Origin of the sequence: Streptomyces sp. PA03-1a (assembly GCF_033792805.1) — a bacterium.
In the GTDB taxonomy this organism is placed as follows: Bacteria; Actinomycetota; Actinomycetes; order Streptomycetales; family Streptomycetaceae; genus Actinacidiphila.
Map to the genome: position 1 here is coordinate 1 of NZ_JARAVO010000055.1, position 42177 is coordinate 42177.

38 protein-coding genes and 1 pseudogene are annotated in these 42177 nt (G+C 73.6%); 17 read left to right on the forward strand and 22 right to left on the reverse strand.

Annotated features, from left to right (window positions below):
* Window positions 1-663 (reverse strand): ATP-dependent DNA ligase (locus PV341_RS14790; RefSeq protein WP_500358014.1); only part of this gene is annotated, 663 nt, incomplete at its 3' end.
* 13 nt (window positions 664-676) lie between these two features.
* Window positions 677-1576: a non-homologous end-joining DNA ligase gene (gene ligD, locus PV341_RS14795; RefSeq protein ID WP_500322259.1), complete on the reverse strand. Its 900-nt coding sequence runs from the start codon at window positions 1574-1576 to the stop codon at window positions 677-679.
* 41 nt (window positions 1577-1617) lie between these two features.
* Between ligD and ku the strand changes: the two genes are divergently transcribed.
* Window positions 1618-2517, forward strand: a complete 900-nt coding sequence (ku, locus tag PV341_RS14800) for a non-homologous end joining protein Ku (protein ID WP_500322258.1) — start codon at window positions 1618-1620, stop codon at window positions 2515-2517.
* A gap of 7 nt (window positions 2518-2524) precedes the next feature.
* Here ku and PV341_RS14805 read toward each other — a convergent pair whose 3' ends face one another.
* Window positions 2525-5872, reverse strand: a complete 3348-nt coding sequence (locus tag PV341_RS14805; protein WP_500358015.1) for an ATP-binding protein — start codon at window positions 5870-5872, stop codon at window positions 2525-2527.
* Between the two features lie 191 nt (window positions 5873-6063).
* Window positions 6064-6582, reverse strand: coding sequence for a hypothetical protein (locus PV341_RS14810; protein WP_500322256.1), 519 nt, complete (start codon window positions 6580-6582; stop codon window positions 6064-6066).
* 268 nt (window positions 6583-6850) lie between these two features.
* Here PV341_RS14810 and PV341_RS14815 point away from each other — a divergent pair, with 268 nt between their 5' ends.
* Complete coding sequence (locus PV341_RS14815) at window positions 6851-7642, forward strand: site-2 protease family protein (protein WP_500322255.1); 792 nt, start codon at window positions 6851-6853, stop codon at window positions 7640-7642.
* On the opposite strand, the gene PV341_RS14820 is transcribed toward PV341_RS14815, so the two are convergent.
* Both PV341_RS14820 and npdG read right to left on the reverse strand, forming a co-directional pair.
* A complete protein-coding gene (locus PV341_RS14820) occupies window positions 7632-7826 on the reverse strand; it encodes a hypothetical protein (RefSeq protein WP_499511543.1) in 195 nt (64 codons plus the stop codon). The genes PV341_RS14815 and PV341_RS14820 overlap by 11 nt on opposite strands.
* Window positions 7827-7888: 62 nt before the next feature.
* Entirely contained in the window at window positions 7889-8605 is a 717-nt protein-coding gene (gene npdG, locus PV341_RS14825; RefSeq protein WP_500358017.1) for an NADPH-dependent F420 reductase, read from the reverse strand.
* A gap of 276 nt (window positions 8606-8881) precedes the next feature.
* Between npdG and PV341_RS14830 the strand changes: the two genes are divergently transcribed.
* The 4 genes from PV341_RS14830 to PV341_RS14845 all read left to right on the forward strand — a co-directional run bounded on the left by PV341_RS14830 (window position 8882) and on the right by PV341_RS14845 (window position 12554).
* Window positions 8882-9565, forward strand: coding sequence for a FadR/GntR family transcriptional regulator (locus tag PV341_RS14830; RefSeq protein WP_500358018.1), 684 nt, complete (start codon window positions 8882-8884; stop codon window positions 9563-9565).
* 66 nt (window positions 9566-9631) lie between these two features.
* Window positions 9632-10225, forward strand: coding sequence for a hypothetical protein (locus PV341_RS14835; protein WP_500322250.1), 594 nt, complete (start codon window positions 9632-9634; stop codon window positions 10223-10225).
* A gap of 10 nt (window positions 10226-10235) precedes the next feature.
* Window positions 10236-11195: a dihydrodipicolinate synthase family protein gene (locus PV341_RS14840; protein WP_500358020.1), complete on the forward strand. Its 960-nt coding sequence runs from the start codon at window positions 10236-10238 to the stop codon at window positions 11193-11195.
* 84 nt (window positions 11196-11279) lie between these two features.
* Window positions 11280-12554 (forward strand): MFS transporter, encoded by a 1275-nt coding sequence (locus tag PV341_RS14845; protein WP_500358022.1) that lies wholly within the window; start codon window positions 11280-11282, stop codon window positions 12552-12554.
* Window positions 12555-12575: 21 nt separating this feature from the next.
* Here PV341_RS14845 and PV341_RS14850 read toward each other — a convergent pair whose 3' ends face one another.
* From PV341_RS14850 to PV341_RS14865, 4 genes are all read right to left on the reverse strand, one after another.
* Window positions 12576-14273 (reverse strand): carbohydrate binding domain-containing protein, encoded by a 1698-nt coding sequence (locus PV341_RS14850; RefSeq protein ID WP_500358024.1) that lies wholly within the window; start codon window positions 14271-14273, stop codon window positions 12576-12578.
* 170 nt (window positions 14274-14443) lie between these two features.
* Window positions 14444-15082, reverse strand: a complete 639-nt coding sequence (locus PV341_RS14855) for an SCO2207 family protein (protein WP_500358026.1) — start codon at window positions 15080-15082, stop codon at window positions 14444-14446.
* Window positions 15083-15203: 121 nt separating this feature from the next.
* Entirely contained in the window at window positions 15204-16202 is a 999-nt protein-coding gene (locus PV341_RS14860) for a CapA family protein (protein ID WP_500358028.1), read from the reverse strand.
* Between the two features lie 34 nt (window positions 16203-16236).
* The gene (locus tag PV341_RS14865) at window positions 16237-16470 is read right to left on the reverse strand and encodes a hypothetical protein (protein ID WP_499511552.1); all 234 of its coding nucleotides are present in this window, start codon (window positions 16468-16470) and stop codon (window positions 16237-16239) included.
* A 64-nt stretch (window positions 16471-16534) separates the two neighbouring features.
* Between PV341_RS14865 and map the strand changes: the two genes are divergently transcribed.
* From map to efeU, 4 genes are all read left to right on the forward strand, one after another.
* Window positions 16535-17383: a type I methionyl aminopeptidase gene (gene map, locus PV341_RS14870; RefSeq protein WP_500322242.1), complete on the forward strand. Its 849-nt coding sequence runs from the start codon at window positions 16535-16537 to the stop codon at window positions 17381-17383.
* Between the two features lie 124 nt (window positions 17384-17507).
* Window positions 17508-18644 carry an iron uptake system protein EfeO gene (gene efeO, locus PV341_RS14875; protein WP_500322241.1) on the forward strand — a complete coding sequence of 379 codons (1137 nt, stop codon included), beginning with the start codon at window positions 17508-17510 and terminating at the stop codon, window positions 18642-18644.
* A gap of 18 nt (window positions 18645-18662) precedes the next feature.
* Complete coding sequence (gene efeB / locus PV341_RS14880) at window positions 18663-19916, forward strand: iron uptake transporter deferrochelatase/peroxidase subunit (protein ID WP_500358030.1); 1254 nt, start codon at window positions 18663-18665, stop codon at window positions 19914-19916.
* A 16-nt stretch (window positions 19917-19932) separates the two neighbouring features.
* Window positions 19933-20784 carry an iron uptake transporter permease EfeU gene (gene efeU / locus PV341_RS14885; protein WP_500322239.1) on the forward strand — a complete coding sequence of 284 codons (852 nt, stop codon included), beginning with the start codon at window positions 19933-19935 and terminating at the stop codon, window positions 20782-20784.
* Window positions 20785-20826: 42 nt separating this feature from the next.
* Here efeU and PV341_RS14890 read toward each other — a convergent pair whose 3' ends face one another.
* A complete protein-coding gene (locus tag PV341_RS14890) occupies window positions 20827-21573 on the reverse strand; it encodes a bifunctional DNA primase/polymerase (protein WP_500322238.1) in 747 nt (248 codons plus the stop codon).
* Window positions 21574-21961: 388 nt separating this feature from the next.
* Between PV341_RS14890 and PV341_RS14895 the strand changes: the two genes are divergently transcribed.
* Window positions 21962-22633: a biliverdin-producing heme oxygenase gene (locus PV341_RS14895; RefSeq protein WP_500322237.1), complete on the forward strand. Its 672-nt coding sequence runs from the start codon at window positions 21962-21964 to the stop codon at window positions 22631-22633.
* A gap of 320 nt (window positions 22634-22953) precedes the next feature.
* Here the strand turns inward: PV341_RS14895 and PV341_RS14900 are convergent, their stop codons facing one another.
* The 4 genes from PV341_RS14900 to PV341_RS14915 all read right to left on the reverse strand — a co-directional run bounded on the left by PV341_RS14900 (window position 22954) and on the right by PV341_RS14915 (window position 27183).
* On the reverse strand, window positions 22954-24336 hold the full coding sequence (locus PV341_RS14900; protein ID WP_500322236.1) for a serine hydrolase domain-containing protein: 1383 nt from the start codon (window positions 24334-24336) through the stop codon (window positions 22954-22956).
* A 173-nt stretch (window positions 24337-24509) separates the two neighbouring features.
* The gene (locus PV341_RS14905) at window positions 24510-25601 is read right to left on the reverse strand and encodes a YeiH family protein (protein WP_500358032.1); all 1092 of its coding nucleotides are present in this window, start codon (window positions 25599-25601) and stop codon (window positions 24510-24512) included.
* Between the two features lie 26 nt (window positions 25602-25627).
* On the reverse strand, window positions 25628-26191 hold the full coding sequence (locus PV341_RS14910) for a cysteine dioxygenase family protein (protein WP_500322234.1): 564 nt from the start codon (window positions 26189-26191) through the stop codon (window positions 25628-25630).
* An 86-nt stretch (window positions 26192-26277) separates the two neighbouring features.
* The gene (locus PV341_RS14915; RefSeq protein ID WP_500358034.1) at window positions 26278-27183 is read right to left on the reverse strand and encodes a LysR family transcriptional regulator; all 906 of its coding nucleotides are present in this window, start codon (window positions 27181-27183) and stop codon (window positions 26278-26280) included.
* Window positions 27184-27344: 161 nt separating this feature from the next.
* Between PV341_RS14915 and ddaH the strand changes: the two genes are divergently transcribed.
* Both ddaH and PV341_RS14925 read left to right on the forward strand, forming a co-directional pair.
* On the forward strand, window positions 27345-28160 hold the full coding sequence (gene ddaH / locus PV341_RS14920; protein ID WP_500322231.1) for a dimethylargininase: 816 nt from the start codon (window positions 27345-27347) through the stop codon (window positions 28158-28160).
* Between the two features lie 28 nt (window positions 28161-28188).
* Complete coding sequence (locus PV341_RS14925; protein ID WP_500322400.1) at window positions 28189-29721, forward strand: phytoene desaturase family protein; 1533 nt, start codon at window positions 28189-28191, stop codon at window positions 29719-29721.
* 80 nt (window positions 29722-29801) lie between these two features.
* On the opposite strand, the gene PV341_RS14930 is transcribed toward PV341_RS14925, so the two are convergent.
* Window positions 29802-30794, reverse strand: a complete 993-nt coding sequence (locus PV341_RS14930; protein ID WP_500322229.1) for a small ribosomal subunit Rsm22 family protein — start codon at window positions 30792-30794, stop codon at window positions 29802-29804.
* A gap of 88 nt (window positions 30795-30882) precedes the next feature.
* Between PV341_RS14930 and PV341_RS14935 the strand changes: the two genes are divergently transcribed.
* The 3 genes from PV341_RS14935 to PV341_RS14945 all read left to right on the forward strand — a co-directional run bounded on the left by PV341_RS14935 (window position 30883) and on the right by PV341_RS14945 (window position 32731).
* The gene (locus PV341_RS14935) at window positions 30883-31116 is read left to right on the forward strand and encodes a hypothetical protein (RefSeq protein WP_500358036.1); all 234 of its coding nucleotides are present in this window, start codon (window positions 30883-30885) and stop codon (window positions 31114-31116) included.
* A 66-nt stretch (window positions 31117-31182) separates the two neighbouring features.
* Window positions 31183-32454 carry an MFS transporter gene (locus PV341_RS14940; RefSeq protein WP_500358038.1) on the forward strand — a complete coding sequence of 424 codons (1272 nt, stop codon included), beginning with the start codon at window positions 31183-31185 and terminating at the stop codon, window positions 32452-32454.
* A 58-nt stretch (window positions 32455-32512) separates the two neighbouring features.
* Entirely contained in the window at window positions 32513-32731 is a 219-nt protein-coding gene (locus PV341_RS14945) for a TrfB-related DNA-binding protein (protein WP_499511567.1), read from the forward strand.
* 361 nt (window positions 32732-33092) lie between these two features.
* Here the strand turns inward: PV341_RS14945 and metG are convergent, their stop codons facing one another.
* The 5 genes and pseudogenes from metG to PV341_RS14970 form a co-directional block, all read right to left on the reverse strand.
* Window positions 33093-34682 (reverse strand): methionine--tRNA ligase, encoded by a 1590-nt coding sequence (metG, locus tag PV341_RS14950; protein WP_500322224.1) that lies wholly within the window; start codon window positions 34680-34682, stop codon window positions 33093-33095.
* A 252-nt stretch (window positions 34683-34934) separates the two neighbouring features.
* Complete coding sequence (locus PV341_RS14955) at window positions 34935-37082, reverse strand: SpoIIE family protein phosphatase (RefSeq protein WP_500322223.1); 2148 nt, start codon at window positions 37080-37082, stop codon at window positions 34935-34937.
* Window positions 37083-37333: 251 nt separating this feature from the next.
* Window positions 37334-38416, reverse strand: a pseudogene (locus PV341_RS14960) (serine hydrolase domain-containing protein); the annotation flags it as partial.
* Window positions 38382-38579, reverse strand: coding sequence for a hypothetical protein (locus PV341_RS14965; RefSeq protein WP_499511571.1), 198 nt, complete (start codon window positions 38577-38579; stop codon window positions 38382-38384). The gene PV341_RS14965 and the pseudogene PV341_RS14960, both read right to left, overlap by 35 nt.
* 38 nt (window positions 38580-38617) lie before the next feature.
* Window positions 38618-39910 (reverse strand): multidrug effflux MFS transporter, encoded by a 1293-nt coding sequence (locus PV341_RS14970; RefSeq protein ID WP_500358040.1) that lies wholly within the window; start codon window positions 39908-39910, stop codon window positions 38618-38620.
* 81 nt (window positions 39911-39991) lie between these two features.
* Between PV341_RS14970 and PV341_RS14975 the strand changes: the two genes are divergently transcribed.
* Window positions 39992-41002 (forward strand): Gfo/Idh/MocA family protein, encoded by a 1011-nt coding sequence (locus tag PV341_RS14975; protein ID WP_500322220.1) that lies wholly within the window; start codon window positions 39992-39994, stop codon window positions 41000-41002.
* A gap of 5 nt (window positions 41003-41007) precedes the next feature.
* Here PV341_RS14975 and PV341_RS14980 read toward each other — a convergent pair.
* Window positions 41008-42177: alkaline phosphatase D family protein (locus PV341_RS14980; protein WP_500358042.1), on the reverse strand; the 1170-nt coding region annotated here is incomplete at its 5' end.

Here is a 42177-nt window from a genome sequence, read left to right on the forward strand (position 1 = left end):
GTCGAGGACGAGGGCGCGGGGGGCGCGGGGGGTGCCGGTGAAGCCGATGGCCTCGGCGTCCTGCGGGACGGCGTGGCGGAGCTTGAGCCAGTCGCGGCGGTCGGGGCGGTAGCGCTGACCGCGGCCCTTGACGACGAGGCCCTCGATGCCGGCCGGGGCGAGCGAGGCGTACCAGTGGACGGCCTCGTCGCGGTCGGTCGTCATGGGCACGGCCTGCAGCGGCGGCCCGAGCGGTTCCAGCAGCGCGACGAGGGCCGCGCGGCGTTCGTGGTACGGCCGGCCGCGCAGGTCGGTACCGGCGGTGGCGAGCAGGTCGAAGGCCGCGTAGTTGGCGGGGAGGTCGGTACGGCGGCGCGACCCGCGCAGGGCGCGGCGCTGGAGGGCGCCGAAGTCGACGCGGCCGTCCCGCCAGATGACGACCTCGCCGTCGAGGACGGTGCCGGCCGGCAGGGCCCCGGCGGCTTCCGCGATCTCGGGGAAGGTGGGGGTCACGAGCCGGCCGGAACGGGTCTGCAGGCGTACGGGGTCGGTGAGCACGACCATGCGGTGGCCGTCGAACTTCGGCTCGTAGGCGCAGCCGCCGGGGAGGGCGTCGGCCGCGGGTACGGTGTCGACGCGGCGGGCGAGGGCGACGCGCACGGGGAGCGGGAGGGGATCGGTCACGAGGGGGCGCCCGTCACGGCAGGGTGCCGCGGCCGGCGGGGTCGTCCAGGGCGGCCAGCGGGTCGCCGTGGTCGGCGGTGCGCTGCAGGACCTCCTCCGGGGTGAAGGCGAGGTCCTCCGCCTTCCGGCAGGAGGCGACCTCGTCCCAGGTGAGGGGCGCGGCGACGCCGGGGCGGTCGCGCAGCCGCAGGGTGTAGGGGCAGGCGGTGGTCTTCGCGGAGGCGTTCTGGGACCAGTCGATGAAGACCTTCCCGGCGCGCAGGCTGCGCGTCATGGAGAACACGACGAGGCCGGGGTGCTCGTCGCGCATGCGGGCGGCGAGTGCCTTGGCGTAGCCCGTGGCGGCTGCCTCGGTGGCGGGTCGCAGCGGCGCGTAGAGGTGGAGCCCCTTGCTGCCGGAGGTCACGGGGAAGGAGACGAGCCCGTCGTCCTCCATCATCTGCCGCAGGCGTTCGGCGACCCGGCAGCACAGGACGAGGTCGGCGCCCTCGCCGGGGTCGAGGTCGAGGACGAGGCGGTCGTGGGCGTCGCGTCCGCCCGCCACGGTCCACTGCGGGACGTGCACCTCCCAGGCGCCGAGGTTGGCCATGGTGACCAGGGCCGGGGTGGAGTCGACGACGATGTGCGGCTCGTCGGCCTCCCCGGCGGTGGTCACCCAGTCGGGCGTGCCACTGGGCGGGCGTTTGGCGAACCAGCGCTGGGCGTGCGGGCCCTCGGGGGCGCGGACGAAGGAGGCGAGGCGACCGGCGGCGTGCGGCACCAGCACCGGGGCGACACGGGCGTAGTACTGCAGCAGCTGTGCCTTGGTGTGACCGGTGACCGGGAAGACGACCTTGTCCAGGTGGGTGAGGACCACACGGCGGCCGTCCACCTCGACCGTCTGCCGGTCGGGCGAGGCTGACGGGGCGGGCATAGTCTGGAAAGTCCCCGGAAAGGGACGAAAGTATGCGATCCATGTGGAAAGGTGCGATCGGCTTCGGGCTGGTCTCCATTCCGGTCAAGCTCTACGCGGCCACCGAGGAGCACGGCGTCTCCCTGCACCAGGTGCACGCCGAGGACGGCGGCCGCATCCGCATGAAGCGGTACTGCGAGAAGGAGGGCAAGGAGGTCCCCTACGCGGAGATCGCCAAGGGGTACGAGGACGAGACCGGCCGCACGGTGGTGCTCACCGACGAGGACCTGGCCGCCCTCCCCCTGCCCAGCAAGAAGCTGATCGACGTGCTCGCCTTCGTCGACGCCGACGAGATCGACCCGCTGTCCCTGTCGCGGGCCTACTACGTCGGCGCGGAGACCGCCGCCGCCAAGCCGTACGTCCTGCTCCGCGAGGCCCTGAGCAGCAGCGGCAAGGCCGCCGTCACCAAGATCGCGCTGCGCACCCGCGAGTCCTTGGCGCTGCTGCGCGTCCACCAGGACGTGCTGGTCCTGCACACGATGTACTGGCCCGACGAGCTCCGCGCCGCGGAGGGGCTGGCGCCGCCGGAGAAGGTCACCGTGCGGCCGCAGGAGCTGAAGATGGCGCAGAGCCTGATGGACACCCTTTCCGAGGACTTCGACCTGGAGTCGATGCACGACGAGTACCAGCACGCGCTGGACGAGCTCGTCGCCGCCCGGCTGGAGGGCGAACCCGTCCCCGAGATGGCCGAGGTCGCCGCCGCCCCCGACAACGTGGTGGACCTGATGGCCGCGCTCCAGGCCAGCATCGACGCCCGCGGCGGGGAGAAGGCCGGAGCGAAGAAGACCGCCTCCGGCAAGGCCCCGGCGAAGAAGGCGGCCGCCGGGAAGGCCCCCGCGAAGAAGGCGGCGGCCAAGAAGACCGCGGCGAAGAAGACGACGCCCCGCAAGAAGGCGGGTTGAGGACGCGTCAGACGGGCTCGCGCAGCAGCTCGACCGCCTCGGGGAAGGTGAGCCCCCGGCCCCCGCGGTAGGCCGCCGCGAAGTCCTCCTCGCCCAGGTGCCCGCGCAGCCGCACCGCGTCCTCGTCCATGCTCGTCCGCTCCCACGGGGTGCAGGCGGTCTGCCGCAGCGCGTCGTGCGCGCCCAGCACCACCGCGGCGCGGCGCGCGGGGCCGCGGACGTCGTCGCCGCTGCGCAGCCCGGCGATCCCGGTGAAGAGCGCGACGCCCGGCGGGAAGAGCAGCACGCCCATGCGCGGCCCGATGACCGGGCTGAGCGGATGCCCCTCCATGTAGGCGACGGACTCCGCGAGATGGCGCAGCCCCCCGTACGGGTCGCCCGCCATGCCGGTGAGCCAGCCGCGGATGGCGGCGAGCAGTCCGACGATGAACGAGGGCATGCCGCGCGGCGGGTCGGCCTGCATGGCGTCGAGCAGCGCGAAGGCCTCGTCCAGTTCACCGCGCCGGGCGAGCAGGGCGATGAGCAGCACCCTGCCGTAGTAGCCCGCGTCGTCGCCCACCGGCCGGAAGGACGCGGCCTCGGCGACTCCCGCGCGGATCAGCCGTTCCCCCTCCTCCAGGTCGCCGGCGTTGGCGAGGGCGTCGCCGAGGCGGACCATCATGATCGGCACGTGCTGGTACGCGCCGAGCTTGCGGGCGAGTTCGATGGCCAGGCGGCAGCTGTCCGCGGCACGCGCCCAGTCGCCGGCGTTGGCGCTCGCCTCGGCCTCCGCCGCCAGCGCCTCGGCCATGCCCCAGTCGTCGCCGACCCGGCCGAACAGCTCCCTGGCCTCGCGGATGTCGTCCATGGAGGCGTCGAGCCGGCCCTCCACGTCGTTCATCACCTTGGCGCGGAACTGCAGCGCGAACGCCAGCTCCCACACCCGGCCGTGCAGCCGGCAGCTCTCCACCGTGCCGTCGATGAGCTCGGGCATGCGGTCGAAGCGACCGGTCAGCATCGCGCCGAGCACGCGGAACAGCCCGGGACGCATGCTGGCCTGCGGCAGCTCCGGCGGGTAGGCCTCGATGATCGCCTCGCCCAGCCCGACCAGCCTCGGATCGTTCCACACGTCGTGCTCGCCCATGTACGCCAGCACCTCGCCGGTGCGCACCCAGCGCCGCGCCTCGGTGAGTTGCCGCGGCGTCATCGGCAGCGGGTCCTCCAGCGGCCCGCGGTCCAGCGGCGGGAGCCGCAGCGGCTCGGCGAAGGCGTCCACCGGGCTCATCGCGGCCACCACGGCCGGCCAGTGGCCGATCTCGCTGCGATAGTTGCGCATCTCCCAGAACCAGCTGCAGGCCAGCACCAGGCAGAGCGCCTCCTGCTCGTCCCCGGTGTCCACCGCCCGGCGGATCGCCGCCCGCAGGTTCTCGTGCTCGCGCTCCAGCCGGTCCAGCCAGAGCAGTTGGCGCGGCCCGCGCAGCTCGGGGTCGGCGGTGCGCACGTACTCGCGGAAGTACGTGGTGTGGCGGCGCCCCACGGTGTCGCGCTCACCGGCCTCGTCGAGGCGTTCGGCCGCGTACTCGCCGATCGTCTCCAGCATCCGGTAGCGCGCGCCGTCCTCGGCGAGGTCGGCGACGACCAGCGACTTGTCGACGAGCGAGGCCAGGACGGAGGCGACGTCACGGGCGTCCACGTCGCCGCCGTCCTCGCCGCACACCGCCTCGGCGGCGGCCAGGTCCCAGCCGCCGGCGAACACGGCGAAGCGTCGCAGCACGGTCCGTTCGGCCTCGCTGAGCAGGCCCCAGCTCCAGTCGACGACCGCGCGCAGCGTCTGCTGCCGGGGCAGCACGGTGCGGCTGCCCGCGGTGAGGATGCGGAAGCGGTCGTCGAGCCGGTCCGCGAGCTGGCGGGGCGTCATCATCCGGAGCCGGGCCGCGGCCAGTTCGATGGCGAGCGGCAGTCCGTCGAGCCTGCGGCACAGCTCAGCGCAGGCCTCCGGGTCCTCGTCCGGGGTGAAGCCGGGGCGGGCCGCCGCGCCGCGGTCGGCGAGCAGCCGCAGGGCGGGGGTCTGCGGCAGCGGGTCCAGCGGCCGGATCAGCTCGCCGGGCACGCCGAGCGGTTCGCGGCTGGTGGCCAGCACCGCCACACCGGGGCAGTGCGCGAGCAGCCGCTCCGCGAGCTCCGCGGCGGCGCCGATCACGTGCTCGCAGTTGTCCAGGACCAGCAGCATGCGGCGCTCCGCGCAGTACTCGGTGAGCTGCAGCAGCGGGTCCTTGGCCACGGCCCCCTTCGCCTCTGCGGCCAGCGCCGCCTCGGTCGCCGAGGCCGCGTGCAGCAGCGTCTCGCGCAGGCCCAGCGCGTTCACCACGGCGACGGCCACGGTGCGCGGGTCCTCCACGGGAGCCAGTTCCGCGAACCAGACGCCGTCCGGCCAGCGCCCGGCGACCAGGTCGCCGGCCTCCTGCGACAGGCGGGTCTTGCCGGTGCCGCCGGGGCCCGTGACGGTGACCAGCCGCGCTACCGCCAGATCCGCGGCGATCGCGGACAGGTCCGCCTCGCGGCCGACGAAACTGGTCAGCCGGGCCCGCGCGTTGCCGAGCCGCGCCGGGCTCCCTGAGGGCGGCGCCGATGCGGCGTCCCTGGCGGGGGCGGGGACGGAAGGATTCAGCAGCTCGGCGTGGAGGGCGCGCAGCTCCGGGCCCGGATCGGTGCCCAGCGTGTCGGCGAGCTCGCGCCGCACCTCCTCGTACGCCACCAGCGCGTCGGCGCCCCGGCCCGCCTCGCGCAGCGCACGCAGCCGCAGCACCTGCACCGCCTCGTTCAGCGGATGGGCCACCGCCAGCTCCACCGCCTCCGGCAGCACCTGCTCGGCGCGGCCGAGCGCCACCTCGGCGGTGATCCGCAGCCGCCGGGCGTCCAGCCGCAACGCGTCGTAGCGGGGCGCGACGGACCCACGGTCCGGAAGGTCGGCGAGCACCGGGCCGCGCCACAGCGCCAACGCGGAGTCCAGCGCCTCGGCGGCCTTGGCGGCGTCGCCGTCGGCGAGCGCCCGGCCGCCGTCCTCCACGAGCCGCTCGAAGCGGTACAGGTCCACGGCGTCCGGCGCGGCGACCAGGCGGTAGCCGCCGTCCACCGAGCCGACGGCCTCATGACCCACGGCCCGGCGCAACCGGGCGACCAGGGCCTGCAACGCCCCGGTCGCGTCGGCGGGTGGTTCGCCCTCCCACACCTCGTCGATCAGCGCCTCGGTGGTCCGCACCCGCCCGGGGCGCAGCGCCAGCGCGGCGAGCAGCGCCCTCAGCCGCGTACCGGCCAGCGGCACGACGGTGCCGTCGCCGCGGTGAGCCTGGGTCGTCCCGAGAATGCCGTAACGCACGCCCCCATTCTGTCCGAGCGGCGAGCGAGTCCGCCCCCGGGTTGTGATTGCGGCCCGTTGTCGTGTGCGGGTTGTTTGCGCCTGCGGGCGGCTGCGCCGGGCTGCCCGGCGGTTGTGTGCGGCTTCGTTGCGCCTAGGGCGGGGGAGAAACCCCAACCGCAACCACAACGGCGCCGCAGACGAAGAACCGGTCACATACCTTCGCACGCGTCCGCCCGGAACTCCCCCATCGACGTCGTGGCGTTGCCATCCCCGTCGGTGCCCGGCTCCCCCATGCCCTTGAACCAGCGGACCTGACCGGGCTCGAGCCCGGCGAACTGTGCCGCCGTGAACCTCACGTGCGCCGTCGACCAAGAGGCGTCCCGGGTCCAGCCGTACAGGCTGTACGTACGGTGCGGTGGGAAGGGGGCGGACGCCGGCACCTCTGCGCTCCAGCCCCTGCCGCCGCTCTCCAGCGACCACACCGTGAACCCCGTGGCCGGCTTGCCGCGGCTCCACCTGCCGAGGCGAGCCGAGGCGTCATCCGCGTCGGAGTCGTACAGCGTGGCCCCGTCGATGTGGTCGTGGCAGACCACTATCACACCCAACGGCCTGCCGTCCTCGCTCACGGCGATACCGGTGGTACCCGCCACCGGCACGGTGCACCCGGTCAGCGTGCCGCACACGGCGATGCCGAGCAGCGCCGGCACGGCGAACCTCTTCCACGTCATGGCTCCCCCGTCCTGACCCCGTCCTCGGGCCCCCCGGCCCCGGACGACTTCAGGGTGCGCCCGCCGTGACCCCAGCGGCGACGGAGCGGGTGCGATCGATGACGTATCGCAACGCGGTCGCGACCCGGGCGTCGCCGACGGGCCGCAGGAACGTCCGGCGTCGCCGGGGCGTTATCCCGCCGTGGGTGTGCCCGGCGGCGGCCGGATGGCATGATCGGGCGGCCAGCACCACGACCGATGCCGCACCGCCTCCGCAGGAGCCCGCACGATGACCACCGCAGCAACCCGCAGTGAACGGCAGATCAGCCCGATCTTCCTGGGCCTGGCCGCGATCATGGCCGTGTCGGGCTGGGCGGTGTGGACGGACTTCTCCACCAGCACCGGCTTCGCCGTGTTCCTGTTCGTCGTGTCCGGCTGGATCGTCTCCCTGTGCCTGCACGAGTACGCGCACGCCCGTACCGCGCTGCACGGCGGCGACATCTCGATAGGGGCCAAGGGCTACCTGACCCTGAACCCGCTGAAGTACACGCACGCGCTGCTGAGCATCGTGCTGCCGGTGATCTTCGTGATCCTGGGTGGCATCGGCCTGCCCGGCGGCGCCGTCTTCATCGAGCGGGGCAGGATCCGCGGCCGCTGGAAGCACAGCCTCATCTCGGCCGCGGGCCCGCTGACCAACGTGCTGTTCGCGATCGCCCTGATGCTGCCCTTCACCTTCGGCGTCGTCTCTCTGGACCAGGCCCACGCGCCCTTCGCGTCCGCGCTGGCGTTCCTGGCGATGCTGCAGGTCACGGCGGCGATCCTGAACCTGCTGCCGGTGCCGGGCCTGGACGGCTACGGCGTGATCGAGCCCTGGCTGTCGTACCGGACGCGGCGCCAGCTGGAGCCGTTCGGGCAGTTCGGACTGCTGGCCGTCTTCGGTGTGCTGTGGATCCCCGAGGTCAACTCCGCGTTCTTCGGCTTCGTCGACTCGGTGATGGCGCTCTTCGGGATCCCGGACTGGCTGTCGAGCCTGGGCTACGCCTTCTTCCAGTTCTGGAAGGGCGACCCGTTCAGCCAGTGATCCGCTGCTCGGCGGACTCCCGCTCGGCCTTCGCCTTGCGCAGGTAGTACCAGCACATGTTGCTGGTGAGACCCGCGATCAGGATCCAGAAGACACCGAGCCAGCTGCCCTCCACGAAGGACACGACGGCGGCGGCCACGGCGAGCGCGCACAGGACGAGCGCGTAGAGGGCGAGGCGGGGCATGGGGGGCGGCTCCTGTCGGGTCGGTCGCGAACCCGCCCATTGTCCCCCATGCCCCCGCGGGCCTAGACGTCGGTCAGGCGCAGACCGGCGTGGGCCTTGTAGCGGCGGTTGACCGAGATCAGGTTGGCGACCAGCGCCTCCACCTGGTGCGCGTTCCGCAGCCGGCCGGCGAAGACGCCGCGGATGCCGGGGATGCGCGCGGCCAGGGCCTGGACCAGGTCGGTGTCGGCACGGCTGTCGCCCAGCACGAGGACGTCGGTGTCGATCGAGTCGATCTCCGGGTCCTCGAGGGTCACCGCGGACAGGTGGTGGAAGGCGGCGGTGACGCGGGACTCCGGCAGCATCGCGGCGGCCTGCTCGGCGGCGCTGCCCTCCTCCGGCTTCAGGGCGTAGGCGCCCTGCTTGTCGAAGCCCAGCGGGTTGACGCAGTCGACGACGAGCTTGCCGGCGAGTTCGCCGCGCAGCGCCTGGAGGGTCTCGCCGTGGCCCTCCCACGGCACGGCGACGATGACGACGTCGCTGCGGCGGGCGGTCTCCGCGTTGTCGGCGCCCTGCACCCCGAGGCCGAGCCGGTCGGCCGTGGCCTGGGCGCGGTCCGCGGCGCGCGAGCCGATGACCACCTGCTGGCCGGCCTTGGCGAGCCGGTACGCCAGGCCGCGGCCCTGGGGGCCGGTGCCGCCGAGGACGCCGACGACGAGGCCGGACACGTCCGGCAGCTCCCAGGGGTCCTTCGCCGGGGCCTTGGGGGCGGGGGTCTCATTGCCACTGTCAACAGTCATACCGCGATCCTGCCAGGTGGGGGCGGTGCATGGCCCGCGCAGGCGTTGTGACGCGTCCCGCTCCGCCCCGCGTCGCGGCCGCTCCGCGGTGCGTGAGAGCCCCCGTACACGCCGGTATTGGCTCGGGGGACGACGGATGTGAGGTATGACATCGGTGTTGCCTCCCGATGCGCGGCCGCGGGGTGGACGCTGGACGTCCCTTGTCCCGTGCGGGCCGCACGGGACAGCTGACGGAACGTCAAAAGTGCACGACAGCACAGGGAAAGGCGGCCGCCCGTGACCAGAACCGTCGGCAGGAGCCGCGGCCCGAGGCTCCAGGACCGCATCATCGAGCTGATCCACGAGCAGCGGCTCGCCCCCGGCGCCACCCTGCCGACCGAGCCGCAGTTGATGGACCTGCTCCGTGCGAGCCGCAACAGCGTGCGCGAGGCGGTGCGCGCGCTGCAGGCGCTCGGCATCGTGGAGATCCGGCACGGCACGGGGACGTTCGTCGGAGAGGCGCCGCTGCGGGTGCTGATGCCCTCGCTCACCTTCCACCTGCGGTCCCGGGTGCGCGCCCTCGCCGACCTCGTCGCGGTGCGCGAGCTGCTCGAGGTCGGCCTGATAGGCGAGGTCGCCGGGACGATACCGGCGCAGCGGCTGGACGAACTCGACGCGCTCGCCGGCCGGATGGTCGACGACCCCGACGCGGACCGGGCCTTCCACGCGCTGCTCTACGCCTCCTGCGGCAACGAGCTCGTGCTGCAGCTCGTCGACCTGTTCCGGAGCGCCTACCACGAGGTCGGCGCCGCCCTGGCGCCCGCCGACGACCCGGTCGAGCGCGTCGTCGCCAACCACCGCGCCGTCGTCGGCGCGCTGCGCACCGGGGACGCGGGCGCGGCCAGGGCCGCCATGCGGCGGCACTTCACGGACGTACGGGAGCGGGTGTCCAGGGCCCTGCCCGCGGGCGGCGCGGACTGACCCCGTTCGGGTGAGCACGGCGCGAAGCGGGGCCGGGCCGGTGCGTGGTCCGCGAGGATGCGGTGCATGGATGCCGTACGGGTCGAGGTCGTCCGTGAACTGCTGTCCGGGAGCGAGTGGCCGGAGCTGACCCGGTCCTTCGCCGGCTCCCTGCGCGGGTCCGTCCGCCGGGGGCCCGCGGGCGGGCTGCTGCTGGTCGGCAGCGGGGAGTACGAGCCCTGGCACATGGCGGCCCATCTGGACGACGAGGCCGCCTGGAGCGGGCTGCCGGAGCTGTCGCCGACGCTGGTGCGGCACCGCGTGCCGCCGGGCGCGCCTGCGCACCTCGCGGTCGGGACGGCCCGCCTGGAGGCGGCGCGCAGGGGCGAGACGGTGCTGGTGGTCACCCCCGAGCGGGCCGAGGCCGGGCTGCTGGAGCGCGTGGAGGACGCGCGGCGCTCCGGCGCGACGGTGCTGGCGATGGACGCGGGCGACCCGGAGCTGCGCGGGCTGGCGCACGAGGCGCTGACCGTGCCGCCGGAGCCCTCCGAGGTCGGCATGGACGTGCTGCAGCACCTGGTCAGCGCGGCGGCCGGACGCCGGGTGCGGCTGCGGGACCGGCTGCCCCGACTCGCGCGGCTCGCCGAGCAGTTGGTGTCGCCACCGCCCGCGAGCTGGTAGGAAGCGGTCCATGACCGCAACCGGGACCGATCCGCTCCGCCCGCTGCGCGGGGTCGTACCACCTCTGTGCACCCCGCTCACGGAGACGGGAGACGTGGACACCGAGGGCCTGCGCGCCCTGGTCGGGCATGTGCTCTCCGCCGGAGTGCACGGGGTCTTCGCCCTGGGGTCCAGCGGCGAGACGGCCTTCCTCACCGACGCCCAGCGGCGCACCGCGCTCACCGCGGTCGTGGAGGCCGTCGGGGGCCGGGTGCCCGTGCTCGCCGGCGTCGTCGACATGACCACCCGGCGTGTCCTGGAGCACGCGCGGGCCGCCGTCGCTGCGGGCGCCGACGCCCTGGTGGCGACCGCGCCCTTCTACGCGGCGACGCATCCGGTGGAGATCGCCGACCACTTCCGGCGGGTGCGGGACGGGGCGGGCGGGCTGCCCCTGTTCGCGTACGACATCCCCTCGGCGGTGCACACCAAGCTGCCCGCCGCGACCGTGCTGGCCCTCGCGGAGGAGGGCACCCTGGCCGGCCTGAAGGACAGCAGCGGCGCCGACGGCCCCATGCGCCGGCTGCTCACCGAGTTGCGCCGCCGCGGCCTGGACTCCCACTTCGCGCTGCTCACCGGGTCCGAACTCGCGGTGGACGGCGCCCTCCTGGCGGGCGCGCACGGCGTCGTCCCCGGCCTCGGCAACGTGGATCCGCACGGCTACGTACGGCTCCACGCGCACGCCGTCGCGGGACGCTGGCGCGAGGCCGCGGCGGAGCAGGACCGGCTCGCGCGGCTCTACGCCATCGTGGACGCGGGGGCGGACTCCGCCGCGATGGGCGCGAGTTCCTCGGCGCTGGGTGCCTTCAAGGCGGCGCTGCGGCTGCGCGGCGTCATCGGCTGCGCGGCCACGGCGCCCCCGCAGGTCCCGCTGGACGACACCGCCGTCGCGGTGGTCCGGCAGCGGCTGGCGGCCGCGGGGCTGATGCGCTGACCGGGCCGCCGGTGCCCCGCCCGTGCCCGGCGGAGGGAGAAACCCGGTTGCGCCGGGAGGCCAGCGCGCGGAGCATGCGTCCTCGTGTCCAGACTCCTTCCCGACCTCGCACCGTGGCGGACCTCGCGCGACTTCCGCCTGATGTGGTGCGCGGGCCTGATCACGACCTTCGGCAGCTTCCTGACCTTCGTGGCCGTCCCGGTCCAGGTCAAGGAGCTGACCGGCTCCACCCTCGCGGTCGGCGCCCTCGGCGCCGTCGAACTGGTGCCGCTCATCGTCTGCGGCCTCTACGGCGGGGCGCTCGCGGACGCCCTGGACCGGCGCAAGCTCATCCTGTGGACGGAGGCGGCCCTCGGGGTGCTGTCGGCCGTGCTGCTGGTCAACGCCCTGCTGCCGCGGCCGGTGCTCTGGCCGTTGTACGTGGTCGCCGCGCTGACCAGCGCGCTGGGCGGGCTCCAGCGGCCGGCCCTGGACGCGATCGTGCAGCGCATCGTCCCGCACGGGCAACTGACCGCCGCCGCCTCGCTGAACGCGCTGCGCTGGCAGATCGGCGCGATCGCGGCGCCCTCCCTGGCGGGTGTGCTGATCGCGTACGCGGGCCTGCGGTGGGCGTACGCCGTCGACGCCCTCACCTTCGCCCTCTCGGTCGTCCTCGGCCTCGGGCTGCGGCCCTCACCGCCCTCGCACGACGCGAAGCGCCCCTCGCTGCGCTCGATCGCGGAGGGGGCGCGCTACGCCTGGAGCCGCAAGGAACTGCTGGGCACCTACGTGGTGGACATCGCGGCGACCGGTCTGGCGTTCCCGATCGCCGTGTTCCCCTTCATGGCGGACGACCTGGGCGCGCCCTGGTCGCTGGGCCTGATGTACGCGGCCCTGCCGGCGGGTGCGCTGCTGATGAGCCTCACCGGCGGCTGGTCCTCCCGGGTGCACCGGCACGGGCGGGCGATCGTGCTCGCCGCGGCGGGCTTCGGTCTGTGCATGGCGGCGGCGGGCTGGTCCCGCAACGTATGGCTGGTGCTGGCCTTCCTGGCGCTGGCGGGTGCGTTCGACATGGTCAGCGGGGTGTTCCGGGCCACGATCTGGAACCAGACCATCCCCGACGCGCTGCGCGGCCGGCTGGCCGGCATCGAACTGCTCTCCTTCACCATCGGCCCCCAGTTCGGCCAGGTGCGGGCCGGTGGCTCGGCCGCGCTGCTGGGCCTGCGCACCTCGGTGTGGACCGGCGGGCTGGCGTGCGTGGCGGCGGTCGGGGCGCTGGCCGCCTGCCTGCCGACGCTGATGGCGTACGACGCCCGGACCAACGAGCACGCCGTGGACATGCGGAAGGCGGCGGAGGACACGGTGTCCTCCGCCGCCTGACCCGTGGGGGGCGGGGTCCGATCAGCCGGTGAAGCCGGCGGTGATCGAGGTGAACTGCCAGGTGCTCTGGCTGATGCCGGAGCAGTTGCTGGTCACGCCGCCGCCGGGGCACGGGCGGTCCCGGTTGACGGCCCAGTAGGCGAGCCGGGCGATCTGGTGGGAGTTGGCCCAGTCCCGGATCTGGGTCCAGATGGCCGGGGTGGTGTTCTCCTGCTGGTCGCTCAGCCCGTTCATGCCGGAGATGCCGAGGTGGGCGTAGGCGGTGGCATCGTCCCAGCCGAAGGTGGACTTCAGCTTGGCCTTCAGGCCCTCGGCGGCGTTCACGGTGTTGCCGTACATGTCGGCGCCGCCGCCGAAGTCGAACGGCATGATCGTGAAGACGTCGATGTTGGCGCCGAGCGCGTTGGCCCGCTCGACGAGGCGGTTGCCCCAGTAACTCGGGCCTGTCGTCGACGTGCCGAAGGTGACGATCGTCCGGATGCCGGGGTTGTTCTGCTTGACGATCTTGAGCGCGTTCAGGACGCGGTCCTGGACGACCTCGCTCTCGAACTCGTCGGTGTTCTCGATGTCGACGTCGATCGCCTTGAGGGCGTAGGCGTCGATCACCTTCTGGTAGGCGCCGGCGAGCGCCTCGGGCGTGGAGCAGTTGGGGCCGAGCTTGTTGCCGCTCCAGCCGCCGATGGACGGGACGATGTCACCGCCCGCGGCGCGGATCGCGTTGATCGTGGACTGGTCGGTGCCGCCGGTCAGCGGCCGGGAGCCGTCCCAGGCGGGGTTGCAGCCGCCGGAGGAGAGGATGAAGGCCATCGTGAACCACTTGATGCCGGTGGCGCTCATCACCGTGGACGGGCTCGGCGGGTCGCCCCAGCCGAGGTAGAGGTAGGGCGCGGCCTGCTTGAAGCCGGTGCCCCCGCCGCCGCCCGCGTTGGTGGTGACGGTCACGGCGTTGGAGGCGGCGGAGGTGTTGCCCGCGGCGTCGCGCGCCTTGACGGTGAAGGTGTACGAGGTGCTCGCGGCTAGGCCGGTGACGGTGGCGGAGGTGCCGGTCACGGTGGTGGCCAGGGTGCTGCCGCGGTAGACGTCGTAACTGGTGACGCCGGTGTTGTCGGTGGCGGCGTTCCAGGACAGCGAGACGCTGGAGGAGGTCTTGCCGGTGGAGGTCAGGCCGCTGGGCGCGGTGGGCGCCTGGGTGTCACCGCCGCCCCCGCCGCCGGGGCCGTCGAGGCTGATGTCGTCGGCGTTGTAGGTGCCCTGGGCGTACCAGCCGTGCACGTAGATCTGGACGCTGGTCTGCGAGGCGCCGGTGGTGAAGGGGACGGTCAGCTGGGTGTAGGAGGCGGCGGACGGGGTCCAGGTGGACGCGCCGCCGGTCACCCCGAGGTAGACATACGCGCCCCGCACCCAACCGGTCAGCGAGTACGCGGTGTTGGGCTGCACGGAGACGGTCTGGGTGCACTGGGCGGTGTCGCTGCTGCTGACGGCGCCGGCGAGTGCCTTGGTGCCGCTGTGCACGGGGCTGCCGACGACCGATCCGCCGGAGCAGGACCAGCCGGAGAGGCTGCCGCTCTCGAAGCCCGGGTTGGCGACGAGGTTGGCGGCGTGGGCGGTGCCGGGCAGGGCGATCAGACTGCCCGCGGCGGCGAGGAAGGCGGCGGTGACGCCGGCGAGGATGCGGGATCTGCGCGATCCGGTACGGGGGACATGACGACGGAAGAGCACGTGACCTCCCAGTGGGGGGCGGCGGGGGGCTGCGCTGTGCGAGTGGTCTGGACCGTTGGTCTGGACCTGTCACGCGGATTGAAGCGAAGTGTCGTGCTCCCGTCAAGAGGTCCGGACCACTGCCGCTTCCTGGTACGGCAGTGGCCCGGACCGGCCGCGGGGTCCCCCGGTCAGCCGACGCGTTCGATGCGCGCCTTCCTGATCAGGAACTTGCCGGGCTCCCGGACCTGTTCGAAGGCCGCGTTGTTCAGCAGCGCACAACTCCCCGAGGTCGACGTCACCGACACCGTGGTCGACTTGTTGTTGTCCAGGTTGGTCACCTTGAGCTTGGTGCCCAGCGGGAACTGGTTGCTGGAGGCGGCGGGCGCGCCGCTCTCGCCGGAGAGGGTGACCGTCGAGCCCGCGCAGACGACCTGGCCGACGGCGCCGCCGGCCGGCGGCGCGGCCTGACCCTGGTTCTGGTTCTGGCCCTGCTGGTTCTGGCCCTGCTGGTTCTGACCCTGACCCTGTCCGGCCGGGGCGGCGGGCGCCGCCTGCGCGGCACCGCATCCGGAGGCCTCCCGCTGCACGTTGATCTGCTTGATCACGGCCTCGCGGTTGGCGATCCGGGCCGCCGACTGGGAGTCGGGATTGGCGCGTTGGGCCGCGATGAAGCTCTCGTTGTTGCGCAGCGCCTGGTCGAGCCCGTCGCACACCACCGACGCATGACCCATGCTCATGGTCACCACGGCGAAGCCGCCGGCCAGGGTGGCCGCGCCGGTCATGAGCGCGATCTTCTGCTTGGTGCTCATCGTGCGTTTCCTGGACATGGGGGCCCCTTTCCTCCGACCGGCCGTCGGTCGGATCCGGTCCACGTGCCCTTGGAAACGGAGCGTCGTTGGTCTGGACCTCAATCCGTTCGGAATCTCGGACAGGAGGGGGCCGTCTGTGCTACGGGTCGGTAGCTTCGCCGTCCCAGCGGACCACCAGCCGCCCGCCCTCCTCTGTGACCCGGTGCCCGAACCCGGCGCAGGCGCGCCGGAACCGCCGGGCGATCCAGGCCCGTTCACCGCGGTCGGCCAGCCGGGTGAAGCAGAAGTCGAGGGCGATCGGCACCGCCTCCAGCCGGACGGGGCGGTGGCCGGCGGGGTCGAAGGTGACGAGGAAGAACAGGCCGCGGTCGTTGCGCAGCCGCGGATCGGTCGCGTAGTCGTCGACGAAGTCGCCGAGGTCGTAGAGCACCCCGTCCGTCACACCGTGGAAGACGTGCGCGGAACTGCCCGCGACGAGTGTGGCGCCCGCCGTGCGCAGGGCCTCGGCGGCGTCCCGGATGTAGCGGGCCGGGCCGGTGGTCATGTTGGGCCCCCAGTGCGGGGTGGCGAGCACCGCCGCCGTCCGCGCGCCCAGGCTCGCGACGCCGTCGGTGAGCCAGCGCGGGACGCCCTGGCGCAGGTCCGCGTAGGCCACCCCGGGGCGGTCCGGTCCCGCGGCGTACTCCGCCGGATGGTCGGTGACGCCGACGACGCCCAGGCTGGGACGGCCCGCCGCGGCCCCGGGGCCGCCCAGCACCGCCGGGGCGCGCGCCGCACTCTCGTCCGGTCCGGCCCCGACGGCGGCGATCCCCGCGGCGGCCAGGTGCTCCAGCGTGTCCAGCAACGCCGTCCGGCCGTAGTCCAGGGCGTGGTTGTTGGCCAGGTTGACGCAGCTCACGCCCAGGTGCGTCAGGGCGCGCACGGCGACGGGCGGGGCACGGAAGAAGAAGGGCTTGAAGGGGTCGGGCCAGGGCTCACCGCGGTCGGAGATCGCGCACTCCAGGTTGAGGACGAAGAGGTCCGCCTCCCGCGCGACGGCCACGACCTCCTCGGAGAACAGCGCCTCCGGAGGGGCCTCGGCCAGCCGCGCGGCCACCATGCGGCCGAGCATGGTGTCGCCGGCCAGCCCGAGCTTCACCCTTCCATCGTGCACCCGTCGGCCCCCGGCGGGCTCACTCCTCCCCGCCCTCCCGTGAGCGGTCCTTCCACCGCGGGTCGTTCTCCCACTGCAGGTTCCGCTCGGCGGCCGTCTCCATCGCCCGCTCCGCGTCCGCGCGGCTCGGGTACGGCCCCATCCGGTCCTTGGCGGGGCACTCCGGCCCCTCCTCGACCTTGTGGTGCTCGATGCAGTAGAACCACTCGCCGGGCTTCCCCGCGGGCTTGCGGACTCGCCTGAACAACGCCATCGTCCCTCCTCGTACGACGTCCTGCCGCCATGCTGCCCGACCGGCCGCCGATACACTCGCTGACATGTCTGTCCTGGTTCCCGGCAAGCTCTCCCCCACCCGTCCCGTGCCCGCCTCGATCCCGCGTCCGGAGTACGTGGGCAGGCCCGCGCCGCGGCCGTACGACGGCCCGGAGGTGCAGTCGGCGGAGACGATCGAGAAGATGCGGATCGCCTCGCGGATCGCCGCGCGGGCCATGGAGGAGGCGGCGAAGGCGATCGCGCCGGGTGTCACCACCGACGAACTGGACCGGATCGCGCACGAGTACATGTGCGACCACCAGGCCTACCCCTCGGACCTCGGGTACCGGGGCTTCCCCAAGTCCCTGTGCTCCTCCATCAACGAGGTCATCTGCCACGGCATCCCCGACTCCACGGGGCTGCGCGACGGCGACATCGTCAACCTGGACGTCACCGCCTACATCCACGGAGTGCACGGGGACACCAACGCCACGTATCTCGTCGGCGAAGTCGCCGAGGAATCAAGGCTGTTGGTGGAGCGCACCCGGGAATCCCTGAATCGCGCCATCAAGTCGGTGAAGCCCGGACGGCAGATCAATGTGATCGGCCGGGTCATCGAGTCCTACGCCAAACGGTTCGATTACGGTGTCGTGCGCGACTTCACGGGCCACGGCATCAATACCGCCTTCCACTCCGGCCTGATCGTCCCGCATTACGACGACCCGCGTGCGACCACGACCATGAAGCCGGGCATGACCTTCACCATCGAGCCGATGCTGACCCTGGGCACCCACGAGTACGAGATCTGGGACGACGGCTGGACGGTCGTCACCAAGGACCGCAAGCGCACCGCGCAGTTTGAACACACCCTTGTGGTGACGGACACAGGCGCGGAGATCCTGACGCTGCCTTGACCTCCTCATGGGGATTCCTTTACCGAAATGCGGCCGTGTCGCGATAGGCCTCGGATAGGTTAGGCAAGCCTTTCACAGGAGAGGCTTGCCTAAGTCATAGCTTCCCGAGCCGCCTGGAGACCGCATGTCCGCCGTCCGCATGTCCGCAGTAGCCGCCGCCGGCATAGTGGTCGCCGTCACCGCCGTCACCGGGTGCGCGGAGAAGGCGGACGGCAAGGCGTCCGACGCCGTCACGGTGACCGCGACGGACACCAAGTGCGAGGTCTCCAGGACGACTTTCCCGGCCGGGCACGTGCAGCTGGCCGTCGAGAACAAGGGCTCCAAGGTCACCGAGGTCTACGTCTACACGGCCAGCGACCAGATCGTGACCGAGCGGGAGAACATCGGCCCCGGCACCAAGGCCACCATCACCGCCGAGATCAAGGCCGGTACGTACCAGATCGCCTGCAAGCCCGGCATGAAGGGCGACGGCATCCGCCAGAAGATCACCGTCACCGGCAAGGGCGCCGCCAAGAGCGACCCGCGGCTGGACGCCGCCGTGGCCGCGTACCGCAAGTACGCCCAGGAGCAGGCCGACCAGACGATCCCGGTGGTCCAGCAGTTCGCCGACGCCGTGAAGGCGGGCGACGTGGAGAAGGCCAAGTCGCTCTTCGCGCCCTCCCGGGTCGGCTGGGAGCGCACCGAGCCGGTCGCCGAGTCCTTCGGCGACATCGACCCGCTGACCGACACCCGCGAGGACGGCCTGGAGGACGGCCAGAAGTGGACCGGCTGGCACCGGCTGGAGAAGTCCTTGTGGCAGGACAAGAAGGCCGGGGCCGAGGAGGGCGCCCTCGCCGACCAGCTCGTCACCGACCTGAAGGACTGGCAGACCCGCGTCGGCAAGGCCGACATCACCGCCACCAGCATGGCCAACGGCGCCAAGGAGCTGCTGGACGAGGTCGCCACCGGCAAGATCACCGGTGAGGAGGACCGCTACTCCCACACCGACCTGTCGGACTTTCAGGCCAACGTCGAGGGCGCGATGAAGGCCTACGAACTGCTGAAGCCGGTCGCCGCCGAGAACGACGCGGCGCTCACCGCCGACCTCGACAAGCAGTTCCCGGCCCTGACGGCGCTGCTCGACAAGTACCGCAAGGGCGGCAGCACCACGGAGTTCGTCTCCTACGACACCGTCGGCAAGGACCAGCGCAAGGAGCTCTCGGACGCGGTCAACGCGCTCGCCGAGCCCCTGTCGAAGCTCGCCTCGGCTGTCGCCAAGTAACCCCGGGGGCTGTGGACCATGTCCGATGAGAGTGTCACGTCGCGTCGTAAGGTGCTCGGCTGGACCGGTGCGGGTGTCGTCGTCGCGGCCGCCGCGGCCGGCGGCGCCGTGGCCGCGGTCCGCTCCGGGGACGACGTGCAGCCCGCGGGCGCCGCGGGCAGCGCGATCGCCTTCCACGGGGAGAACCAGGCCGGCATCACGACCCCGGTGCAGGACCGGCTCCACTTCGCGTCCTTCGACGTCAAGACCGAGGACCGCGGGGAACTGGTCGCGCTCCTGAAGGAATGGACCGACGCCGCCCGGAAGATGACGCAGGGCCGGCCGGTCGGCGAGGGCGCGGTCGGAGGCCTCGCCGAGGCCCCGCCGGACGACACCGGTGAGGCGCTGGGCCTGCAGCCCTCCCGGCTCACCCTCACCATCGGCTTCGGCCCCTCACTGTTCACGACGAAGGACGGCGCGGACCGCTTCGGGCTGAAGGCGCACCGCCCCGGGGCGCTGGTGGACCTGCCCAAGTTCCCCGGTGACGCCCTCGACCCGAACCGCAGCGGCGGCGACCTGTGCGTCCAGGCCTGCGCGGACGACCCGCAGGTGGCCGTGCACGCCATCCGCAACCTGGCCCGGATCGGCTTCGGCAAGGTCGCGATGCGCTGGTCGCAACTCGGCTTCGGCAAGACCTCCTCGACCACTCCCGAGGAGCAGACCCCGCGCAACCTGATGGGCTTCAAGGACGGCACGCACAACGTCGCGGGTTCCGACAGGGCCACCCAGGACGAGCACGTGTGGGTGTCCGCCAAGGACGGCCCGTCCTGGATGGCCGGCGGCTCGTACCTCGTCGCCCGCCGCATCCGGATGCACATCGAGACCTGGGACCGCACCCCGCTGCAGGAGCAGGAGCAGATCTTCGGCCGGACGAAGGGCGAGGGCGCTCCGATCGGCAGGCAGCGCGAGCACGACGCCCCGGACTTCAAGGCGATGCTCCCGGACGCGCACGTCCGGCTGGCGCACCCGGACAACAGCGGTGTGACGATCCTGCGCCGCGGCTACTCCTTCACCGACGGCACCGACGGCCTGGGCCGCCTGGACGCCGGGCTGTTCTTCATCGCGTACCAGCGCGACGTCCGGGACGGCTTCGTGCCGCTGCAGATGCGGCTCGCGAAGCTCGACTCCCTCAACGAGTACATCCAGCACGTGGGTTCGGCCGTCTACGCCGTACCGCCGGGCGTCCGGGACAAGGACGACTGGTGGGGCCGCGAGCTCTTCCAGAACGACTGAGAGGAAGTGACCGGCGGTGTTCGCCAACTACCTGATCGGGCTCCGTGAGGGCCTGGAGGCCAGCCTGGTGGTCTGCATCCTGGTCGCGTACCTGGTGAAGACCGACCGCAAGGACAAGCTGCCGCCGGTCTGGCTCGGCGTCGGCACCGCGGTCCTGGTGAGCATGGCCTTCGGCGCCGCCCTGCAGTTCGGCTCCTCCGAGCTGACCTTCGAGGCGCAGGAGGCGCTGGGCGGTTCGCTGTCGATCGTCGCGGTCGGCCTGGTGACCTGGATGGTCTTCTGGATGCGGCGCACCGCGCGGCACCTGAAGGCCGAACTCCACGGCAAGCTGGACGCCGCGATCGCCATGGGCACCGGGGCACTGGTGATCACCTCCTTCCTCGCCGTGGGGCGTGAGGGGCTGGAGACCTCCCTGTTCATCTGGACCGCCGTGCAGGCCACCGACGACGGCGTGCGCCCGCTGGTGGGCGCGGTGCTGGGCCTGCTGACCTCGGTGGTGCTGGGCTGGCTGTTCTACCGGGGCGCGCTGCGCATCAACCTGGCCAAGTTCTTCACCTGGACCGGCGCCATGCTGGTGGTGGTCGCGGCGGGCGTGCTCGCGTACGGCTTCCACGACCTGCAGGAGGCCGGCTGGCTGCCGGGGCTGGGGACCGAGGCCTTCGACGTCAGCGACCAGATCCCGCCGGACTCGTGGTACGGGACGCTGCTCAAGGGCGTGTTCAACTTCCAGCCGGACCCGACCTGGCTGCAGGTGGCGGTCTGGGCGCTGTACCTCGCGCCCACGATGTTCCTCTTCCTGCGCCCCGGCAGGGTCAGCGCGCCGGCCGTCAGGCCGTCCGCAGCGGTTCCGGTCGGTGACGAGGGCTGAGGCCGCCGGGCTCCCGACCGCTTCACGGCCCCCGGGCCGGGGTCAGTGCAGCCAGCCGGCCGTCTCGGGCTCGGGCTCGACCTGGGCGCAGGCGTCGGTCAGCACCCCGAGCAGCGGCAGCGGGTCGGGCAGCACCTGCTCGGGGCCGTGGCCGGCGACCCACGCGACGGTGGCGCCGGAGGGCAGACGCGAGGGCGGGAGCAGCACGTAGCTGGCGCGGTGGTGCCAGCGCAGGCCCGGGTGCTCGTCGAGGGTCTCGGGATGGCAGTCCAGCTCGCACGGCCACCACTCGTCCTCGTCGGCCGTGGCACGGGTGGCGGTGAAGAACAGCATGCGCCCGTCGGAGACCGCGACGGGCCCGGCCGCGGAACCCTCGGCGGCCAGCCGCTCCAGGGCGATCCGGCCCGCCTCGGCGGGTACGTCCAGGACGTCGTGGGCGATGCCGGTGGCGGTGATGAAGTTGGCCAGGGGGTGCGCGCGCAGCCAGCGCCTGACCTGCTCCGCGTCCGTGGTGGCCTGGGTCTGCCAGGCGAAGGAGACGGGGTGCGTGCCCGGGGTGGGGCAGCCGATCCGGTCGCAGGAACAGCGGTAACCGGACACGGGCGACGGGTGGGCGGCCGGCGCCAGCGGCAGGCCGGCGTCCGCGGCTTCCAGGAGCAGCTCGTCCCGGCGCAGGTCGTCCCCGTTCCGGCCACCGGCGGCCGCGCGGACCGCGGCCCCGTCCACTCCGGCACCGCGCTCCCCCGCCTTGCGGCGCAGCCAGTCGGACAACCTGCCCTTGGTGACCATCGAGCCCCTTTCCTCGCCCCGTGAACCCTTGCTCCACCCTACGTAACGAGGGAAAGGCCGTAAGCGGAATCCACGGATGGTGGAAACCATCCTGCTCCCCGTCCGCATTCCGGCCGCGCGCGGGGTCCCCCTGCAGGGCGTCCCCCGTCCCGGGCGGATCCGGGCACGTTTCCCTTGTCCCCGCTTGTCCCCGCTGCCCGCGGCACCCGGGGCGACGACCGGCACCGGCCTCCCCTCCGTGACCACCGTCACCCGCGGGACGACGCGCCGTCCGCCCCGGAGGGCGGATCCGCGCTAACCTGGTTTCCCGACAGGTTGTCGGCAACCCATGGACTTAGGGTCCCCTAAGTTGCAACGATTCCTGCAGGCCCGACGCAGGAGGATTCCCTTGACGCCAGCCCACGGCTCCGCGACCGCACCGTTCTCGGCCGTCATCCGCTCCGCCAGCCACGACCGGCACACCGAGGCCGAGACCTCGACGTTCATCGGCGACCTGCTCGGCGGCCGCCTGGGGGTCGCAGCGTACGCGCGCTACACCGAGCAGCTCTGGTTCGTCTACCGGGCGCTGGAGGACACCGCCGCGCAACTGGCCGGCGACCCCGTGGCCGGGCCCTTCCTGCGTCCGGAGCTGATGCGCGTCGCCGCCCTGGAACGCGACCTGGACCACCTGCTCGCCCCCGGCTGGCGCGACAGCGCCGGCGCGCTGCCCGAGACCCTCGCGTACGCCCGCCGCGTCACCGAGACCGCCCGCGCGTGGCCGGCGGGCTACGTCGCCCACCACTACACCCGCTACCTCGGCGACCTCTCGGGCGGCCAGGTCATCCGCGGCATCGCGGAGAAGACCTGGGGCTTCTCCCGCAAGGGCGACGGCGTGCGCTTCTACGTCTTCGACGCGATCGGCAACCCCGCGGCGTTCAAGCGCGAGTACCGGAGCCTGCTGGACGCCCTGCCGGTCGACGACCTCGAGAAGCAGCGCGTCGTGGAGGAGTGCCGGCGGGCCTTCGCCCACAACTCGGCGGTCTTCGCCGCGCTGGGCCGCGAGTTCCCGCTGACCGCCTGATCCCCTGACCCGCGACGGCCCGGCTGGTCCCCGCCGTTCGGGCGCCCGTACCGCGCAGGCCGCGTCGTCAAAGTCCTGCCTGCCCCGCGGCGCTCCCCCAGCTGGCGCTGGGAGGTGCCCCAGGCACGGCACTCCCCCCAGCCTTCGGCTAGGGGGAGTTGTCGAATCGTCCGAGTAGCCCACTACGAGGACGACTCTCCGCCTTGCGATGCACCGCACCTGGGGGCACCTCCCAGCGGAGCCGGGGGAGCCGCTGGGCCCGCCCTCCGGGCGGTGGGGCACCCCCAGCGGAGCTGGGGGAGCTCATGTGGGGACGCGGCCTAGCCGAGGGGGGAGGTCCAGCCCGAGGGGTCGACTCCGCCCGGGACCGGGGCCGCCGGGTCGTAGGGGGTGCGGGTGAAGACGAAGGAGCCGAGGTCGAGATGGCCGACGGTGCCGTCGGGGGCGCGCACCGCGCGCAGGGTCTCGCCGTCGTAGTAGCCGTCCAGGCCGGTCCAGGTGCCGTCCGGTTCCGCGCGGAAGCGGGCGCCGCGGGCGGTGCCGGACAGGGCGGTGAGTTCCAGGTCGCGGCCGGTGCGCAGGCGCAGGACGTGCGGGGCGGTGCCCCAGTACCAGGGGCCGGTGAGGGCGAGCAGCTCCGGGTCGGGGTCGGAGTCGGGCCGCCAGGGCTCCGGGATGCGGGGCTCGCGCTCGGCGACGATGCGCAGCAGGTCGGCGGCGATCGTCGTGGTCGGGGCGCCGGTGGTGGAGTTGGCGAGGACGACCGCGCCGAGTCCCTCCTCCGTGTCGCACCACAGCCCGGCCACGAAGCCGGGCATCGATCCGCCGTGCCCCACCAGAACCCGGCCGTCCGGGGTCTTCATCAGCTGCACGCCGAGGCCCTGGTCACCGCCCGGCGCGGCCGGCCGGCGCATCTGCTCCAGCGTCGCGGGCACCAGGACGCGCTCGTCGCCCGCGGCGAGGAAGGCGGCCCAGCGGCACAGGTCGTCGGCGGTCGACCACAGTTCGCCCGCGGGGGCCATCAGGCCGGTGTCCTGCACGGCCTCGGCCATCATCAGCTCGGCGTACGGGTGGACGGCCCAGCCGCCGGCGTGCGGGGCCTGCGGGCGGCGCGTCGTACGGGTCATCCCCAGCGGTTCCAGGACCTCGGCGGTCAGCACCTCGTCCCAGGGCCGGCCGTCGTGGAGCGCCTCGACGACGGCGCCGAGCAGGGCGTACCCGGGGTTGGAGTAGTGGTGGCGTTCGCCGGCGGGGTGCAGCCGCGGCGTCCCGCCGAGGAGGTCGGCCGTCTCCGGCCGCAGCGCGCCGGGCGTGCGCTCCCACCAGGGGCCGGGGGTCTCCGCGGCCAGTCCGGCGGTGTGGGTGAGGAGTTGGCGCACGGTGACCCCGTCGGCGGGGGTGCCGCCGATGTGCTTCTCGACGGGGTCGTCCAGCCCGAGGCGTCCCGCGTCGCGCAGCCGCATCACCAGGACGGCCACGAAGGTCTTGGTGAGGGAGCCGATCCGGTACTGGGTGTCCCCGTCCGGGGCATGCCCGTCCACGCAGGAGCGCGCCCCGGTCCACACGGCCTCGCCGTCCCGGACGACGGCCCCCACGAGGGAGGGGGTGCGGCTGCTGGACTGGGCGACCGCGACGCGGTGCAGCAGGGCCCGGCGGGTGTCCGGGAGCAGGGCGTCGTCGGGGTCGGTCTGCGGTGTCGGCATGCGCTCACCTTAGAGGCGGGCCCGGGCGGGGTGCCGGGCGCATGGCACCGGCTTTGCCGTCGGCGGCCTCATGGCCACCGTCCCTGCCGGGAAGACGGGTGTCGGCTCCGCCCTGGACGGCACCCTCCAGCAGGCCGGTACCGCGCTCGTCGTCGGGCCGCCGGCCGGGGTCGTCAACTGGTGAGGAGCACACCGGCGTAGGAGACGGTGGCGATGAGGGTCCAGGAGATCAGGCCGACGGCGGCCACACGCGGCCCGGTTCGCGCCAGGGCACGCAGGTGCACCATGCTGCCGAGCCCCACCATGGCCATGGCCAGCAGCAGTTGCTGCAGTTGCTGTGCTCCGTCGAGCACGCCGGCCGGCAGGACTCCGGTGCTGCGCACGGCGATCATGACGAGGAAGCCCACGACGAACAGGGGCAGCAGCGGGGTCCGCCGCGCGGAGGCGGCGGCGTCCGGCCCCGCGGCACCCGACATGGCGTGCCGCCGGCGCAGGGCGTAGGCGACGGCTGCGACCAGGGGTGCCAGGAGCGCGACGCGCATCAGCTTGACGAGCACCGCCTCACCGAGTGCCGCCGGGCCCGCGGTCTGGGCCGTCGCGACGACCTGTCCGACGTCGTGCACGCCGGCCCCGGCCCAGCGGCCGAACTGCACGTCGTCCAGGCCGAGCGGGTGGTGCAGCAGCGGCAGCACGCCGATGGCGAGGGTGCCGCAGAGCGTGACCAGGGCGACGGACGCGGCCACGTCCTCCTCGTCACTGCCGCTGACCTGGCTCACCGCGCCGATGGCGGAGGCACCGCAGATGGAGTAGCCGGTGGCGATGAGCAGCGGCTGGTCGCCGCGCAGGCCCATGCGGCGGCCGAGCCAGAGGGTGCCCCAGAAGGTGGCGGCCACGACGCACACCACCATGCCGGCCGTGGCCCAGCCGAGGCCGACCACGTCGTCGAGGCCCAGCTGCAGTCCCAGGATCACGATGCCGATGCGCATCAGCCGTTTCCCGGCGAAGGTGAGCCCCGGCCGGGCCCGGCCGCGCAGGGTCGCGCGCAGGCCCGGCAGGTTCGCGGCGGCGATGCCGAGGAGGACGGCGGTGGTGGGCACCGGCACGGCGGGCAGCAGCCGGTGCAGTGCGGTCGCCAGGACGGCGCCGAGGGCGGTGACCAGCAGGCCGGGCAGCACGGTCGCGGCGGCCCGGCGGCGGCCCGCGCCGCCTCCGGCGGGGGACGCGGCGGGGCGGGCGGTCGGCGCCGCCCCACGGGGGACGGGCACGGGGGTGCGCGTCGCGGTGCGGAGGTTCACCGTTCGCCGACCGGCAGCCGGTAGACCCGCCGCACGCTGGAGCCCAGGCGGGAGATGTCGGCACCGTAGATGTGCAGCGAGATGGCCTTGCCGGTCCCGCCGTTCCACACCTGGTGGATGTCGCCGGGCGGCGCGAAGCCGCAGACCTCGCCTTGGGCGTTGACGACGTCCTGGGTCGGGACGAGGCGGGAGCCGGTGCCGTCGGGGACCAGCCGGTAGCGGCGCTCGTGCTCCTGGCCCTGGTGCACCCCCGTGACGCACCAGGAGACGTGGTCGTGGATGGACGTCCGTTGCCCCGGCAGCCAGACCAGGGCGACGATCGAGAAGCTGCCGTCCTCCTCGGCGTGCAGGATGTGCTGCCGGTAGCGGTCCGGGTCGCCCTCGCGGTGCCGCTCGGCCAGCAGGTCGGCGGCGCCGAGGTGCGGCGCGAGCCGCTCGCCCACCAGGTGGGCCGTCGGGCCGGGCGGCAGGCCGCGGCCGACCGTCTCGCGCACCTCGTCGACGAGGCGGGCCAGCCGGGCGGTGGGCGCGGAGAGCGCCGGAACGGTCGCGGAGGTCATGTCCGCAGCGTCCGTGCGTACGGGCCCGCGCGTCCACTGACAGTTCCTTCACCCCGCTTTGCCCCTCCTTATGGATGGGGTGCGGGTCAGCAGCCGCTGCGCCGCTCGGCGACCGCCTTGAGCGCGTCGAGCACCAGGGCCGCGGCCGGGATCCGCAGATGGTCGCGCGGCACGTACGCCGCGACCCGGCGGCGGGAGACGGGGTCCAGCGGCCGGCCGGTGACCCGGTCCAGCCGCATGAAGGACAGCGCCAGCCCGGGCATCATCGCGACCCCCAGCCCCTCCGCGACCAGCGACTGGACCACGAGGTTGTCGTCGGTGGCGAAGGCGATGTCGGGGGCGAAGCCCAGCTCGGCGCACTCGTGGAGGAAGTTGACCCGGCAGCGCATGCAGCCGGCGATCCAGCGTTCGTCGGCCAGGTCGCCGAGCCTGACCGAGCGGGACCTGGCCAGCCGGTGCCCGGCCGGCATCAGGACCATGAGCTGGTCCTCCAGCAGCGGGATCTCGACCAGGTCGTCCGGCACCGCCTCGTGCAGCCCCGGGTAGGTGAAGGCGAGGGTGATGTCGCACTCGCCGCGGGTGACCCGCTCCAGCGAGTCGGGCGGTTCGTCCCCCAGCAGCTCGACCCGTATCCCGGGGTGCTCGGCCGCGAGCAGGGCCAGCGCCTCGGGGATCAAGGTGGCGTTGGCGCTGGGGAAGGCGCACAGCCTCACCCGGCCGGTCTCCAGCCGGGTCACCGCGCCTATCTGCTCCCAGGCCACGGTGATGCTGTCGAGGATCGTCTCGGCGTGCCGCGCCAGCGCCTCACCCGCCTCGGTCAGCCGCATGCGCCGCCCGACGCGGACGAAGAGCGCGGTGCCCACCGAGCGCTCCAGGGCCTTCATCTGCTGGGTGACCGCGGGCTGGGTGTAGCCCAGCGCCACCGCAGCGGCCGAGTAGGAGCCGGCCGTGACCACGGTGTGGAAGGTCTTGATGTGCCTGGAATCGAACACCCCCGAATCATAAGGGGAACTTTGGACAACCCGGCAGACGGCCTCCTCGTGCTTCTGGGAGGGCTCCGCCGGGGGGTGTTTGCGTCCGCAATCCGGTGCGGGGTGTCCGCTGTGGGTCCACCATGTCACTACGGCCTCAACCACACCGCGAGGAGCCTTCATTGAGCGCAGCGCGCACCGCCTCGTACCGCCGGTATCTGATGTGTCCTCCCACGTACTTCCGCGTCACGTACTCCATCAACCCCTGGATGGACCCCACGAAGCCGGTCGACCCCGCGCTCGCCCTGCTCCAGTGGGAGGACCTCCGTGACCGCTACCGCTCGCTGGGGCACACCGTCGAGATCCTGCAGCCGCTGCCGGGCCTGCCGGACATGGTCTTCGCCGCCAACGGCGCCACCGTGGTCGACGGCCGGGTCTTCGGAGCCCGCTTCGCCAACGCCGAGCGGGCCGCGGAGGCGCCCGCGCACCGCGAGTGGTTCCTGAACCGCGGTTACGGAGAGGTGCACGACCCGCACCACGTCAACGAGGGCGAGGGGGACTTCGCCGTCACCGACAGCTGGCTGCTGGCCGGGAAGGGCTTCCGCAGCAGCCCGCTGTCGCACGCCGAGCTCCAGGAGTTCTTCGGCCGCCCCGTCATCGGCCTGGAGCTCACCGACCCGCACTTCTACCACCTCGACACGGCGCTGTGCGTGCTCGCCGGCGACGAGATCATGTACTACCCGGACGCCTTCTCCCCCGGCAGCCGCGCGGTGCTGCGCCGGCTCTTCCCCGACGCGCTGACCGCCACCCGCCAGGACGCCACGGCCTTCGGGCTCAACTGCGTCAGCGACGGCCTGAACGTCCTGGTCCCTTCCGGGGCCACCGGGCTGCTGCGGCGGCTGCGCGAGCGCGGCTTCGAGCCGGTGCCGGTGGACATGTCCGAACTGCACAAGGCCGGGGGCAGCGTGAAGTGCTGCACCATGGAGCTGCGCGACTGAGCGTGATACGAAAGGGCCCATGTCGCAGCTGCCCCTTCACCCCTCGTACGACGTCGTGATCGTCGGCGGCGGCCACAACGGCCTGGTCGCCGCCGCGTACCTCGCCCGCGCGGGCCGCTCCGTGCTCCTGCTGGAGCGGCTCCCGGGCACCGGCGGCGCCGCCGTCTCCACGCGGGCGTTCACCGGTCTGGACGCACGGCTGTCCCGGTACTCGTACCTGGTGAGCCTGCTGCCCCGGAAGATCGTCGACGACCTGGGGCTGCGCTTCGCCGTCCGGCGCCGCCGCATCTCCTCCTACACCCCGTACGGCGACGGCGGGCTCCTCGTCGACGCCGAGTCGCCGTCCGCGACCCGCGAGAGCTTCGTCCGGCTGACCGGCTCCGACCGCGACTTCGAGGCCTGGCAGCGCTTCTACGGCATGACGCAGCGGGTCGCCGAGCGCGTCTTCCCGACGCTGACCGCGCCGCTGCCGTCCCGGGCCGAGCTGGAGCGGACCGTGGACGACCCGGAGGCCTGGTCGGCGCTGTTCGAGCGGCCGCTGGGCGAGACCGTCGAGGCCGCCTTCGAGGACGACCTGGTGCGCGGCGTGGTGCTGACCGACGCCCTGATCGGCACCTTCACCCACGCGCACGACCCCTCCCTGCTGCAGAACCGCTGCTTCCTCTACCACGTCATCGGCGGCGGCACGGGTGACTGGGACGTGCCCGTCGGCGGCATGGGCGCCCTCACCGACGCCCTGGCGGACGCGGCCCGGTCGGCCGGGGCGGAGATCCTGACCGGCACCGAGGTCACGGCCGTCGCAACCGACGGCACGCGGGCCGAGGTGTCGTTCGAGGGCGGCAGCGTGGGCGCGGGGCACGTGCTGGTCAACGCCTCCCCGTACGCGCTGGCCGGACTGCTGGGCGAGGCGGCCCCGCAGAAGCCCGAAGGCGCGCAGCTCAAGGTGAACATGCTGCTGCGGCGGCTGCCGCGGCTGCGCGACACCGCGGTCGACCCGCGCGACGCCTTCGCCGGCACCTTCCACGTCGCCGAGTCGTACACCCAGCTGGACCGGGCCTACCGCGAGGCGGCCGAGGGCGCGGTGCCCACGGCGCCGCCGTCCGAGATCTACTGCCACTCGCTGACGGACCCGTCGATCCTCGCCCCCGACCTGGCCGCCCAAGGCGTGCACACCCTCACCCTCTTCGGGCTGCACGCCCCGGCGCGGCTCTTCGCCGACGACCCCGCGCAGGCCAAGGAGACCCTCCTCAAGGCGACCTTGGCGCAGCTGGACGCGGTGCTCGCGGAACCGCTGGCGGAGTGCCTGGCGGTGGACGCGGACGGGCGGCCCTGCATCGAGGCGAAGTCCCCGCTCGACCTGGAGCGGGAGGTCGGCCTGCCCGGCGGGCACATCTTCCACCGCGACCTGGCGTTCCCCTACGCGGAGTCGGGCGGCGGCGCCTGGGGCGTGGGGACCGCGCACGCGAACGTGCTGCTGTGCGGGGCGGGCGCGGTGCGCGGCGGCGGGGTCAGCGGCGTCCCGGGCCACAACGCGGCCATGGCGGTGCTGGGCGACCGGTGAGCGCGCGGCAGGGTGCGGCCCTGCGCCCCGCGCGGTGCCGCACGCCGTCGGCGGCAGGCCGTCGCCCCGCGGACCCGGGGCTACTCCGGTTCCGCCGCAGGAGGCGGCCACGCGTCGCCCCAGGCGACGTCGCGGGCGGCACGGTACAGCGCGCCGTGCCGCTTGCTGACGGTGTCGCGGCGCAGGCCGTCCTCGACCGTGCACAGGTCGATGAGGACCTGTCCCTTGCGGATCTGCGGATGCCGCACCACACGGTCCGGTGAGCCGTCGCCCGCCGCGGGGAAGCGGGCGGCCGCGACGTAGCTGAACTTCTCGTCCTCGTACGGCAGGGAGCCCCCCTTGACCTGCCGGTGCAGCGAGGTGCGGGCGACCCGGGCCGCGAAGTGGCACCAGTCCGGGGCCTGCACCGGGCAGGTGCCGTCGTGGGGGCAGGGGGCGAGGACGTGGAAGCCGGCCGCGATGAGCCGCTCGCGCGCCGCGAGGACCCGGGCGTAACCGTCCGGGGTGCCCGGTTCGACGACGAGCACGGCGCCGGCCGCGGCGCGCGCCGCCTCGTCGACGACCGCGTCGCGGTCGGTCTCCGTGAGCTCGCCGATGACGTACGACAACGTGATCAGGTCCGCCTCGGGCAGCCGTGCCCCGGTGCCGAGCGGCGCCTTGTGCCAGCGCGCGTCCCGCACGGCGGTGTGCTCCGCCCCGGCGGCCAGCTCCCGGCCGAGCGAGAGCGCCGCGTCCGACCAGTCGAGGACGGTGCTGGTGTGCGTCCCGTCCTCCCAGGCGTCGGCGACCGCCCAGGTCGCGGCGCCGGTCCCGCCGCCCACGTCCAGGTGGCTCGCCGGGGCCCACTCCCCCGCACGGGCCCGGAACTCCGCCAGCGCCGCGCCGACCGCGGCGTGGGTGGCCGGCATGCGGTACGCCGCGTAGGCGGCGACGTCGGAGCGGTCGCGGAGGATCGGAGTGCTGCTGGGCGTACGCCCCCGGTAGGTGGCGATCAGCCGGTCGACGGCCTGGGTGGCACGGCCGGGCGGGAGCCCGTCGAGGAGACCGGCGAGGGCGGCTTGCAGAGAGGACACAAGGGTCAAGGGTAAGGGTCGCCCGGAGCGGGCCGGCGCGGTCGCCGTCAGGGTGCACCGGTACCCGGTTCGCAGGAGGTCGCGCGTCGTGGAGATCGTCCTCACGGCCCTGCCCCTCGACCGCGACGAGGTCGAGGAGGCGCTCGCAGCCGCGTTCGAGGCCGACGGCGAGATCACGGGCGCCGGGACCGGCATGGGCAGCTGCCACCTCGACCTGGAGGTCGACGACGACGTGGACAGGGACGGCGCTCTGCGCAGGATCCACCGCACCCTCCGGGAACTCGGCGCGAGTGACCACGCCCAGGTGATCGTCCGCGACTGACACCGGCGCTGGGCCGTGTGACGACATGGCCTAGGCTCCGCCGTCATGGCCTCGCCGGATGAGCAAGTGACGGACGCACGACGTGACTTCGGCCGCCTGTGGGGCGCCTACGCGGTGAGCGCGGCGGGGAGCGCGGTCGGCTCCGGGGCCCTGCCGCTGGTGGCCGTCCTGGCGCTGGACGTCACGACCTTCCAGGTCTCCCTCCTCGCGGCGCTGTCGGCGCTCGCGGGCGCCGCCATCACCCTCCCCCTGGGCGGCCGCATCGAACACCGCCGTAAACGGCCGGTCATGATCACCGCAGATCTGCTCCGCTGCCTCGTGCTGCTCAGCGTCCCGGTCGCGGCGGCCCTCGGCGTGCTCACCTTCGCGCAGTTGTGCCTGGTGGGCATCGTCCAGGCGGCCGCGGCCATCGTGTTCGGCGCGGCAAGCACCGCGCACCTCAAGGGCCTCGTCCCGCCGGGGGACCGTCTCCGGGCGGCCTCGCGGCTGGAGACCACCGACTGGCTCAGCCTGAGCGCGGGGCCGCCGGTCGGCGGACTGCTCGTCACCGCCTTCGGGGCGACGATCACCCTGGCCGTGGACGCGGTCTCCTTCCTGCTGTCCGCGCTGGGCGTCCGCCGGATCCGCGGCCCCGAACCGGAGCCCCCGGCCCGGGCCGGGTCGCACGGCCGCGGCCGGGACCTGGTGGCCGGCTGGACCTACGTCCTGGGGCACCGCGGACTGCGGCCGCTCTTCTGGAACGCCATGCTCTTCGGCGGGTCCATCATGATGAGCAACCCGCTGCTGGCCGTCCTGATGCTCCGCGAACTCCACTTCACCCCGTGGCAGTACGGCCTGGCGCTGGGGCTGCCGTGCCTCGGCGGTGTCCTGGGCTCCCGCCTCACCGCCCCGCTGACCGGCAGGCTCGGCCCGCACCGGGTGCTGCTGCTGTTCGGGGTGCTGCGCACCCCCTGGCTCCTGCTGCTCGCCTGGGCGCCGCCCGGTCCCCTCGGGCCCGTCGTCCTGGTCACCGCCGACACCTTCCTGCTGCTGGCCGCCGGGGTCTTCAACCCGTCGTTCATCACGTACCGCATGGCCGCCACGGACGACGGCGTCATGACCCGGGTGGTGACCGCGTGGTCGGTGAGCTCCAAGACGGCCCAGCCCCTGTCCATGCTGGCCGGCGGCGCCATCGCCGCCGTGGGGGGCGTGCGCGTGGCGATCGTCGTCGCGGGCGTGCTGTGCCTGGCCAGCGCCCTGCTCCTGCCCTGGCGTGCCCTGCCGTCCACGGCGACCGGCCCCGGCCGGGCGGACGGACGGGAGGAGTCCGAGCCCTCGGGGAAACCCGCCACGACCTGAACCGGGGGCAGACAACAGGGGGTTGACAGCGACAACCCCGGGTTGTCACCCTGTGGGCATGGCAGACACCAGGGACCTCTCCGCGCACGAGCCTGCCCTCCGCCGCATCAAGGAGGTGCGGGCGCAGGCCATCCACCATGCCCGTCTCGCCCAGCAGTTCGCCGCCGAGCGGCGCGAGTTGATGCAGGACCTGATCGGCCAGGGCGTGTCGCAGGCCGACATCGCACGGGAGCTCGGGGTGACGCGGCAGGCGATCCAGAAGATGCTGGCGGGTTAGGCCGTGGCGTCACATGCCCTCCCCCAACCTGCGGCCGGGGGAGTTGTCGAATCGTCCGAGTAGCCCACTACGAGGACGACTCTCCGCCTTGCGATGCACCGCACCTGGGGGCACCTCCCAGCGGAGCCGGGGGAGCTCATGTGACGACACGACCTAGGCGCGCTTGCCCGGGCCCGGCGTTCACACCCTGGTGCCGCGGCCCGTCCTACGGCGCGCCCCCACGCAGCGAGGGCGCGGCAGCGGCCACCGCATCCGCGGGCGGCGACGGGACGGGCACCACGGGAGCGGCCACCCGCTCCGGAGCCCGGACACGCGCCGCCCACGGCCCGCGAGCCGCCTCCACACCGAAGGCCCTCCGCGGTCAGCCCGTCGCCCGTGCCGCCGGGGCCGCGGCCGGGGCGGCTTTCGCCGTGCCGGACTGGGGGAACAGCGGTGCGGGGGACGGGAGGCGGCCGTCGTCCCCGGCCGTGCAGCGCTGCGCGATCAGGGCCGCGGCACCCGGCAGGAAGGGCTCCAGCTCACCGGCGAGTGCACGGCAGGCTTGCACGAGGGCGGCCAGCACCGCGTCCAGGCGGCGGCCGGCGGAGGCGTTGCGGTGCCGGCGTTCGGCGCGGGCCAGCTCCCAGGGCCGGGTCTCGTCGATGCAGCGGTTGGCCTCGTCGACGATCCGCCAGACGGCGGCCGTGGCACGCCGGAAGTCCACGTCGTGCAGCGCCGCCGCGACGGCGTCGGGCGTTTCCCGACATGCCGTCAGCAAGGCCTCCGTGCCCGGCTCTCCGGGCCCGCCCGCCTCCGGGACGACGCCGTCACGGAACCGGTGGACCATCGTCACCACCCGGTGCACCAGGTTGCCGAGCCCGCCGGCGAGGTCCGCGTCGGCGCGGGCGACCAGCCGTTCGCGCGTGAAGTCGGCGTCTCCGACCCGCGGCACCTCGCGCAGCAGCCACCAGCGCACCGCGTCGGTGCCGTGCTCGGCGGTCAGTTCCTCCGGGTCGACGGTGGTGCCCGCCGACTTGCTGATCTTCCGCCCCTCCACCGTCAGGTAGTCGTGGACGAGGATGTCCGTCGGCAGCGGCAGCCCCGCCGACAGCAGCATCGCGGGCCAGTAGACGGCGTGGAAGCGCAGCACGCCCTTGCCCACCAGGTGCACGCGCCGCCCGTCGCCCGCCCACCACCGGCCGTACGCCGCGTCGCGCTCCCCGTCGGGGCCGCCGTAGCCGAGGCTGGTGACGTAGTTGCCGAGCGCGTCCCACCAGACGTAGATCACCTGCCCGGGGTCGCCGGGCACCGGGATGCCCCAGCCGCGGGCCCGGGTCTGGGACCGGGAGACGGAGAAGTCGCGCAGCCCGCGCGCAAGCAGGGCGAGCACCTCGTTGCGCCGCGCGGCCGGCTCGATGCGCAGCCGCCCGTCCTCGATCAGCCCGCGCAGCTCGTCGGTGTACCGGGACAACCGGAAGAACCAGTTCTCCTCCGCGACCGTCTGCGGCTCGGTGCCGTGCTCGGCGCAGCGGCCGCCCACCAGGTCGTCCGGCGTGTAGAACTGCTCGCAGCCCACGCAGTACAGGCCCTCGTAGTGCTCGCGGTAGAGGTCGCCCGCGTCGGCGCAGCGGCGCCAGAGCCGCTCCACGCCCGTGCGGTGGCGGGGGTCGCGGCTGGTGCGGATGAAGTCGTCCAGGGAGAGCGCGAGCGGGCCGTCCAGGGCCGCGAAGGCGGCCGCGTTGCGGTCCACGAGGTCCTGGACGGGGATGCCCTCGGCCTCGGCGGCCAGCACGTTCTTCAGCGAGTTGTCGTCGGTGCCGCTGAGGTAGCGCACCGGTTCCCCGCGTCGGCGGTGGTGCCGTGCCAGCACGTCCGCCTGCACCAGTTCGAGCGCGAAGCCGAGGTGGGGGCGGGCGTTGACGTACGGGATGGTGGTGGTGACGTAGAAATGGGAAGCCTGGGGCGCGGTCATCGGAACCTCCGGGAAGGACGGTGGCGGGGCTCCGACGCGCAAAAGGATCGAGGCCCCGGTGGGGGCCTCGGAAGACGCGGACGCGTCCGGTGTCAGCGGCCCCGGGCGGGGGCCATCATCTGCCGGTGGTACGGGTTCGCGATCATGCCCCGATGCTAGCAGCCGGGGCGCCCGGTTCGCGGAACCATTTCGCGAGGAAGGCGATGCGCAAGGGCCGCCCGGCGTGGGGCGGGACGACTCCCTGAGGGGTCGTCACACCGCGGGCCCGGCCGGCCGTCCCGTCACGTGGGTGAGCAGCAGGGCGATGTCGTCGTTGCGCGGGCCGGACCGCTGGGCGTGCCCGAGGAGGCTGTCGGCCAGGGCGTCCATCGAGGCGTCCGGGCCGGCCCGGGCGAGGTGCGCCGCGAGGTCGGCGGCGGACACGTCGATGTCGACGCCCGGGGTCTCCACCAGACCGTCGGTGTACAGCGCGAGCACCGCGCCGGGCGGCAGCGCGATCTCCGTCGTCGGGTAGCAGGCGTCGGGGTCGACGCCCAGCAGCGGGCCGGGCGGCAGCGGCAGCACCTCCGTGGTGCCGTCCGGGTGCCGCAGCACCGGCGGCGGGTGTCCGGCGGTGGCCACGCAGGCGGTGTGCCGTTCCAGGTCCAGCTGGGCGTAGAGGCAGCTGGCGAGCAGGCCGGGGTCGAGGTCGACGAGCAGCCGGTTGGAGCGGGCCAGCACCTCGCTGGGGGAGGCGCCCGCGGTGGCGCGGACGGCGGTGCGGACCTCCCCCATGAGCGCGGCGGCGTTCACGTTGTGACCCTGGACGTCGCCGATCGTCACGGCGCAGGTGGTCGTGTCGAGCCGGATCACGTCGTAGAAGTCGCCGCCGATGTCGATGCCGCGGGTGGCCGGCATGTAGCGGGCGGCCACCTCCAGGCCGGGGACGTCCGGCAGGGCGCGGGGCAGCAGCCGTGCCTGCAGGCTGATGGCGAGGTTGTGCTCGGCGTCGTACAGCCGCGCCCGGTCCAGGGCCTGCGCGACCAGGCCGGCGATCGAGATGAGGACGCTGCGCTCGCCGGAGGAGAAGGGGTGCGGGCGGTCGTAGGCCAGGGCCATGGAGCCGACGGGCCGGCCCGAGGTGATCAGGGGCAGGAAGGCCCAGGCGGCCTTGCGGTCCCGGACGACCGTGCCGGGGTAGATCCGCAGGAACTCGTCGACGTTGGCGAAGAAGCTCGGGACCCCGGTCTTGAGGACGCGCACGGCCGGGTTGTCGACGTCCATCGGCTGGGCGTCGACGGACTCCATGAAGTCCTCGTGGTAGCCCCGGTGCCCGATGATCCGCAGTCGTCCCTCCTCGGTGGTCAGCAGGGCCACGGCCTGCACGCCGAAGACGGACAGCATCTGCTCGACGACCAGGTCGATGACGTCCTGCGTGCCGACGGCCTCGGTGAGCGTGGCCGACATGTGCAGCAGGTGGTACAGGGCGATGGCCCGGTCCGGTGTGGGGCCCGCGGGCAGCTGCGCCGCGGGGGTGTCCGCGGCCTCGGGCGTGGGGGCGGGCGTGACGCGGAGGCTCACGCCGGTGCCGTCCGGGTAGAGCTCGAAGGTGAGCCAGCGGTCCGGTGGGCGCAATGCCGTGGCCGAGCCGGGCCGGCGGCTGATCATCGCGCTGCGGAAGCGGTCCTCGAAGACCGGGTCGTCCAGCCAGGACAGCAGCTCCCAGGGCTCGGTGCCCAGGAGGTCGGGCACCTCCGCCCCGAGCAGGGCGGCGGCGGTCTCCGTGACGAAGGTGATCCGGCCGTCCAGGTCCAGGGCCAAGGAGCCCTCCGGGAGCCGTTCCGCGAGGTCGGCGGCGGCCAGGGCCTCGGCCGGGCTGTGGGTGCGGGTGCGGAGCGCGGGCAGCACCCGCGGCTCGGCGGGGGGCAGCACCGGCTCGCCGTCCTCGGCGGCCCTGCGCAGGAGGCGGCCCATGCGGTCGCAGGCCCCGCGGTACGCCTCCCGGGCCCGCCGGGGGATCCGCCCAGGATGCCCGCCCGGCCACACCAGACACAGCGCGCCCCAGATGGTGGAGCCGCTGGTGATCGGGGCCGCGGCGAGCGGGAAGTCGTACGGCAGGACCAGGGCGAGCCGGGGGTACAGCCGGGCGGTGTCCTCGTGGCCGCACAGCAGCACCATGCGTCGTTCGCGCACCGCGTCGGCGATGGGGCTGGAGGCGCCGGACGCCACCCGGCCCCAGATCGTATCGATCTTGCGCGAGACGCCGACGACCACCGCCAGCCGCAGCAGGTCCTGCTCGGGGGTCATCAGGTAGACCAGGCCCATGGAGGCGCCCGTGTCGCGCACCACCTGGCTCAGCGGGGAGTCCAGCAGCGCCGGACCGGTGTCCGCGGCGACGAGACCGGCGAGGTCCGGCGGCATGCCCTCACCGCCCCCCGTCCGGTGCCGGGTCCGGTCGCGTCCTGACCTCGGGGACCATCGACTCCTGCGCCTCCGTTCCGCCGTGGGGGCCGGCCGGCCGACGCGGCGGCCGCCCGGGATCGCCACCCCACGTCAGCTGCCAAACTACCCGATGAACCGCATGCGGCACCTTTCGGGCGGCTGCCCCCGCCGCCCCGCCGTGCCCGGTACGTCCCTGCGGCCCCACGGGACTCACGCCACCGGGCTCACGCCACGCCGAGCGCCTTCGCGAACCGCGTGCCCGCGGCCGCCCGGGGCACGCTGCCGTCCCGCCAGGTACGGCACGGGTGCACGGAGTTGGCGAGCAGCACCAGGAAGCCGTCGGTGGCGGGGTCGATCACCAGGCTGGTGCCGGTGAACCCGGTGTGGCCCGCCGCCCCGCGCCCCGCGAGGGCGCCCATGAACCAGGGCCGGTCCAGCTCGAAGCCGGGGTAGGGGCCGCCGCCGTCCAGCAGCGCACGGCAGAACAGGGCGAGGTCCCAGGCGGTGGAGAACAGCCCCGCGTGGCCGGCCACACCACCCATGACGTGGGCGTTCTCGTCGTGGACCGTCCCGCGGAGCGGGCCGCGGTCCAGCCGCGCCCAGGGCCTGCGCTGGTCCTCGGTGGCGGCGATCCGCGGGGCCCAGGAGGCGGGCGGGTTGTAGCGGGTGTCGTACATCCCGAGCGGGTCGGTCACGTCCTCCCGTACGAGGGCGTCGAGGGCCTCTCCGGTGGTCCGCTCCAGGACGTGCTGCAGTGCGATGAGGTTGAGGTCGGAGTAGATCCGCTCGGTGCCGGGCGCGACGACCGGGGCCTCCTCCCAGAGCAGCTTCGCCCGGGCCTCGGCGTCGGGGTGGTCGTGGAACGGCAGTTCGGGACGGAGTCCGGAGGTGTGGTCGAGGAGTTGTCCCACGGTGATGCGCTGCTTGCCCGCGGCGGCGAACTCGGGCACGTAGGCCGCGACCTCCCGGCCGAGTTCCAGCCGGCCCACCGCGACGACGGCGGTGAAGAGTTTGGTCAGCGAGGCCAGGTCGAAGACCGTGTCCGGCCGCATCGGGACCCATCGCTCGCGGCTCAGCTCCACTCCGCGGTCGGCGCCCTCGTCGTAGGACGCGTAGCGCACCGCCCAGCCCACGGCCTCGTGGAGTGCGACCGTCCCGCCGCGGCCCGCCAGGACCACCGCCCCCGCGCACCACGGGTGCACGGAGGGGGGCACGGGTTCGAGATATGGGGTGATGTCCTCGACGAGCAGACTCAGTTCGTCGCCGCGCAGCTGCGCCTCACGGGAGGTACCTCTCGACAGCTGCGGGGCCATGCTCCTCCAGCAACTTGCGGGCCTTCTCGATGAGGGCCGGCGTCGGCTCACGGCCGGAGGCCATGACCAGGTCCTCCGGATCGATCATGTGTTCGGACCCGGTGTGCAGACAACTGTCCGCAGTCTTCCAGGCCCACCTGCTCTCGTCGATCGGCTCGGACATCGCTGCCTCCTGACTCGGCGCGGCAATGACGGCAGGTGTCACCGTGCATCCACAGTACGCCGCCACGGTCGGCACAGCCCGGCGAAGCAGACCCAGGCCGCCAGGACGCTTCCCAGCTGTACCAGGGCCATCGGCACCGCCGTGTGCTCGCCCGCGATCCCGACGAGCGGCGAGGCGACGGCGCCCACCAGGAAGGAGGTCGTGCCGAGCAGCGCGGAGGCCGAGCCGGCGGCGTGCCGGGTGCGCATCAGCGCGAGCGCGTTGGTGTTGGGCAGGACCAGGCTCATCGCCGCCATCAGCACGAAGAGCCCCGCGGCCACCGGCACCAGCCCCACCGGCCCGAGCCACCCCGCGGTCAGCGCCAGCAGCACGGCCGCGGCCACCGTGATCACCGCCAGCCCCACCCCGGTGACCTTGTCCATGCTGACCCGCCCGACCAGGATCTTGCCGTTGACCTGGCCCAGCGCCACCAGGCCGACGGAGTTGAGGCCGAAGAGCAGGCTGTAGGTCTGCGGCGAGGCGCCGTAGATCTCCTGGACGACGAACGAGGACGCCGAGACGTAGGCGAACAGCGCGGCGAAGGTGAAGCCGCCGGTGAGCATGTAGCCGGTGAAGGCCCGGTCGGCCAGCAGCCCGCGCATCGCCCCCAGCGTGGCGCCGAACCCGCCGCCGTGCCGGTCCGCGGGACGCAGCGTCTCGGGCAGGCAGCGCCACACCACGAGGGTGAGCAGCACGCCCACCACGGTCAGCACGACGAAGACCCCGCGCCAGTCGGTGATCCGCAGCACCTGCCCGCCGATGAGCGGCGCGACGATCGGCGCGACCCCGGAGATCAGCATCAGGGTGGAGAAGAAGCGCGCCATCGCGACACCGTCGTACAGGTCGCGGACGATCGCGCGGGCGATCACGATGCCCGCCGCGCCGGTGAGGCCCTGCAGCAGCCGGAAGCCGATCAGCAGTTCCGTGGTGGGCGCGAAGGCGCAGACGGCGGTGGCGAGGACGTAGAGCGCCATTCCGGCCAGCAGCGGGCGGCGGCGCCCCCAGCGGTCGCTCATGGGGCCGACGATCATCTGCCCGAGGGCGAGGCCGAGCAGGCACGCGGTGAGCGTGAGCTGCACCGTGACCGCCGGGCTGCGCAGGTCCTCGGTGACCTGCGGCAGGGCCGGCAGGTACATGTCCATGGAGAGCGCGGGAAGCGCGCTGAGCGCGCCGAGCAGGAACGTCACCATCAGGCTGGTGCGAGCTCCTGGGACGTCTCCGGCGCGTCGTACCGGGATGGACGGCCCCGGTGTGGATATCTGGTCGGGCGGGGTCGCGCCGGCTTCCGGCATGGGTCTCTCTCCGTGGTGTGTGAATCGTTCTCTATGCTCTCAGCAATCACGAGGTGGTCGAGGCCAGGTGGGGGCAGATTCATGACGGAATCGGTCGGTTCCGGTAGGAAAGTGCGCTGGGGCATCCTGGCCACCGGCGGCATCGCAGCGTCCTTCGCCGAGGACCTGCGGGAGATGAAGGACGACGCGGAGATCGTCGCGGTCGGCTCGCGCAGCCTCGCCTCCGCGCGCGCCTTCGCGGACCGCTTCGACATCCCGCGCGCGTACGGCAGCTGGACCGAACTCGCCGACGACGACGGCGTCGACGTGGTGTACGTCGCCACCCCGCACTCGGCGCACCGCGTCGCGGCCGGGCTGTGCCTGCGGGCCGGACGGTCGGTGCTGTGCGAGAAGCCGTTCACCGTCAACGCGGTCGAGGCGCGCGAGCTGGCCGACCTCGCCAAAGCCCGCGGGCTCTTCCTGATGGAGGCCATGTGGACCTACTGCAACCCCGTGGTGCGGCGGCTGACCGAACTGGTCGCGGACGGGGCGGTCGGCGAGGTCCGCAGTGTGCACGCGGACTTCGGCCTCGCCGGTCCCTTCGAGCCCGGCCACCGGCTGCTCGACCCGGCCCTGGGCGGCGGCGCCCTGCTGGACCTGGGCGTCTACCCGGTGTCCTTCGCCCACCTGCTGCTCGGTGAGCCCGACGAGGTCCAGGCCTGGGCCCACCTGACCGAGCACGGTGTGGACGACAACACCGGCATGCTGCTCGGGTACGACAGCGGCGCCATGGCGGTGCTCAGCTGCTCCCTCACCGCCGACACCGCCCAGACCGCGGTGGTCACCGGCTCCGCGGGACGGATCGAGGTTCCGGCCGGCTTCTTCCACCCGGACCGCTTCGTGCTGCACCGCGAGGGCCGCGAGCCGCAGGAGTTCGGCGCCCCGGACGACGGACTGCGCGGGCTGCAGCACGAGGCGGCCGAGGTCATGCGCTGCCTGCGCGCGGGCGAGCGGGAGTCCCCGCTCGTACCGCTGGAGGGCAGCCTCGCCGTCATGCGGACGCTCGACACGGTCCGGGACCGCATCGGCGTTCGCTACCCCGGTGAGGACTGAGCCCCTCAGGTCTCCCGCAGACCGGGGTCCCCGGCCTCGGTCACGAAGGACGCCGCGGTGGTCAGGTCGGCGCCAGGGGTGGTCACGGAGTCGACGGTCTTGAAGTCGGCCCGCGCCTCCTCGGCGTCCAGCCGGACGGTCACGTAGCCGCGGCGCCCGTCGTAGAACCGCAGGTGCGGGTTGGCGGCCAGGAGCGACGACCAGTTGGACGGGCGCGGGGAGCCGTTGCGGCCGCTGCTGATCGAGCTGGTGACCAGCTCCGTGCCGACGGTGCGCGAGGTGGGGTCGTCCCAGTCGGCCTTGATGTCCATCGCGTAGTGGACGTGCACGTCGCCGGTGAGCACCAGCAGGTTCTCGATGCCGGCGGCTCCCGCCCCGGCCAGTACGCGGTCCCGGGAGGCCGGGTAGCCGTCCCAGGCGTCCATGCTGAGCGGGGAGGCGGCGGCGGCGTTCCTCCGCCGGGAGAACACCACCTGCTGCGGGATCACGTTCCAGACGGCGTGCGAGCGGGCGAAGCCGTCCAGCAGCCAGCGCTCCTGGGTCGCCCCGGTCATCGTGCGCGCCGGGTCCTGCGACTGCGGCCCGGGGTCGTGCCAGCGGCCCCGGTACGCCTGGTCGGTGCGGTACTGGCGGGTGTCGAGGATGTCGAACTGCGCGAGCCGTCCGTAGTGGAAGCGGCGGTAGAGCGTCATGTCCGGGCCCCGGGGGAACTGCGGGAGGCGCAGCGGCTGGTTCTCCCAGTAGGCCCGGTAGGCGGCGGCGCGGCGGACCAGGAACGCGTCGGCGGAGCCGCCGTGCTCGTCGCTGCCGCCCGCGTAGTTGTTCTCGGTCTCGTGGTCGTCCCAGGTCACGAACCAGGGGAAGGCGGCGTGCGCGGCCTGCAGGTCGGGGTCGGACTTGTAGAGGGCGTAGCGCAGGCGGTAGTCCTCCAGCGTCACCGTCTCCTTGGCGAACCACTCCGGCAGGGTGCGGTCGGTGAGGGCGCGGGCGCCGCCGGTGGCGCTGACGGCGTACTCGTAGAGGTAGTCGCCCAGGTGGAAGACGGCGTCGACGTCCTCGTTCGCGAGGTGACCGAACGCGGTGAAGTACCCGTCGTGGTAGGCCTGGCAGCTCACCGCGGCCAGCCGCATCTCGTACGGGAGGGCGCCCGGCGCGGGGGCGGTGCGGGTACGGCC

What these genes read in the sequence shown, in the direction of transcription:
- PV341_RS14955 (WP_500322223.1), bottom strand. Translation starts at nt 37,082, where the DNA reads ATGCCGCCGGACCTCGCCGGTCTCGTCGCCGCGGACACCGGTCCGGCG.
- PV341_RS14820 (WP_499511543.1), bottom strand. Translation starts at nt 7,826, where the DNA reads ATGCCCCGCCTCGCCCTCTACGCGCTCGTCCTGTGCGCGCTCGCCGTG.
- PV341_RS14890 (WP_500322238.1), bottom strand. Translation starts at nt 21,573, where the DNA reads ATGGTCACCAAGGGCAGGTTGTCCGACTGGCTGCGCCGCAAGGCGGGG.
- ligD (WP_500322259.1), bottom strand. Translation starts at nt 1,576, where the DNA reads ATGCCCGCCCCGTCAGCCTCGCCCGACCGGCAGACGGTCGAGGTGGAC.
- PV341_RS14970 (WP_500358040.1), bottom strand. Translation starts at nt 39,910, where the DNA reads ATGCCGGAAGCCGGCGCGACCCCGCCCGACCAGATATCCACACCGGGG.
- efeO (WP_500322241.1), top strand. Translation starts at nt 17,508, where the DNA reads ATGTCCGCCGTCCGCATGTCCGCAGTAGCCGCCGCCGGCATAGTGGTC.
- PV341_RS14835 (WP_500322250.1), top strand. Translation starts at nt 9,632, where the DNA reads ATGGATGCCGTACGGGTCGAGGTCGTCCGTGAACTGCTGTCCGGGAGC.
- PV341_RS14910 (WP_500322234.1), bottom strand. Translation starts at nt 26,191, where the DNA reads ATGACCTCCGCGACCGTTCCGGCGCTCTCCGCGCCCACCGCCCGGCTG.
- metG (WP_500322224.1), bottom strand. Translation starts at nt 34,682, where the DNA reads ATGACCGCGCCCCAGGCTTCCCATTTCTACGTCACCACCACCATCCCG.
- PV341_RS14975 (WP_500322220.1), top strand. Translation starts at nt 39,992, where the DNA reads ATGACGGAATCGGTCGGTTCCGGTAGGAAAGTGCGCTGGGGCATCCTG.
- PV341_RS14900 (WP_500322236.1), bottom strand. Translation starts at nt 24,336, where the DNA reads ATGCCGACACCGCAGACCGACCCCGACGACGCCCTGCTCCCGGACACC.
- PV341_RS14815 (WP_500322255.1), top strand. Translation starts at nt 6,851, where the DNA reads ATGACCACCGCAGCAACCCGCAGTGAACGGCAGATCAGCCCGATCTTC.
- PV341_RS14945 (WP_499511567.1), top strand. Translation starts at nt 32,513, where the DNA reads ATGGCAGACACCAGGGACCTCTCCGCGCACGAGCCTGCCCTCCGCCGC.
- PV341_RS14865 (WP_499511552.1), bottom strand. Translation starts at nt 16,470, where the DNA reads ATGGCGTTGTTCAGGCGAGTCCGCAAGCCCGCGGGGAAGCCCGGCGAG.
- efeB (WP_500358030.1), top strand. Translation starts at nt 18,663, where the DNA reads ATGTCCGATGAGAGTGTCACGTCGCGTCGTAAGGTGCTCGGCTGGACC.
- PV341_RS14965 (WP_499511571.1), bottom strand. Translation starts at nt 38,579, where the DNA reads ATGTCCGAGCCGATCGACGAGAGCAGGTGGGCCTGGAAGACTGCGGAC.
- map (WP_500322242.1), top strand. Translation starts at nt 16,535, where the DNA reads ATGTCTGTCCTGGTTCCCGGCAAGCTCTCCCCCACCCGTCCCGTGCCC.
- ku (WP_500322258.1), top strand. Translation starts at nt 1,618, where the DNA reads ATGTGGAAAGGTGCGATCGGCTTCGGGCTGGTCTCCATTCCGGTCAAG.
- PV341_RS14810 (WP_500322256.1), bottom strand. Translation starts at nt 6,582, where the DNA reads ATGACGTGGAAGAGGTTCGCCGTGCCGGCGCTGCTCGGCATCGCCGTG.
- PV341_RS14840 (WP_500358020.1), top strand. Translation starts at nt 10,236, where the DNA reads ATGACCGCAACCGGGACCGATCCGCTCCGCCCGCTGCGCGGGGTCGTA.
- PV341_RS14855 (WP_500358026.1), bottom strand. Translation starts at nt 15,082, where the DNA reads ATGTCCAGGAAACGCACGATGAGCACCAAGCAGAAGATCGCGCTCATG.
- npdG (WP_500358017.1), bottom strand. Translation starts at nt 8,605, where the DNA reads ATGACTGTTGACAGTGGCAATGAGACCCCCGCCCCCAAGGCCCCGGCG.